At 59.0% G+C, this 57,671-nt stretch carries 50 protein-coding genes (1 of these 50 only partly in view); 34 read left to right on the top strand and 16 right to left on the bottom strand.

What is annotated here, in order from left to right; all coding sequences use genetic code 11:
• Positions 1-11 precede the first annotated feature (11 nt).
• The 24 genes from WKI89_RS02055 to cimA all read left to right on the top strand — a co-directional run bounded on the left by WKI89_RS02055 (position 12) and on the right by cimA (position 27,857).
• Positions 12-1,151, top strand: coding sequence for an AMP-binding protein (locus WKI89_RS02055; protein WP_337867554.1), 1,140 nt, complete (start codon positions 12-14; stop codon positions 1,149-1,151).
• 216 nt (positions 1,152-1,367) lie between these two features.
• Entirely contained in the window at positions 1,368-1,727 is a 360-nt protein-coding gene (ndhC, locus tag WKI89_RS02050; RefSeq protein ID WP_337867553.1) for an NADH-quinone oxidoreductase subunit A, read from the top strand.
• Between the two features lie 91 nt (positions 1,728-1,818).
• Complete coding sequence (locus WKI89_RS02045; protein ID WP_337867552.1) at positions 1,819-2,358, top strand: NADH-quinone oxidoreductase subunit B family protein; 540 nt, start codon at positions 1,819-1,821, stop codon at positions 2,356-2,358.
• Positions 2,359-2,374: 16 nt separating this feature from the next.
• Positions 2,375-2,998, top strand: coding sequence for an NADH-quinone oxidoreductase subunit C (locus tag WKI89_RS02040; protein WP_337867551.1), 624 nt, complete (start codon positions 2,375-2,377; stop codon positions 2,996-2,998).
• Positions 2,999-3,081: 83 nt separating this feature from the next.
• Positions 3,082-4,245: an NADH dehydrogenase (quinone) subunit D gene (nuoD, locus tag WKI89_RS02035; RefSeq protein ID WP_337867618.1), complete on the top strand. Its 1,164-nt coding sequence runs from the start codon at positions 3,082-3,084 to the stop codon at positions 4,243-4,245.
• A 48-nt stretch (positions 4,246-4,293) separates the two neighbouring features.
• Positions 4,294-4,845, top strand: coding sequence for an NADH-quinone oxidoreductase subunit NuoE (gene nuoE / locus WKI89_RS02030; protein WP_337867550.1), 552 nt, complete (start codon positions 4,294-4,296; stop codon positions 4,843-4,845).
• Positions 4,842-6,158 (top strand): NADH-quinone oxidoreductase subunit NuoF, encoded by a 1,317-nt coding sequence (gene nuoF / locus WKI89_RS02025; protein ID WP_337867549.1) that lies wholly within the window; start codon positions 4,842-4,844, stop codon positions 6,156-6,158. Before nuoE ends, nuoF begins: the two co-directional genes overlap by 4 nt.
• Positions 6,159-6,166: 8 nt before the next feature.
• Complete coding sequence (locus WKI89_RS02020; protein ID WP_337867548.1) at positions 6,167-8,533, top strand: molybdopterin-dependent oxidoreductase; 2,367 nt, start codon at positions 6,167-6,169, stop codon at positions 8,531-8,533.
• 89 nt (positions 8,534-8,622) lie between these two features.
• The gene (locus WKI89_RS02015) at positions 8,623-9,798 is read left to right on the top strand and encodes a complex I subunit 1 family protein (RefSeq protein WP_337867617.1); all 1,176 of its coding nucleotides are present in this window, start codon (positions 8,623-8,625) and stop codon (positions 9,796-9,798) included.
• 4 nt (positions 9,799-9,802) lie between these two features.
• Positions 9,803-10,390 (top strand): NADH-quinone oxidoreductase subunit NuoI, encoded by a 588-nt coding sequence (gene nuoI, locus WKI89_RS02010; protein ID WP_337867616.1) that lies wholly within the window; start codon positions 9,803-9,805, stop codon positions 10,388-10,390.
• A 155-nt stretch (positions 10,391-10,545) separates the two neighbouring features.
• Positions 10,546-11,145 (top strand): NADH-quinone oxidoreductase subunit J, encoded by a 600-nt coding sequence (locus WKI89_RS02005; RefSeq protein ID WP_337867547.1) that lies wholly within the window; start codon positions 10,546-10,548, stop codon positions 11,143-11,145.
• On the top strand, positions 11,142-11,432 hold the full coding sequence (gene nuoK, locus WKI89_RS02000; RefSeq protein WP_337867546.1) for an NADH-quinone oxidoreductase subunit NuoK: 291 nt from the start codon (positions 11,142-11,144) through the stop codon (positions 11,430-11,432). Before WKI89_RS02005 ends, nuoK begins: the two co-directional genes overlap by 4 nt.
• Positions 11,433-11,435: 3 nt before the next feature.
• Positions 11,436-13,268, top strand: coding sequence for an NADH-quinone oxidoreductase subunit L (gene nuoL, locus WKI89_RS01995; protein WP_337867545.1), 1,833 nt, complete (start codon positions 11,436-11,438; stop codon positions 13,266-13,268).
• Positions 13,265-14,686 carry an NADH-quinone oxidoreductase subunit M gene (locus WKI89_RS01990; RefSeq protein WP_337867544.1) on the top strand — a complete coding sequence of 474 codons (1,422 nt, stop codon included), beginning with the start codon at positions 13,265-13,267 and terminating at the stop codon, positions 14,684-14,686. Before nuoL ends, WKI89_RS01990 begins: the two co-directional genes overlap by 4 nt.
• A gap of 52 nt (positions 14,687-14,738) precedes the next feature.
• Positions 14,739-16,976, top strand: a complete 2,238-nt coding sequence (locus tag WKI89_RS01985) for a proton-conducting transporter membrane subunit (RefSeq protein WP_337867543.1) — start codon at positions 14,739-14,741, stop codon at positions 16,974-16,976.
• Positions 16,977-17,032: 56 nt separating this feature from the next.
• Positions 17,033-17,629 carry an SDR family oxidoreductase gene (locus WKI89_RS01980; protein WP_337867542.1) on the top strand — a complete coding sequence of 199 codons (597 nt, stop codon included), beginning with the start codon at positions 17,033-17,035 and terminating at the stop codon, positions 17,627-17,629.
• 273 nt (positions 17,630-17,902) lie between these two features.
• On the top strand, positions 17,903-18,745 hold the full coding sequence (locus WKI89_RS01975; RefSeq protein ID WP_337867541.1) for a DUF817 domain-containing protein: 843 nt from the start codon (positions 17,903-17,905) through the stop codon (positions 18,743-18,745).
• Positions 18,746-19,061: 316 nt separating this feature from the next.
• Positions 19,062-20,051 (top strand): hypothetical protein, encoded by a 990-nt coding sequence (locus WKI89_RS01970; RefSeq protein ID WP_337867540.1) that lies wholly within the window; start codon positions 19,062-19,064, stop codon positions 20,049-20,051.
• Between the two features lie 71 nt (positions 20,052-20,122).
• Entirely contained in the window at positions 20,123-21,112 is a 990-nt protein-coding gene (locus tag WKI89_RS01965) for a YpdA family putative bacillithiol disulfide reductase (protein ID WP_337867539.1), read from the top strand.
• Positions 21,113-21,300: 188 nt separating this feature from the next.
• Positions 21,301-22,983 (top strand): biosynthetic-type acetolactate synthase large subunit, encoded by a 1,683-nt coding sequence (gene ilvB, locus WKI89_RS01960; RefSeq protein WP_337867538.1) that lies wholly within the window; start codon positions 21,301-21,303, stop codon positions 22,981-22,983.
• A 92-nt stretch (positions 22,984-23,075) separates the two neighbouring features.
• Positions 23,076-23,585 carry an acetolactate synthase small subunit gene (gene ilvN, locus WKI89_RS01955; RefSeq protein WP_337867537.1) on the top strand — a complete coding sequence of 170 codons (510 nt, stop codon included), beginning with the start codon at positions 23,076-23,078 and terminating at the stop codon, positions 23,583-23,585.
• A 38-nt stretch (positions 23,586-23,623) separates the two neighbouring features.
• Entirely contained in the window at positions 23,624-24,682 is a 1,059-nt protein-coding gene (gene ilvC / locus WKI89_RS01950; protein WP_337867615.1) for a ketol-acid reductoisomerase, read from the top strand.
• A 26-nt stretch (positions 24,683-24,708) separates the two neighbouring features.
• Positions 24,709-26,268, top strand: a complete 1,560-nt coding sequence (locus WKI89_RS01945; RefSeq protein WP_337867536.1) for a 2-isopropylmalate synthase — start codon at positions 24,709-24,711, stop codon at positions 26,266-26,268.
• 2 nt (positions 26,269-26,270) lie between these two features.
• A complete protein-coding gene (gene cimA / locus WKI89_RS01940; RefSeq protein WP_337867535.1) occupies positions 26,271-27,857 on the top strand; it encodes a citramalate synthase in 1,587 nt (528 codons plus the stop codon).
• A gap of 61 nt (positions 27,858-27,918) precedes the next feature.
• Here the strand turns inward: cimA and rplL are convergent, their stop codons facing one another.
• Positions 27,919-28,299, bottom strand: a complete 381-nt coding sequence (gene rplL / locus WKI89_RS01935; RefSeq protein ID WP_337867534.1) for a 50S ribosomal protein L7/L12 — start codon at positions 28,297-28,299, stop codon at positions 27,919-27,921.
• A gap of 19 nt (positions 28,300-28,318) precedes the next feature.
• On the bottom strand, positions 28,319-28,843 hold the full coding sequence (rplJ, locus tag WKI89_RS01930; protein ID WP_337867533.1) for a 50S ribosomal protein L10: 525 nt from the start codon (positions 28,841-28,843) through the stop codon (positions 28,319-28,321).
• A gap of 350 nt (positions 28,844-29,193) precedes the next feature.
• Between rplJ and WKI89_RS01925 the strand changes: the two genes are divergently transcribed.
• On the top strand, positions 29,194-29,913 hold the full coding sequence (locus WKI89_RS01925; RefSeq protein WP_337867532.1) for a DUF58 domain-containing protein: 720 nt from the start codon (positions 29,194-29,196) through the stop codon (positions 29,911-29,913).
• A 187-nt stretch (positions 29,914-30,100) separates the two neighbouring features.
• Here the strand turns inward: WKI89_RS01925 and WKI89_RS01920 are convergent, their stop codons facing one another.
• From WKI89_RS01920 to WKI89_RS01885, 8 genes are all read right to left on the bottom strand, one after another.
• Complete coding sequence (locus WKI89_RS01920) at positions 30,101-30,853, bottom strand: hypothetical protein (RefSeq protein ID WP_337867531.1); 753 nt, start codon at positions 30,851-30,853, stop codon at positions 30,101-30,103.
• 533 nt (positions 30,854-31,386) lie between these two features.
• Positions 31,387-31,908 carry an isoprenylcysteine carboxylmethyltransferase family protein gene (locus WKI89_RS01915; RefSeq protein WP_337867530.1) on the bottom strand — a complete coding sequence of 174 codons (522 nt, stop codon included), beginning with the start codon at positions 31,906-31,908 and terminating at the stop codon, positions 31,387-31,389.
• A complete protein-coding gene (locus WKI89_RS01910; RefSeq protein WP_337867529.1) occupies positions 31,902-32,963 on the bottom strand; it encodes a stilbene synthase in 1,062 nt (353 codons plus the stop codon). The genes WKI89_RS01915 and WKI89_RS01910 overlap by 7 nt, the downstream gene beginning before the upstream one ends.
• Positions 32,964-32,972: 9 nt before the next feature.
• A complete protein-coding gene (locus tag WKI89_RS01905; RefSeq protein ID WP_337867528.1) occupies positions 32,973-33,758 on the bottom strand; it encodes a nitroreductase family protein in 786 nt (261 codons plus the stop codon).
• Positions 33,759-33,760: 2 nt separating this feature from the next.
• Positions 33,761-34,042, bottom strand: a complete 282-nt coding sequence (locus tag WKI89_RS01900; RefSeq protein ID WP_337867527.1) for a hypothetical protein — start codon at positions 34,040-34,042, stop codon at positions 33,761-33,763.
• 160 nt (positions 34,043-34,202) lie between these two features.
• Entirely contained in the window at positions 34,203-34,694 is a 492-nt protein-coding gene (locus tag WKI89_RS01895) for a hypothetical protein (protein ID WP_337867526.1), read from the bottom strand.
• Between the two features lie 2 nt (positions 34,695-34,696).
• Complete coding sequence (locus WKI89_RS01890; protein WP_337867525.1) at positions 34,697-35,272, bottom strand: hypothetical protein; 576 nt, start codon at positions 35,270-35,272, stop codon at positions 34,697-34,699.
• A gap of 84 nt (positions 35,273-35,356) precedes the next feature.
• Positions 35,357-36,787, bottom strand: coding sequence for a phosphoglucomutase/phosphomannomutase family protein (locus WKI89_RS01885; RefSeq protein WP_337867524.1), 1,431 nt, complete (start codon positions 36,785-36,787; stop codon positions 35,357-35,359).
• 152 nt (positions 36,788-36,939) lie between these two features.
• Here WKI89_RS01885 and WKI89_RS01880 point away from each other — a divergent pair, with 152 nt between their 5' ends.
• Together WKI89_RS01880 and WKI89_RS01875 are read left to right on the top strand one after the other, a co-directional pair.
• Positions 36,940-39,060, top strand: coding sequence for a UvrD-helicase domain-containing protein (locus tag WKI89_RS01880; protein WP_337867523.1), 2,121 nt, complete (start codon positions 36,940-36,942; stop codon positions 39,058-39,060).
• A 69-nt stretch (positions 39,061-39,129) separates the two neighbouring features.
• Positions 39,130-39,588: a hypothetical protein gene (locus tag WKI89_RS01875; RefSeq protein ID WP_337867522.1), complete on the top strand. Its 459-nt coding sequence runs from the start codon at positions 39,130-39,132 to the stop codon at positions 39,586-39,588.
• Positions 39,589-39,776: 188 nt separating this feature from the next.
• Here the strand turns inward: WKI89_RS01875 and WKI89_RS01870 are convergent, their stop codons facing one another.
• Positions 39,777-41,081, bottom strand: a complete 1,305-nt coding sequence (locus WKI89_RS01870; RefSeq protein ID WP_337867521.1) for an FAD-dependent oxidoreductase — start codon at positions 41,079-41,081, stop codon at positions 39,777-39,779.
• A gap of 348 nt (positions 41,082-41,429) precedes the next feature.
• Here WKI89_RS01870 and WKI89_RS01865 point away from each other — a divergent pair, with 348 nt between their 5' ends.
• On the top strand, positions 41,430-42,368 hold the full coding sequence (locus WKI89_RS01865; RefSeq protein WP_337867520.1) for a peptidylprolyl isomerase: 939 nt from the start codon (positions 41,430-41,432) through the stop codon (positions 42,366-42,368).
• Between the two features lie 72 nt (positions 42,369-42,440).
• Here WKI89_RS01865 and WKI89_RS01860 read toward each other — a convergent pair whose 3' ends face one another.
• Complete coding sequence (locus WKI89_RS01860) at positions 42,441-43,103, bottom strand: ATP-binding cassette domain-containing protein (protein ID WP_337867519.1); 663 nt, start codon at positions 43,101-43,103, stop codon at positions 42,441-42,443.
• Positions 43,104-43,121: 18 nt separating this feature from the next.
• On the opposite strand from WKI89_RS01860, the gene WKI89_RS01855 reads away from it, so the two are divergent.
• From WKI89_RS01855 to WKI89_RS01835, 5 genes are all read left to right on the top strand, one after another.
• On the top strand, positions 43,122-43,799 hold the full coding sequence (locus WKI89_RS01855) for a Crp/Fnr family transcriptional regulator (protein WP_337867518.1): 678 nt from the start codon (positions 43,122-43,124) through the stop codon (positions 43,797-43,799).
• Positions 43,800-43,916: 117 nt separating this feature from the next.
• Entirely contained in the window at positions 43,917-44,573 is a 657-nt protein-coding gene (rpe, locus tag WKI89_RS01850) for a ribulose-phosphate 3-epimerase (RefSeq protein WP_337867517.1), read from the top strand.
• Entirely contained in the window at positions 44,557-45,312 is a 756-nt protein-coding gene (locus WKI89_RS01845) for a 2-phosphosulfolactate phosphatase (RefSeq protein ID WP_337867516.1), read from the top strand. Before rpe ends, WKI89_RS01845 begins: the two co-directional genes overlap by 17 nt.
• Positions 45,313-46,023: 711 nt before the next feature.
• Entirely contained in the window at positions 46,024-46,584 is a 561-nt protein-coding gene (locus WKI89_RS01840; RefSeq protein WP_337867515.1) for a YdeI/OmpD-associated family protein, read from the top strand.
• A gap of 147 nt (positions 46,585-46,731) precedes the next feature.
• Entirely contained in the window at positions 46,732-49,044 is a 2,313-nt protein-coding gene (locus WKI89_RS01835) for a vWA domain-containing protein (protein ID WP_337867514.1), read from the top strand.
• A gap of 521 nt (positions 49,045-49,565) precedes the next feature.
• Here WKI89_RS01835 and asnS read toward each other — a convergent pair.
• Positions 49,566-50,891 (bottom strand): asparagine--tRNA ligase, encoded by a 1,326-nt coding sequence (gene asnS, locus WKI89_RS01830; RefSeq protein WP_337867513.1) that lies wholly within the window; start codon positions 50,889-50,891, stop codon positions 49,566-49,568.
• Positions 50,892-50,941: 50 nt separating this feature from the next.
• Complete coding sequence (locus WKI89_RS01825) at positions 50,942-52,225, bottom strand: MFS transporter (protein WP_337867512.1); 1,284 nt, start codon at positions 52,223-52,225, stop codon at positions 50,942-50,944.
• Positions 52,226-52,311: 86 nt separating this feature from the next.
• Here WKI89_RS01825 and dnaE point away from each other — a divergent pair, with 86 nt between their 5' ends.
• The gene (dnaE, locus tag WKI89_RS01820) at positions 52,312-56,091 is read left to right on the top strand and encodes a DNA polymerase III subunit alpha (protein ID WP_337867511.1); all 3,780 of its coding nucleotides are present in this window, start codon (positions 52,312-52,314) and stop codon (positions 56,089-56,091) included.
• Positions 56,092-56,112: 21 nt separating this feature from the next.
• Here dnaE and WKI89_RS01815 read toward each other — a convergent pair whose 3' ends face one another.
• Complete coding sequence (locus WKI89_RS01815) at positions 56,113-56,940, bottom strand: alpha/beta hydrolase (protein ID WP_337867510.1); 828 nt, start codon at positions 56,938-56,940, stop codon at positions 56,113-56,115.
• A gap of 43 nt (positions 56,941-56,983) precedes the next feature.
• Positions 56,984-57,671 carry the 3' portion of an ABC transporter ATP-binding protein gene (locus WKI89_RS01810; protein ID WP_337867509.1) on the bottom strand. 23 nt of this gene lie beyond the right edge of the window, so 688 of the gene's 711 nt are visible here — the last part of the coding sequence; its start codon lies beyond the right edge, outside the window — the gene reads right to left on this strand; its stop codon occupies positions 56,984-56,986.

Genomic DNA, 57,671 nt, shown 5'->3' with positions numbered 1-57,671 from the left:
GAGCTACCCCTATGGATCGAGCCCAACGCCTTCGTACCGTGATTGCCGCTGCCCAAAAACATCCAGTCTATGCGCAAAAACTGAGTGGAGTGGATCCTTCGAGTATTACACTAGAAAACATTGCCAGCCTACCCCTCACCACCCGCCAGGAATGGTTGGCGTATATCCAGGCCCATCCTCAGCCTCCGCAAGGGGCGGTTCTAATGCACCTGACCCCCAGTCCGGCTATTGGCTGGATGCCCGAGTACCTGTCTGCTGAAGATGTGGCCTATCAGGCCGAGGCCCTGGCCTCGCAGATGCGCCGTTTGGGTGTAAGGGGTAAGAAAGCCCTGGTGGCCTTTGGCTATCATATTTTTGCGGGCGGCTGGCTATTCCATGAAGCGCTGCAGCAGGCTGGCGCGATGGTGTTGCCGCACGGCCCTGGCGAGGCTGAACGAATCGTTCAGTTGCAACAGCAGTATGGCTTCGAGATTTTGGTCTGCAATCCCAGCTTTGCTATGAAAATAGCCCAGGCTGGCGGTAGGTTCGAGCTGTTGATGGCGGGTGGAGAACCCTTTACCTCGGTTCCTGGCTACCGTGAAAAACTAGAACAAGCCATCGGAGGGGTTGCGGTGGATGCCTATGGAACCTCCGAGCTTGGGGTTGTGGCGGGGGAGGGCCTGGAAAAGAACGGTTTGATGGAAATACCGGAAATGGCCATCATCGAAATACTCGATCCCGAAACCCTGCAACCCAGCCCCGATGGTGAAAAAGGGGAGATGGTCATCACTGCGCTGTCGCGCACCCTGATGCCTATGGTTCGTTTCCGCACCGGTGACCTGGCAGTGGTAACCCGGCAGGACGGTCTTATTCGCCTTCCCAGGGGGGTGATTGGACGCACCGATCTGATGGTCAAGGTGAAGGGGGTCAAGCTGTACCCTACCGAGCTGGCCCCGCTGCTCATGGCTTTTGGTATTGACCCCCGTACCGGCGCACAACTGGTGGTGGAAACCAAAGAGGGTGGAACCGACAAGCTAACCCTGCGCATCAAGGCCGAAGCCGTTCCACCCCAGCTTGGCCCGGCCCTGCAACAAGCCACGGGCATTCGCCTCGACGATATCCAGGCCGATCCGGCCCTGGAGGGGCCGCCCTTGGTGGATAAGCGCTACTGAAGTCCTTCCAACCCAGCGCCCCCTTTTATGCATAGGAGGCGCTATCGGTGGGTTCGTCCACAATCTTTGTGTACATTCCAAACTATCTTCTTGGTAACAACGTTGTTGCGTCGTGAAGGTAGAAGTGTAAGATGTTGGCGACAGAAGGTCGGGCTGCTGGGCTTTACCAGAACTCGTGAAGATAGGCACAAGCTCGGCCACCCATAGAGGAGGCGCATGTCACCCATAAGTGAGTACCAAGCCCTACTGGTATACCTGGCAGTTGCGATCGGGATTGCTGTTCTGGCAACCGTGGTGGGAGCGATTCTTGGCCCCAAAAAAGGTGGACGTTTCAAACTAATGCCCTACGAATCGGGCAACGACCCCGCCGGTGAAGTCAAACGTTTCCCGGTACATTTCTATGCGGTGGCCATGCTCTTCATCATCTTCGACGTGGAAGTGGCTTTTCTGTGGCCCTACGCGGTGAGCGCAGGTACGGTGGGAGTGGTCGGTTTCTGGGGCTTGTTGGTGTTTACGGTGTTGTTGTTTGTGGGTTTCTTATACGAATGGTACAAGGGTGTGATGAAGTGGCATTGATAGGCTTCGAGGGGAAAGAGTCCGGAGTCAAGTGTCATTTGCCCTTGACCCTTCACACCCAACCCTAGACGGTTTCCGGAGGGAAACATACATGGCAACCATTGCAGACCTTTTTACAAAAGATGTTCAGGAACTCGAGAACGAGGGTATCCTATTTACTACCCTCGAGAAGCTGATTGCCTGGGGGCGTTCCAACAGCCTGTGGCCCGCAACCTTTGGCCTAGCCTGCTGCGCCATCGAGATGATGGCTTCGACCGATGCCCGCAACGACCTCTCCCGCTTTGGTTCCGAGGTCTTCCGGGCCTCGCCCCGCCAAGCTGATGTGATGATCGTGGCCGGGCGGCTTTCCAAAAAGATGGCCCCGGTGATGCGCCGGGTCTACGATCAGATGCCCGACCCCAAATGGGTCATCTCGATGGGGGCCTGTGCTTCCTCGGGCGGCATGTTCAACAACTATGCCATTGTGCAAAACGTGGACAGCGTGGTGCCGGTGGACGTGTTTGTGCCGGGCTGCCCACCCCGGCCCGAAGCCCTCATTTACGCGGTGATGCAGCTTCAGAAAAAAATCCAGGGCAAGGCCCGTGACGACCAGGGGCGCAAGCTGCCCAAGGTGGAGGGCTGGAAGCGCTAGGGCGCTCGAGGTGGACATGCAAAGGCTAACCGAGTTCAAAAACCAAGCCCGCGCCAACGGCTGGGCCGTTGAGGAGGCCCACGGCAACACCTGGGTGGTAGTGCCCAAAGCCGAGTTCAAACCCCTGCTGGCCGATCTCAAAAATAAAGGCTGGAACTACCTGGCCGATGTGGTGGGAATCGATTATCTAACCTATCCCCATCCGAAGCCCGAACGTTTTTGCGTGGTGTACGAGTTGGTCTCGCTGCCGGGCTACCAGGGGGGTGATGGCAGCCGGGTGTTTATTCGGGTCTACCTGCCCGAGGCCAACCCCAGCCTGCCCAGCCTGACCGACCTGTGGATGGGCGCCGACTACCTCGAGCGCGAGGTGTTCGACCTGCTGGGCATCCGCTTTGAGGGCCACCCCGACCTGCGCAAAATCCTGACCCCCGAAGACCTGGAAGGCCACCCCCTGCGCAAGGACTTCCCCCTGGGCGAGACCCCTACCTTGTTCAAAGAGGGCCGCTTCATTGACCCCGATGCCTTCCGGGCCGGCCTGTCTGGCGATAAAGGCGGCATGACCGGCTGGCGGGGGGGTACCCGCAAGGGCTACCAGGACGTGGCCGCTGAGGTGCAGAAGGTTGTGAAGGGAGGCAACTGATGGTGCGCGATCCACAAAAGCTACACAGCCCCTCGGTGGAGGCCTACGACATCGCCGATGCACCAGAGCTCAAATCCGAGGTCATGACCCTCAACGTGGGGCCCCAGCACCCCTCGACCCACGGGGTGCTGCGGGTGGTGGTGGATCTATCGGGGGAGCAGATTCTGCGCCTGACCCCTCACATCGGCTACCTCCACACCGGCTTCGAGAAGAACATGGAGCACCGCACCTACACCCAGTGCATCACCTACACCCCCCGCATGGACTACCTGCACAGCTTTAGCCACGACCTGGCCTATGCCCTGAGCGTGGAAAAGCTGGTGGGGGCCCAGGTGCCCCCCAGGGCCCAGGCCATCCGGGTGATGCTCAACGAGCTTTCCCGCATCGCCTCGCACCTGGTCTTCTTGGGGACGGGCTTGCTGGACTTTGGCGCGCTGACGCCGTTCTTCTACGCTTTCCGCGAACGGGAGGCGGTGCTCGACCTGTTTGAGTGGGTCTCGGGCCAGCGCTTTCACCACAACTACATCCGGATTGGCGGCCTCAAGGAAGACCTGCCGCCGGAGTTTTTGGGTGAGGTGAAGAAGTTCATCGCGCAGATGCCGGCCCGGATTGACGAGTACGAGGCTTTGTTCCGGGAAAGCCCCATCTTTTACGAGCGCGCCCGCGGTGTGGCGGTGATACCCCCCGAGGTGGCCATCAACCTTTCCCTCACCGGGGGTAGCCTGCGGGCCTCGGGGGTCAACTACGATGTGCGCAAGGCCTATCCCTACGCGGGCTACGAGACCTACAACTTCGACGTACCGGTGCTGACGGGGGGCGATGTCTTCGACCGGATGGTGATCCGTATCCTGGAGATGCGCGAGTCGGTCAAGATCATCCGGCAGGCCGTGGAGCGGCTCGAGGCCCTCGGGCCAGGCCCCATCCGCGACCCCAACCCGCAGATCTCGCTGCCGCCCCGCCACCTGCTGGAGACCTCGATGGAGGCGGTAATCTACCACTTCAAGCTGGTCACTGAGGGCTTCCACCCAGCCCTGGGTGAGGTCTACGTGCCCACTGAGAGCGCGCGGGGCGAGCTCGGTTACTACATCGTTTCCGACGGGGGTTCCATGCCCTACCGGGTCAAAGTGCGGGCGCCCAGCTTTGTGAACCTGCAAAGCCTGCCCTATGCTTGCAAGGGCGTACAGATGGCCGACATGGTGGTGGTAATCGCATCCTTAGACCCGGTGATGGGGGATGTGGATCGGTGAGTTGTGCAGGGGGCTGGCGCGCCCAGGCCCCCGATGATGCGGAGGCATATGGGATTTTTCGACGATAAGCAAGACTGGTTAAGCGAGGTATTCGCGCAGTACCCCGACCGGCGGGCGGCCCTCATGCCCATGCTGCGGCGGGTACAGCAGGACGAGGTCTGGATCTCCCCTGAGCGCCAGGAGGAGATCGCCCGAATCTTAGGCATCACCGCGACCGAGGTAGCTGGGGTGATGAGCTTTTACAGCTACTACCAGGCCCTGCCCACCGGCAAGTACCACCTGCAGGTGTGTGCCACCCTGAGCTGTGCCATTGGTGGGGCCGACGAGCTGTGGGACGAGCTGGTGCAGGAGCTGGGCATCCTGCGCGGGGAGGTGACCCCCGACGGGCTCTTCAGCATTCAGAAGGTGGAGTGCCTGGGCTCCTGCCACACCGCGCCGGTGATCCAGGTCAACGATGAGCCCTATGTGGAGTGTGTGACCAAGGCCCGGCTGCACGCGCTTCTGCAGGGCTTGCGGGAAGGGACGAAGCTCGAGGAGATCGTGCTACCTGGCAAGGTGGGGCACGAGGTACACGTGCGTGGGGAGGAGGTGGGCGCATGACCGGCCCCATTGTGAGCGGAAAAGATCCCCGCTTCGAGAAGACCCTCTACAAGCATGTGGGCCAGCCCAACTCCTGGACGCTCAGCTATTACCTAGCTCACGGCGGCTACCAGGCCATCCGCAATGCCATCGCCCAGGGCCAGGACTGGGTGATCGAGGAGGTCAAGAAGTCCGGCCTGCGCGGGCGCGGTGGGGCGGGCTTCCCCACCGGGCTCAAGTGGAGCTTCATGCCCAAAAACACCGGCAAGCAGCACTACATCGTCTGCAACGCCGACGAGTCGGAACCGGGTTCCTTCAAAGACCGCTACCTGATGGAAGACGATCCCCACCAGCTCATCGAGGGCATGATGATCGCAGGGGTAGGAATTCAAGCCAACAAAGGCTATATCTATGTTCGCGGCGAGTACCTGCGGGCCTACGACCGCTTGGTTGCGGCCATCCAGGAAGCCTATAGCCAGGGTTATCTGGGTCAAGATGTGATGGGTACCGGCTTCAGGTTCGATCTCTATATACATCGTGGGGCTGGGGCTTATATCTGTGGTGAAGAGACTGCTTTGATGAACTCACTGGAAGGGTTGCGGGCCAATCCCCGCATGAAACCCCCCTTCCCCGCCCAGGCCGGCCTGTGGGGGATGCCTACCACCATAAATAACGTCGAGTCGCTCTGCTCAGTGGTGCACATCATCGAGCGCGGGGCCGACTGGTTTGCTAGCATGGGCACGGAAAAATCCAAGGGCCATAAGCTCTTCCAGGTCTCGGGCCCCTTCCAGCGCCCTGGGGTGTACGAGCTGCCGTTGGGCGCTACCTTCCGTGAGCTACTTTTCGACTATGCGGGTGGCCCCACCGAGCCCATCCAGGCCCTCATCCCTGGGGGTTCTTCCTGCCCGCCACTGCCTTGGACCGACGAAATTCTTGATACCCCCATGGATTACGAATCCATCAGCGCCAAAGGCTCACTCCTAGGTACCGGGGGGGTGATTGGCATTCCGGCCAGCATGAGCATGGTAGACGCCATGTGGAACGTCACCCGCTTCTACGGTCACGAATCCTGTGGTAAGTGCACCCCCTGTCGCGAGGGGGTTTCGGGTTGGATGGTCAGCCTGTTTGAGAAGATAGGCACTGGACAGGGTCAGCAGGGGGACGTAGAGCTGCTGGAAAATATGCTCGATCAGATTGAAGGCCGTAGCTTCTGTGCCCTAGCGGATGCGGCCTGTTGGCCGGTGCGCGGTAGCCTCAAGCACTTCCGCAACCAATTTGTGGATGTGGTGGAGAAGGGCAAGCCCGTCGAGCGCCTAGGAAGCCGTTGGGGGTGATGTGGGGAATGGCCAAAGTAACCATAAACGATAGAACCGTCGAAGTTCCGGGCGGTACCTCGGTGATGGATGCGATCTTCCATGCTGGCTACGACGTGCCGCTATTCTGTGCCGAGAAACACCTCTCACCCGTGGGAGCCTGCCGGATGTGCTTGGTCAAAACGGGGGGCCCTCGTAAGGGGCCGGATGGCAATTTCATATTGGAAAATGGGCAGCCTAAGATTTTTTGGATGCCCAAATTGGTGGCTGCATGTGTAACGGCTATCAGCGATGGGATGAGCATTGATACCCTTTCCGACGAGGTAAAACACGCCCAGTCGGGAATGGTCGAACTCACACTCTTTAATCATCCGCTCGACTGCCCTACCTGTGACAAGGGCGGTGCCTGTGAGCTACAAGACCGCAGTTACGAGTACGGACTGGTAGAAAAGTTCTACCAACCCGACCCGATGGAACTGCCCATATATACCCGCTTCGAGATGACCCGGCGGCATGTGGACAAACACCACTCGCTCTCGGAGTTCATTGTTCTCGACCGGGAGCGTTGCATTCACTGCAAGCGCTGTGTGCGCTATTTCGAAGAGGTTCCTGGGGATGAAGTGCTCGACTTCATCGAGCGGGGGGTGCACACCTTCATCAACAGCGAAGATGACGGCTTGCCCTCCAATTTCACGGGTAATATCGTGGACATCTGCCCAGTAGGTGCTTTGCTCGACCAGACCGCACGCTTTCGTGCACGCAACTGGGAGTATGACTCCACCGAGACTACCTCGATGGACGATGCCAGTGGGGCTGCCATTACCGTAGATACCCGCAGTGGGTTGCTCGAGCGCATCCGGGCTGCCGAACGCCGCGAGGTGAACGAGGTCTGGATCTCGGACGCTGCCCGCTTTGGTCACGAATGGGTGAATGAGAACCGGGTGCGCTCACCGCTGGTCCGCAAAGATGGAAAGCTAGTGGAGGCCACCTGGGAAGAAGCCCTAACTGCAATCCGGAGCGGTCTGGATGGTATTGCCAAGACTGACATTGGCATCTACCTGGGAGGCAGCAGTTCTTTGGAAGAAGGGCTGGCAGCGCTAGAACTGGCGAACGCACTGGGTAGTAGCCACCGCGACTTCCAGGGGCGTACCGCCTTTCCCACCGCAGTTTTTGCTCCGGCCAGCTTCGATGAACTCTTGGACGCGCAGTTTGTGCTGGTCTTGGGTGAGCCCGCCGAAGAAGCGCCCACCCTACATCTCCGCCTCTCGGAGTTTAGTCGTGGTCTCAAGCCATTACCCAAGTTGAACCACGGCACCCCCTTTGCAGACCTCAGCATCAAAGAGCGGATGCCGCGCTTGACCGACAAACTGGCCCTCTTCAGCGCATACCCGACCAACACCGCCAAATGGGCTGGGGCGAAAGCGGTGCATGCCCCAGGGGCAGAGGCGGCCTTGCTCTCGGCTTTGCTAGGTGAGACCGAAGCCCCTACTGGGTTGGGCGAACAGGTGGCCTGGGTCAAGAGCAAGCTGGCGGCTAGCGAGAAGATCGTCTTGGTGCTGGGGGCTGGGGTGCTCAATCATCCCGATGCGGCCATGAAAGCCCGCCAACTGGCTGAACGTACCAATGCCAAGGTGATGTGTATGACCCCGGCTGCCAATGCCAGGGGCCTGGAAGTGCTGGGTCTGTTCCCAGGTAAGGGCGGGGCAGGCTGGATGGAAACCGGGGCTAGGGCAGTCTATTATGCTTTCCTACCCAGCGAGACCCAGCTCAAAGCGGCTTCGTTCCGTATCTTGCATCTGACCCACCGGCATGCGCTGGCCGAGAAGTATGCCGATGTGGTGTTGCCAAACCAGACCGCCTATGAAAAGCGGGGCCACACTGTAAATCTGGAAGGCCGGGTGCTGCCATTGGAGCCCGCTGGCATCAACAATGGCGAGGCAGATGGCGCAGTTGCGGCACTGGGCTTGATTGCGGAGGTTACAGGGGTAAAGACCCCCGTTCGTCTGGTTCGTCAAGCTACCAGGCTGCTCCTCGAGAAACACAAACTCCCGTCCGTGATGCAGCGCTGGATGCCCAAGACGACCGGGTGGGCTGCCTCCGAGTCGGATGTGACCCAGGGGCCACTGTACCTACGTCCAACCATGTGGCGACGCGAGCAGTTGGTAGGTGCAGTAGCCAAGGTGGTGGAGGTTAGGCTGGAAATGAGCCCAGAGACTGCCAAGGCCAACGGCCTAGCCGATGGTTACCTGGTTGAGTTGGAAACGCCGATGGGTGTAGAGAAACTCGAGGTCAAGGTGGTGCCTGGCCTTCCCGAGGGCGCGATGTATTTGCCTGCACTGGGAGCCTGGGCGGGTCGCAAGGTAGAGGCCCGGGTATTGGTGGGAGGTGAAGCGTGAAAGACAAACGCCCAATGCCCAAAGTCGAAGACCCAAAGCGACTTAGATCAACGGTTCAAAAGCTGATCTCGAGCAGCGCAACGTTTGTCATGGGTACTGCCCTGGCGGCCCAAGCGGCTCCTGCCGATGCCGAGGCCACCGACCCTTTGTGGATGGTGGGCATCAAGGCCTTCTTGGTGATTTTTGGCCTGCTGACCGCATTTGCGTATATGACCCTAATCGAGCGGCGCCTGCTGGCCCGCATCCAGATCCGCCAGGGACCCAACCGGGTAGGGCCCGACGGCCTGCTCCAGCCCTTGGCCGACGCTATTAAGTCCATCTTCAAGGAAGACCTGGTCGTAACCAAAGCGGACAAGGTGATTTTTGTCATGGCCCCCATGATCTCGGTCACCTTTGCGGTGCTCACCTTTGGCCTGATCCCCTTTGGCCCCAAGGATGCTTTCTTTGGCTACGACCCCTGGGTGATCAACTTGGACGTGGGCATCTTGTATGTGTTTGCGGTTTCCGAGATGGCCATCTACGGCATCTTCTTGGCGGGTTGGGCCTCCAATTCCAAGTATTCGCTTCTGGGCTCACTGCGATCCTCGGCCTCCCTAATTTCCTATGAGCTGGCCTTGGGCGTTAGCCTGGTTGCGCCGGTGGTGCTGGTGGGGTCGCTGAACCTCCAGCACATTGTGAACTGGCAGTACGAAAATGGCTGGCTGATTCTGTACATGCTCCCGGCTTTTGCCATCTTCCTCCTGACCAGCATGGCCGAAGCTGCCCGCACACCCTTCGACCTTCCCGAGGCCGAACAGGAATTGGTAGGGGGTTATAACACCGAATATAGCTCGATCAAGTGGGCCTTGTTCCAGATGGCCGAGTATATTCACCTCATCACTGCTGCGGCCCTAATCCCCACTATTTTCCTAGGAGGCTGGCGGATGCCCGGTTTCATGGAGCAAATTCCCATTCTCGGCCCCCTATTTGCGCTGCCGTATGTGTGGATGTTTGCCAAGATCGCGTTGTTTTTATTCTTCTTTATCTGGGTGCGTGGTACGCTTTTCCGCCTGCGCTACGACCAGCTGATGGTCTTTAGCTGGGGGCGCTTGTTCCCATTTGCGCTGGCTTGGTTCATGGTGGCAGCCTTTGTGGTGGCTTTCAAGCTGCCCACGGCAGTCCTGGGCTGGTTATCGTTGCTGAGCATGATTGCTTTCTCGATATACGTGATTCTGAACGCTCGACCCAAACCCAGCGTTGTGCCCCGCATGGGGGCAGGAGATTGATTACATAACTGGGCATGTAGCGCCTAGGTCTAGCGAAAGGAGTTGGAACATGAGCATTGCTGCACTGGCCCAAAGCATGGGTATCACGCTCAAAGCCTTGTTTTCTAAACCCGTGACCATTCCCTATCCGGATGCTCCGGTGCCCCTCAAGCCGCGCTTCCACGGGCGGCACGTGCTGACCCGGCACCCCAATGGCCTGGAAAAGTGCATCGGCTGTTCGCTGTGCGCGGCGGTCTGCCCGGCCTACGCCATCTACGTCGAGGCTGCTGAGAACGACCCCCATAACCCCGTGAGCGCAGGTGAGCGCTACGCCAAGGTCTACGAAATCAACATGTTGCGCTGCATCTTCTGTGGGTTGTGCGAGGAGGCCTGCCCCACGAGTGCTGTGGTGATGGGCTACGACTTCGAGATGGCCGACTACCGTTACTCCGACTTCGTCTACGGCAAGGAGGACATGCTGGTCGGGGTGGAGGGCACCAAGCCACAGCGACGCGAGGCTGCCTATACGGGCAAGCCCGTCAAGAAAGGCTACAGTGTGCCCTATGCACGGCCCGAACTCGAGGGTGTGAATCCACCCAAGCCGAAAAAGTGAGTAGAGGGCTTTGTGTTTAGGGTTGAGCCTCGAGGCAAGATGAATCCAAAGCCCGTTGCAGGTGCTTCACAAACCCAAATTAGGGTTAGAATCTCCCAGGTTATGCTTGACCCTGGATGCTCGACCCTAAACCCAGGGCTCCCTTGGAGGAATCAATGAGTGTCGGTTTTTGGGAAATCCTCGCGCTGCTGTTGCTGGCAGGCAGCGCTATTGCGGTGGTGCGGCTGCAAAATGCCGTGCATGCGGCCATCGCACTGATCGCCAACTTTCTGGTGGTGGCAGGTGTTTATGTAGCACTGGAAGCCCGCTTCGTGGCTATGGTGCAGATCATCGTATATGCCGGGGCGATTGTGGTGCTGTTTTTGTTTGTGATCATGTTGCTTTCGGCAGCCAATGCCAATGTCGGCCAGGATCTGATGCCCCGGCTGCCCTGGGTTGCGGGCCTTGGTGCATTAGGTCTGGCTGGGGTGTTGATCTTTGCTGTGACCCGTTTTCAGCCGCCAACTGGCCCACCTTCTCTGGGTGGCGGTCTACCTCAAGCACTGGGGCCACTGCTGTACGACCCTGAGAAATGGCTCTATGCACTTCTGGCGGTAGGTTTCTTGCTGTTGGTGGCAACGGTCGCTGCGGTGGTGCTGGTGGAACCCGAGCGCATCATCGCAGCCACTGGCCATTCAGCCCATCCCCGCCGCGATGGCCAGCCCAATCCACCCCTGGCTGAGCAGAAAGATGAGAAGGCGGTGGTGAAGCGATGATCTGGCTGGTAGCTTCCGCTTTGCTGTTTTCGATTGGGGCTTATGGGGCGCTCACGCGACGAACGGCTATTTTGGTGTTCCTTTCTATCGAGCTGATGTTGAATGCGGCTGCACTCTCGTTAATAAGTTTCTCCAAGCTCACCGGCAGCTTAGATGCCCAGGTGGTGGTGCTCTTCATTATCGCCATTGCGGCAGCAGAAGTGGCGGTGGGCCTGGGTCTGATTGTGGCTATCTTCCGCCGCCGCGAGACCACCAGTGTAGACGAGCTGCGGCAACTGAGGGGGTAAAACGTGCAAGAGACCCTTCTTCTACCCCTGATCATCGCACTGCCCCTGCTGGGGTTTGTGATTCTGGGTTTATTTGGCAAACGTATTGGAGAACCCACCGCAGGCTGGCTGGCCTCCTTGCTGGTGCTGGGCAGTTTCCTCTTGGGCCTGTTCGTACTCTTGCAAGGAGGGGGTAAATGGACGCTTTCGGAGTGGCTGCCGGGAATCCCCTTCAGCCTCAACCTCGATAACCTTTCCGGCGTGATGCTGATGGTGGTGGCCGGGGTGGGTTTCCTCATCCACGTCTGGGCCATCGGCTACATGCACGGCGACCCTGGCTACAGCCGCTTCTTCAGTTACTTCAACCTGTTTATTGCGGCCATGCTGGTGCTCATCCTGGGCGATAGCCTGCCGGTGGTCTTCATCGGCTGGGAGGGGGTGGGACTGGCCTCCTACCTGCTGATTGGCTTCTGGTACCAGGAGCGGGTCAATGCCGACTCGGCCCGCAAGGCCTTTATCGTCAACCGCATCGGCGACTTGGGCTTTTTGCTGGCCATGGGCCTCTTGTGGAGCATGTTCGGTACCCTCTCCATTTCCGAGCTGGTGGAGAAGGTGGAGGCCGGGGGGTACAGCTTTACCACCCTTACCCTGGCTGGTTTCTTTCTGCTGATCGGGGCCATCGGCAAGAGTGCCCAGGTCCCTTTAATGGTCTGGTTGCCCGACGCCATGGCGGGCCCTACCCCGGTCTCGGCGCTGATCCATGCGGCCACCATGGTCACGGCGGGAGTCTACCTGCTGGTGCGGCACGCCTTCATGCTGCACGACGACGCCTTCTTGTCGGGCCTGATTGTGGCCATCGGCCTCCTAACAGCCTTTTACGGGGCGCTGTGCTCACTGGGCCAGTGGGACATCAAGCGCATCGTGGCCTACACGACCCTCTCACAGCTCGGCTTCATGTTTGTGGCGGTAGGGGTTGGGGCCTACTGGGTGGCCATCTTCCACATCGTGACCCATGCCTTCTTCAAAGCCCTGATGTTCATGGCCTCGGGCTCGGTGATTCACGCCCTGGGGGGCGAGCAGGACGTACGAAAGATGGGCGGCATGCGCAAGTACCTGCCCGCCACCCACCTACACGGCCTGATCGCCACCTTTGCCTCGGGCGGTCTGGTGCCGCTGGCAGGGTTCTGGTCGAAGGACGCCATCCTGGCCTACTCCTTCGAGTATGGCCCCTGGCTTTGGTTCTTGATGCTGGTGGCTTCGGTGCTGGCCGCGCTGTACTCGATCCGCTGGTACGTGGTGGTCTTCTGGGGCGACTACCGCGGCAAGGAGCATCCCCACGAAAGCCCACCGGTGATGCTCTGGCCCAACCACATCCTCAGTGTGGGCGCACTAGGGGTCGGGTTTATCGGTCTTCCCTACGTGATTGACTACAAGAACTTTATTGAGCCGTTCCTAACCAAAGCCATCGGGGACTTCCCGCACGAGAAGCTACCCGTGCTTACCGAATGGGTGCTAATCCTCACCTCGGCGGTGGTGGCCATCGCAGCTTTGGCCTGGGGCTTCCGTTTCTTCCAGCAGAAGATGCCGGCCTGGTACGAGCGCTTCCAGGCGGCGGCCTTGCAAGGCTTCTATGCCGACGCCCTGTACAACACCCTCTTGGTGAATCCGGCCAAAGGACTGGCCGAGCTTTTATTCGGGGGTGATAGGGGTCTGCTGGCGGGCTTTGCCGGCCTGGGCAACCTGATGGGTGGGCTGGGGAGCCTGCTGGCGAGGCTCGAGACCGGGTCTTTGCGCTTTTATCTGGCCGGGCTTCTGGTGGCCCTGGTGCTGCTGGTGGGCTGGGGGGTGATGCGATGATTCATGTTGGACTGTGGTTACCCCTCCTGGCGGGTTTGCTGCTCTTTGTGGTGCCGAGCCTGGGTCGCACCTTTGCCATCGCCTCGGCGGCGGTGAGCTTGGCCATCGGGGTGGTGCTGTTTGCCGGCTACGGGGGCCAGGGGGTGGCGTATGCCAGCCAGACCCCCTTCCTGCCTGAGGTGGGCGTCTACTATGCAGTGGGGCTGGATGGGGCCGGTTTGCTTTTGTGGATTGCGGTGAGCCTGGTGGTGCTGCTGGGGGTCTGGGTGGCCGAGGTGCCGGTGCGCTTCCTGGCCCTGGCCCTGATGATGCAGACCGGCTTGCTGGGCATCTTTGCCGCCCAAGACCTGATTTTCTTCTACGCCTTCTTTGAGGCCACGCTGATCCCCGCGCTCTTTATGCTGTGGTTTTACGGGGGGGCCGACCGCTTGCGGGCCATCTACATCTTCGCGCTTTTTACGCTGGTGGGCTCGCTGCCCATGCTGGCTGCCATCTTCGCGGTGCGCTACCTGGGCGGGGCTGAAAGCTTCCTCTATACCGACCTGGTGGCCCATCCCCTAACCGGGCAGGCCGCGGCCCTGGCTTTCCTGGGTTTTTTGATTGCTCTGGCCGTCAAAACGCCGCTCTTCCCACTGCACGCCTGGCTGCCTAGTTTTCACCAGCAGAACCACCCCTCCGGCCTGGCCGACGCCATGGGCACCCTGTACAAGGTGGGCGTTTTTGCTCTGTTCAAATGGGCCATCCCGTTGATGCCGGAAGGTTTCCGGGAGTGGCAGGGGCTCCTGCTCTTCCTTGCGGCATTTGGGGCTTTGTATGCGGCCTGGCTGGCCTTTAGCGTCACCGACTGGAAAACCCTGCTGGCCTACGCGGGAATCTCGCACATGGGTATTGCGGCTTTGGGCCTGTTCAGCGGCAACATGGAAGGTACGGTGGGTGCGCTGTACCTGCTGGGCGCCTCGATGGTGTATGGCTCGGCCATGTTCCTGTTCGTGGGCCTGGTGTACAAGCGCACCGGCAGCCTGGACATCCTTCCTGTGCGTGGCCTGGCCAGGCATACCCCGGCGCTTTACGTCTTGGGCATGTTCATCCTGATGGCCATGATTGGGTTACCGGGATTATCGGGCTTCCCCGGTGAGCTAATGGCTTTGCTGGGGGCCTATCGGGTTACACCCTGGCTTACCTTTTTAGCCTTCCTGGCGGTCATTGCTGCGGCGGCCTATGCGCTCACAGCTTTCCAGAAACTCTTTCAGGAGAATGCCCAGGCCCAGGCTGTGCCCGATCTGGATGCCCGTGAGTGGGGCTTTGCTACCGTTACGGTAGGGGTGCTGCTCCTGATGGGTCTCTACCCCAAGCTCTTCACGGTGTACCTCGAGCCCCTCGGTAAGGCCCTTGCGGCGCTCTTTGGAGGTGCTTCATGACCGACCGCAAGCGCCAGGTTTTAAGCTCTTCTGCGCGGATGGGAGGTGCGCGATGCTGACTTTGTACTTGCTGGCAGGCTTCGCCACCGTGCTGTCGCTCTTGGCCTTCCTCATCTCCCGCGAGGCCAACCGCATCGTGACCGTGGCGGCGCTGGTGCTGGCAGGTTTGTTCTGTCTGGTGGACTGGGGCCAGACCGTGGAGGCCTTTGGGGGCCTTTACCGCTTTGATACCCTGGCCCGCGGCCTGACCCTGGTGGCCATTCTGGGGGGGTTGTGGGCACTTTTGCTGGGGCCTGCTAAGAAATTTGAATACCCCTTGCTGGTGCTGTTTGCGGTAGCGGGTATGCACATCATGGCCAGCAGCCCCAACCTGGTGGTGCTGCTGATTGCCCTGGAGGCTTTCTCGCTGCCGCTGTACGTACTGGCCACCTGGCAGCGCGATGAGAAAGGTTTTGAGGCAGGCCTGAAATACTTCCTGCTGGGGGCGTTGGGGGCGGCCATGTTCCTCTATGGGATCGCGCTCTACTACGGCGCGACCGGGAGCTTTACGGTGGGCGCGACCGGCTCGGGGCCGCTCTACATGGCCGGGTTGTTTCTGATTATGGCGGCTTTTGCTTTCAAGACCGCCATGGTGCCCTTCCAGTGGTGGTCGCCGGACGTTTACCAGGGGAGCCCCACGGTGGTTACCCTCTTTATGGCCACAGCGGTTAAGGCAGCGGCTTTTGCGGCCATGCTGCGCATCTTTACCCCCGAGGGCCTGGAGGCCTGGGGTATCGGGATGGCCGTCCTCATTGCCCTCACCACCCTCTTTGGGAACCTGGGGGCTCTTTCCCAGACCGAGGCCAAGCGGCTTTTTGCTTACTCCTCTATCGCCAATGCCGGCTACATCGGCCTGGGACTGTTTGGCCCCACCGGGCAGGCCACCGTACCGTTTTATCTGCTGACCTACGGATTGGCCACCGGCCTGATTTTTGCGGTGCTCTCCATGCTCTCCAACCAGGATGTGCCGCTCGAGCGTCTGCGGGGCTTGTGGTACCGCAAACCCCTGCTGGGCGGGGCCTTGGGGCTGGGCATTCTTTCGGTGCTGGGGCTGCCCCCGCTGGCTGGGTTCTGGGCCAAGTACCTGGTCTTCCAGGAGGCGGCCCGGGCCGGGTTCTTCGGACTGGTGGTGCTGGCCCTCATCACCTCGGCCATTGGCGCTTACTACTACCTCAAGACCTTCTTCCTGATTTTTAGCCAGCCCACGCCGGCCCAGGAAGCCGAAGACCGCGAAGCCGAGGCGGCCCTGGCCCAGTACGGTAGCTCGGAAGCACCGGGTATGCCGGTGACTGCAGCCCCCCTAGGCCTGACCCAGGCCCTGATGGCCCCCGCGACGCGGACGGGCCTGCCCGCGGTGGGGATGCTAGTGGGAGCCATGGCCCTGTTGGGTCTGCTCTCGCTGCTGCCGGGGCTGGGCTTGCGGGCCTTCAGCGCGGGGCTGACCCCGGCGGTAGCGGCTGTAACCATCACCGGACCTGCGGATGGTTCGACCCTGGCATTGGGTAGCCATACCCTGCAGGGGGCCGGCCAACCAGGGGAGACCCTCGAGCTCTTCGACAACGGCGCGGCCCTTGGCACTGTAACGGTAGGCCCCGATGGGCGCTGGAGCTTTACGCTCCCGCCCCTGACCCCCGGTGCACATACCTACGAGGCCCGTCGCCCTGGACAGATGACCGGGGCCAGCGTCCGCGTGACCGCCGCGCTTCCGGCGGAACCTGCCTTTACGGGGCCTGCGGATGGGGCCTCGGTTTCGGCCTCGGGTTTTGTCCTCCGGGGTGTGGCCGCGCCCGGCCAGGTGGTGGAAATCTTCGAGGACGGCGCCAGCCTGGGCCGGGTCACGGCCGACGCCAACGGCCAGTGGAGCCTGAATGTGCCGCCCCCTCCCAGCGGAACGCGGGTCTACGAGGTGCGGGCCGAAGGGGCCGCCTCCGGGGCCCGCATCTCCATACAGGTGCCCGAGGCCCAGGCCGGGGCTGCCTGCAACCTAGACTTTGCCCTCTCGAACCTTCAGGCCGGGGGTACGGTCTCGAGGCCCTTCCGCTTTGGCGGGGTGGGCTCGGCCAGCAGCTATACCGTTCTGGTCAAGCGTGGGGATCGGGTTATTGGGCGCAAAGACCTACCCTTGAGCGCTGCCTGCGGCTGGAGCTACTTCTCCGACCCCGGCCCAGGTCAGATTACCTACGAGGTACGCCCAACCGGGGTGCCCGAGGCCGAGCCGCCCCTCATCACCATCTCGCTCAAGGTGCAGTAGACCTTTTGGTAGCGTAGGGGTGCATTGGTTTGCGCCCCTACGCTTATTTTGTACACATGCACATCGCAGTCTTTGGGGCCTCTAGAGGGATTGGGCTTCAGGTTGTACAGCAAGCCTTGGCGCAGGGGCACACCGTAACAGCTTTTGCCAGAAGCCCTTCGTTCCCCCATCATCCCAGCCTCAAAGTTGTCCAGGGCGATGTGTTCGACCTCGAGGCCGTCTCCAAAGCTGTGCAGGGCCAGGAGGCGGTGGTGATTGCCCTGGGTGCAGGCAATAAAGCCGCAGACCAAACCCGCAGCCAGGGGACGGCCCACATCGTGCGGGCCATGCAGCAGCACGGGGTGCGGCGGGTAGTGGCGGTGAGTTCGTTTGGGGTGGGGGATAGCCGCAAAGGCTTAATTGCCAACGCTGCATGGCTCTTTCTCAGGGCAGCGCTGGAGGAGCACGAGCGCCAGGAGAAGACCTTGATGGAAAGTGGGTTGGACTGGACCATCGTGCGGCCTACCGGCCTGACCAACGAGGCCAAAACAGGGGCCTACAAAATCGGCAGCAGCGGGCGGGGGAGAATCTCGAGGGCCGATGTGGCTGACTTTATCCTTAGGTCGCTGGCCGACCCAGACTTCATTGGAAAAGCCCTGGTGATCAGCGATTAGGGGTCTTGCCGGTGGGTTCTTGCCGTGTCATACCGTTTCCGCTTGAATCCTTCACCGTTGGACGTAGTCATAGGTGAAGGATTCAAGCCGACCGAAGGGAGTAGAAAAGCATTTCGGCAGTATCGTTTAGGCTTGTCAAAGTGAACGATACTGCCGAAATGCGTATCAAAAGCTTCTCTTCCGTTGCTTTTGAATTCAGCCACAACCTCAGGTGAAATGTCCGTGGCGTAACTTGAACCAAGGCAATCTAATTATTCTGCTATCCTAGAACCAATGCAGCCATCATTTTCGCTCCCCAGGGCTTGGAATTTACTTCTGAATTTCGCCTACCAAGAAGCCGCCAGTAGTTTCTTCCCTGGTCTCATCTTGCTGCTGTTGCTTTTTACTCGATTTGTCGAAATTCCAGGCCTCCCGCGCTACGACTTTCTGCTGCTGTGCTGCATTCTTATCCAGATCTGGATGGTCTGGGGCCTTCGGGTCGAGACGGTGGACGAACTCAAAACCATCACCCTTTTCCATGCGATTGCCATGGCCATGGAAATCTACAAGGTCAACCTGGGTTCCTGGGCCTATCCTGGCGATGCCTACTCGAAAGTGCTGGGGGTGCCGCTCTTTGCAGGTTTCATGTATGCGGCTGTCGCCAGCTACATCACCCAGGCCTGGCGTCGCTTGCATCTGCGGCTCGAGAATTTCCCGCCGAGCTGGGTCAACTGGCTGTTTGTGCTGCTGATCTACGGTAACTTTTACACCAATGCCGTTACCTACGACATTCGCTGGTGGATCATCGGAGGCCTCTTTGCGGCATACTGGCGCACCCGCATCTACTTCAGCCTGTCGGAAAAACCCTTTAGCCGCCCCAATACGCTCGTTGCCCCAGCGCACGAGTTCTGGCTGCCGGCCAAACTGGGCTTTTTGTTGGTGGCCTCGTTTATCTGGATCGCCGAGAACATCGGCACCTACCTGGGTGCTTGGCAGTACCCCAACCAAGCCGACGGCTGGGAAATGGTCTCGGTCTCCAAGCTTACCTCTTGGTCTTTGCTCTTTATCGTCAGTTTTGTACTAATTGCCCAGCTCAAGCGCATCAAAGGCCAACGAACTGGTGAGGAAGTGTTTTAGTCCAATACCAACTCTGCGTGTGGGCGGCGCTGTATGAGCCGCCCACTTGCCGCGCCAGGGGGTGCGTCCGTGGGTCTATTCCGCTGCTTTTAGGGTCATTCATGGCAGAGCTGGTATATAAGCGTCTCGGAACCACTCATACGCTGGGCCGTGTAGACCTTTATCCAAACTAGGATAAATTTGCTTCATGAAGTCAAACCGAATTCCCTTGGAGGAGCTTGCCAAACTCCCCAGCTTTGCTGCCGTCACGCCCAGTTGAGATGGGCAGAAGCTTGCATTCTATTGGGACAAAACCGGGCGCTACGAGCTGTATGCAATGGACTTGCACAGCCGCGAGGTCAAGAAGCTCACCGATGGGCAGGTGCCCCGCCAGTTACGGGCCGGTTTCGTCTGCACCAGGGACGATGCCGAGATCATCTTTGCGAAAGACAAAGACGGCGACGAGCAAAACAATCTCTTCAAGCTGCACCTGGCCACGGCCAACGTGGTGCAGATGAACGACAGCCCTAAAACACAGGAATATGCCGGCCCAATGCACCCCGACAACACCTGCATGGCCGTGATGTCCAACCAGGCTGGACAGATGAACGTGTTTGCCCTCGACCTCAAGCACAAAACCCACGAGTGGAAACAGCTCACCCAATTCAAAGCCCCTGCCTTCGCGGTTGGCTGGAGCCCCGATGGCCGGTGGCTGGCGGTTATCTTGAACGAATCACCCAACCTGAAAAACCAGGACAGCTACCTGGTGCGTGATGACGGCTCGGAGATACACAGAATTCTCTCGCTCAAGGAGGGCTCGAGGGACAATGTGGCCGACTGGCACCCAGATGGAAAGCGCCTGGCCTTCACCTCCGATGTTTTGGGTTCCAACCGGGCCGGGATTCTGCACCTCGAGACCGGTGAGGTTCGCTGGCTTAGCCCGGAGCAAAGTGACGCCGAAGAGTACGCCGAGAGCTTTTCAAAAAATGGCGAGTGGCTGGCCGTTATCCGTAACCGCCACTCGGCCATGATGCCGGTGCTCTACCACGTAGAAACCGGACAGGCCCGGGTGCCTAGGCTGCCGGAGGGCATCGCGGTGGGTAGCAGTTTTGTGCTGGGGGATAGCAAACTCTTGGTTTTGCTCACCTCGGCTACCCGTCGTCCCGAGCTAATTTTGTACGACCTGGCCAGCGATACCTACGAAGTGTTGCTGCCCGCCGAATACGGCTCGATAGACCCCTCGGTATTCGTGGAGGACGAGCATATCTGGTACCAAAGCTACGACGGGCGCAAAGTGCCCGCCCTGCTCTACAAACCCCTGAGATAAGTTTAGATATGGAATGCGTATGAAACCTGAGGTAACAATCGTGGCAAGCAGAAATCGGTATTCTTTAGCTCATGTGGGATCTCGTCATCATCGGAGCAGGGCCGGTTGGACTGGCGGCAGCTATCGAGGCCAGACGCGCCAACATTCGCACGGTCGTTTTGGAAAAAGGAACCCTGGTGAACACCATCTATCGCTGGCCCAAAGAAACCATCTTCTTCAGCGAAGCCAAGAACATCGAGATCGGGGGCCATCCCTTCCCTTCGCTGGCACCCAAGCCCACCCGCCGCGAAGCCTTGCAATACTACCGTCGAGTAGCCGAAAACGAAGAACTGAATATCCGCACCTACACAGAAGCCACCTCAATCCACCCAGACTTGGGTAGGTTCAAGGTGGGCTACCGCGACCGCGATGGGGAAGGTGAGCTGAAGAGCCGCTATGTGCTGGTTGCTACGGGCTACTACGACAACCCCAACCGCCTGGGGGTGCCGGGGGAGGATCTACCCCACGTGCGCTATGGCCTAGACGAAAACCTGCCGTACTGGAACCAGAAGGTGGTCGTGGTAGGGGGTTCTAACAGCGCGGTAGAGGCGGCCCTCGAGCTCTATCGCTCCGGAGCCAGAGTTACGGTAGTTCACCACGGGGCTGAAATCCGTCCCAGGGTAAAGTACTGGCTCAAGCCCGACTTCGAGAACCGGGTTAAGGAAGGCTCCATCAAGCTCCTGCTCAATGCTAGGGTGCGGGAGATCACCCCGCGTGAAGTACATGTTGAGACCTCGAGCTTGGATAGCCCCCTCCAGCTCCCTTCTGATTTTGTGCTTATTCACATCGGCTATAGAGCTGTAGATGGGCTATTGCGCCGGGCTGGGGTGGCCTACCGGGGCGATGCGCCGGTGCTCACCGAGGCTCACGAGACCAGCCTCGAGGGCCTCTTTGTGGCCGGAAGCGCGGGGTATGGCACCGATACCCGTACGGTGTTTATCGAGAACGGTCGAGAGCATGCGAGAAGAGCCGTGCAAGAGATGGCCGCGCGCATGCAGAGGGTGAGTGGCTCAATTGTGTGAGCCTTGACACGGTATACCAAACACCCGTAAACTCTTTCACAAGATGCTACTGCCAAGCAGCCTAATCCTAGTGGTAGTAGGCCTAATTACCGGGCCTACGGGGGATTTGGTGTAGCGAAGAGCCTAGAAGCGCATCCTAAAGCCCCCCGAACCACCGGGGGGCGGTTTTTTGAAGAACAGGAGAGACTATGAACGGAGCCGCCGCTATCCTCAAAGCCCTGGAAAAGCAGGGTGTGGACATCATCTTCGGGCATCCGGGGGGCACCATCATGCCCACCTACGATGCCCTCTACGACTCACCTATCCGTCACGTGCTGGTGCGGCACGAGCAGGGGGGGGTGCACGCGGCCACTGCCTATGCACGGGCCTCGGGCCGGGTGGGGGTCTGCATGGCTACCTCGGGGCCGGGGGCTTTGAACCTGGTCACGGGACTGCAGGATGCCCTGATGGATTCTACGCCTGTTGTTGCCCTCACCGGCAACGTCCCCCAGGCCCTCATTGGCACCGATGCTTTCCAGGAAGCGGATGTGGTGGGCATTACCCAGCCGGTGACCAAGCACAACATACAGGTACGCAACGTCAACGATATTCCTCGGGTGATCGCCGAGGCCTTCTATATTGCCTCCACTGGACGGCCTGGCCCGGTGCTGATTGATTTTCCCAAAGATGTTCAACAAGCCGAGTTTGGCGGAACCTTTGATGTAGAAGTGGATCTGCCAGGCTATAAACCCACCTTCAAAGGACACCCCCGCCAGATTGAGCGGGCGCTGGAAGCTCTGCAAAAAGCCGAAAAGCCAATCTTGATGGTAGGGGGAGGGGCACAAAATGCGGCCTCCGAGATCATAACCTTTGCCGAAAAATCGGGCATCCCGGTGATTCCAACCTTGATGGGACTGGGGGCTTTTCCTGGAACCCATCCGCAGTGCCTGGGGATGCCGGGGATGCACGGCTCGGTCGCAGCCAACCGGGCCATCCACCACGCCGATACCATTCTGGCCATTGGGCTGCGTTTTGACGACCGGGTGACCGGCAAGGTTTCGCGCTTTGCCCCTAATGCCCACACCATTATCCATGTGGACATTGACCCTGCCGAGATTGGCAAACTGGTCAAGACCGCCATTCCGGTGGTGGGCGACGCCAAATGGGTGGCGGCAGAGATGACCAAGGGAGCCCAAAAGCTGAGTATTGCCAAATGGTGGGGGCAACTAGAAGAGTGGAGGAGCAAACACCCCTTTGCCTGGAAGCCCAAGCCCCACCTGCAAAGCCAGGAAGTGATCCAGGCTTTCTGGGAGGCCACCCAGGGTAAGGCGGTGGTGACTTCTGGGGTGGGGCAGCACCAGATGTTTGCGGCCCAGTTCTACAAGTTCGATGCGCCTCGTTCCTGGATCAACTCCGGTGGCCTGGGAACCATGGGGGTGGGTTTGCCCTTTGCGATTGGAGCGGCACTGGCCCGTCCCAACGAAACCGTCATTGATTTCGATGGCGATGGCAGCTTTCAGATGACCTTGCAAGAGTTAGCCACCCTCAAAAAGCACAACCTGAATGTCAAGATCGTAATTCTCAACAACGGTTTTTTGGGCATGGTGCGACAGTGGCAAGACTTGTTCCATGCCAAGCGTTACAGCGAGGTCTACCTGGCCGACTCCAACCCCGACTTTGCCAAGCTGGCCGAAGCCTATGGCATCAAGGGTATCACCCTTACTGACAAGACCAAACTTCACGAGACTGTCAAGGAAGTGTTGAGCCATCCAGGCCCGGTGCTCTTGGAGGCAAGGGTCTACCACGAAGAGGGGGTGTTCCCCATGATTCCTTCCGGGGGTGCTGCGGAGGACATGATTATCGAGAACCCAAGGGAGACAGTGGCGGGCTGAAGCCTTTAGCCCATAGCTGATCACCAAAATCCACCCGTTCCCAGCCATTCGCTATTGGCTATCCGCAATGTAAGCAAAATCGGAGATTGCTCATGAGACACTTGGTTTCTGTGCTGGTTCAGGACAACCCCGGCGTTCTGCAACGCATTTCGGGCCTGATCGCCCGGCGGGGCTTCAACATCGAATCGCTTGCGGTGGGGCGCACCCACCAGGAAGGGCTTTCACGGATTTCACTGGTGGTTTCAGGTGACGATGCGGTTTTAGAGCAGGTTGAAAAGCAGCTCAACCGATTGATTGAGGTCATTAAAGTAACCGACCACTCCGAACCTCATGTCGAGCGCGAACTTGCGCTGGTCAAGGTGAGTATCGCTGGGATGGAGGAAAGGCTCGAGATCAAGGATATTGCCGAGGCTTTCCGCGCCCGGATCGTAGATGTGGCCAAAAAGTCTATCATCTTCGAACTCACCGGCGACTCCCACAAGATCACCACCTTTGTGGAGGCCATGCGGCCTTATGGTCTGTTGGAGGTCATGCGCTCGGGCGCGGTAGGGATGTCTAGGGGTGAGCAGGTGCTCAAGGTACGCGAAAAGAAAGCTGTCTAGGATGGGCATAGTCCCATCTTTTGTTTTGTGTGAAGAAGTTGAAGAGCTATCCTTCGACCTTCGATGAGGAGAAAAGAATGAAGATTTATTACGACCAGGACGCAGACATCGGCTTCATTAAAGACAAGACCGTTGCCATCCTAGGCTTTGGTTCACAGGGCCACGCCCATGCCCTGAACCTGCGCGATTCGGGTATCAAAGTGGTGGTGGGACTCAGGCCGGGAAGCCGTAACGAAGAGAAAGCCAAAAAAGCAGGACTGGAAGTCCGGTCGGTAGCAGAAGCGGTCAAGAAAGCCGATGTGGTGATGATCCTGTTACCGGATGAAACCCAGGGTGGGGTGTACAAAGCCGAGGTGGAGCCCAACCTTAAGGAAGGGGCCGCGATTGCCTTTGCCCATGGCTTCAACATCCACTTTGGTCAGATTAAACCGCGTCACGACCTAGATGTGTTTATGGTAGCGCCCAAAGGCCCTGGCCACCTAGTGCGCTCGGAGTACGAGAAAGGCTCGGGGGTGCCCTCGCTGGTGGCGGTTTATCAGGATGCCTCGGGCTCGGCCTTCCCGACCGCGCTGGCCTATGCCAAGGCCAACGGCGGAACCCGCGCTGGCACCATCGCCACTACCTTCAAGGACGAGACCGAGACGGATCTGTTTGGGGAACAAACCGTGCTGTGCGGTGGCCTGACCCAGCTCATTGCAGCGGGCTTTGAGACCCTAGTGGAAGCCGGATATCCGCCTGAAATGGCCTACTTCGAATGCTTGCACGAGGTTAAGCTGATTGTAGACCTGATCTACGAGTCGGGATTTGCCGGAATGCGCTATAGCATCTCCAACACCGCCGAGTACGGCGACTATACCCGTGGCCCCATGGTGGTCAACCGCGAGGAGACCAAGGCCCGCATGCGCGAGGTGCTGCGCCAGATTCAGCAGGGCGAGTTTGCCCGTGATTGGATGCTGGAAAACGTGGTGGGCCAGCCCACCCTGAACGCCAACCGCAACTACTGGAAAGATCACCCCATCGAGCAGGTGGGCCCCAAGCTGCGAGCCATGATGCCTTTCCTCAAGTCCAGGTTCACGAAGGAAGAGGTTGGTAGCTGACCAAGGTCGGCAGAACGGGAGGTTGTATGCGGCACATCCGAATTTTCGATACCACCCTGCGGGACGGCGAGCAGAGCCCCGGCGTAGCCCTTTCGCTCCAGCAAAAGCTGGAAATTGCCCACGGTCTGGCCCGGCTGAATGTAGACATTATCGAGGCGGGGTTCCCGGTCAATGGAGCCAGTGAGTTCGAGTGCGTGTCGCGCATTGCCAGCGAGGTCAAGGGGCCGGTGATTTGCGGTTTGGCTCGCACCCATAAGGTGGACATTGAGCGGGCAGCAGCAGCGCTGGAAAGGGCTGAGAAACGCCGCATTCATGTATTTACCAGTGCCTCCAAAGTGCATCTGGAGTACATGCTCAAGAAAACCCCCGAGCAAATCCTCGAGCTCTCGGAGGAGATGGTGCGCTATGCGCGGCAATTTACCGACGATGTGGAATTTAGTGCCCAAGACGTGATGCGGGCCGACTTCGACTTTGTCATGAAACTTTACGATGCCGCCATTGCCGCAGGTGCAACCACCATCAATATTCCCGACACCACCGGTTATGGCACCCCGCAGGAATATGGAACCTTGATCGGGCGTATCTACAAGGATGTGGTGCGTGGGCGGGACGTGCACATTTCAGCCCACTGCCACGACGACCTGGGCATGGCCACTGCCAATAGCCTGGCTGCTGTTGAGAACGGGGCCACCCAGATCGAATGCACCATCAATGGGATCGGAGAGCGGGCAGGGAACACCGCTCTAGAGGAAGTGGTAATGGCCATATATGTGCGACGTGACCATTATAAGGCCCACACCCACATCAATACCCGTGAACTTTACCGCATGAGCCGGATGGTAGAGCGCTATACCGGCATGGTGGTGCAGTCTAATAAGGCTATTGTGGGGGACAATGCTTTTGCCCACGAGTCGGGTATCCACCAAGATGGTGTGATAAAAAACAAAGAGACCTACGAGATCATGAATGCTGAGCTGGTGGGCCGTCAGGCTGCGGTGCTGGTACTGGGCAAACACTCAGGGCGGGCAGCGGTAAAGAAAGCCCTCGCTGACCTGGGCTACAGGCTGGACGACTCACAGATTGGTACGGTGTTCTCGCGTTTCCGCGAGATCGTCGAGCGTAAAGGCCCCATCGAGACTGAGGAATTGCGGGCACTGGTAGAGAGTGAGGCAGTGTCTGCGCCGCACCTGTTTGCGCTAGAAAAACTTCAATTTTTCTCCGGCTATGGGATGCTCCCTACCGCAACAGTGAGCTTGGAAACACCCAAGGGGGTGGTGACCACCACCGCGATAGGCGACGGGCCGGTGGACGCGGTGTATAAGGCCTTATCGGAGGCCATCGGGTTCAAACCGGATCTCGAGCTGTACCGGGTGGAGTCGGTGACTGGGAGCACCGAGGCTTTGGGCGAGGTCACGGTCAAGCTCAAGCTGGGTGAGGTGATGGCCACCGGGCACGGAATTTCGCCGGACATCATCGAGGCTTCGGCGCGGGCTTACCTGGATGCCGCCAACAAGCTGGCCGCGGGGCAGTCGGCGCGGCACCCGAGGTCGCTCGAGGAAGTGCAGCGTTCGGGTTTGGGTAAGTAACCATGATCGAAATCCTCGACACCACCCTCCGCGACGGCACCCAGGGCGAAGCAGTCAATCTGTCCTCGGACGACAAGATCGCCATCGCCAAGCGCCTGGCGGCTTTCGGGATTCCCCTCATCGAGGGGGGCTGGCCGGGCAGCAACCCCAAGGATGCCGAGTTCTTCGCCCGCATGAAGGGGGTAGACCTGGGGAATAGCCGGCTCTGCGCCTTTGGCTCCACCCGGCGCAAGGGGGTGCGGCCCGAGGACGATCCCTCGGTTCAGGCCATGCTGGCGGCGGCCACCCCGGTGGTCACGGTGGTGGCCAAGAGCTGGGACTTTCACGTGATCCACGCGCTCGAGGTCTCTCTGGAAGAGAACCTGCGCATGATCGAGGAGACCTACCGCTACCTGGTCAAGGAGGGCAGGCGGGTGATCCACGACGCCGAGCACTTCTTTGACGGCTTCAAGGCCAACCGGGGCTACGCCCTGGCCACCCTCGAGGCCGCCGTGCGGGGTGGGGCCGACACCTTATGCCTGTGCGATACCAACGGGGGCAGCCTGCCCGAGGAGGTCTTTGAGATCACCCAGGTCGTGCGCCAGGCTTTCCCCGGGGTGACAATCGGGATTCACCCCCACAACGACGCGGAGCTGGCAGTGGCCAACGCCCTGGCCGCAGTGCGGGCCGGGGCCACCCATGTGCAGGGCACCATCAACGGCTACGGCGAGCGCTGTGGCAACCTGAACCTGACCAGCGCCATCCCCAACCTGATGCTGAAGTACGGCCTGCCGCTCCAGGGGCTTACCCCCGAAAAACTCACCGAGCTGCGCGAGGTCTCGCACTTTGTGGACGAGCGGGCCAACCTAGCCCCCAACCTCCGCGCCCCCTACGTGGGGGATGCGGCTTTTGCCCACAAGGGCGGCATCCACGTCTCGGCGGTACTCAAAGACCCGCGCACCTACGAGCACGTGCCGCCCGAGGCGGTGGGCAATAACCGCCGGGTGCTGGTCTCCGACCTCTCGGGCCGAAGCAACCTGCTGGCCAAGCTGGCCGAATCGGGCGTCAATGTGCCCAAGGAGATGGCCGGGGCCCTGCTGGAAGAGGTCAAGCAGCTCGAGCACGCCGGCTACTCGTTTGAAGGGGCCGAGGCCAGCTTCTACCTGCTGGCCCACAAGCTGCGGGGCGGCCGCATGCCCTTCAGCGTGGAAGGCTTCACGGTATTTGTGCACGTCAACGACGCCAACCCCGAGACCCCCACCTGGGCCGAGGCCACGGTGCGGGTCAAGGTGGGCGAGACCCTCCAGCACACCGCCGCCGAAAGCCAGCATGGACCGGTCTCGGCGCTGGACAAAGCCTTCCGTAAGGCCATTGAGCCCTTTTACCCCGAGATCGCCGAGATCGAGCTTTGCGATTACAAGGTGCGCATCCTTTCGGGCCAGGAGGCCGGTACGGCCTCGGGGGTGCGGGTCATGATCGAGATGCACCGCGCCGGGGAGCGCTGGAGCACTGTGGGGGCCAGTAAAAACAACCTCGAGGCCTCTCTCAAAGCCCTGACCGATGGCTACGCCTATGCCTTGGTGAAGAGCCAGCCGATTCCCCAGGATTAGATTGGCTAGCTGAAAATGCACAACCCCCAGGTGGGTAACCTGGGGGTTGCCCGGCTTTGGCTTACTTCAGCTCGACTTTGGCACCTGCGTCCTCGAGCTGCTTTTTGATCTTCTCAGCTTCCTCTTTGGAAACCCCTTCCTTGACGTTGCCGCCCGCTTCGGCCAGGTCCTTGGCCTCTTTCAAGCCCAGGCCGGTGATGGCGCGAAGTTCCTTGATCACGTTGAGCTTTTGTGCGCCGGCGTCCTTGAGAACCACATCGAACTCGGTCTTTTCTTCGGCGGCCGGTGCGGCAGCGCCAGCGGCAGCCCCCGGCATGGCCACGGCCACCGGAGCAGCGGCGGTCACACCCCACTCCTCCTTGAGTTCGTCAATCAGTTGCTTGAGTTCCAGCACGGTTGCGCCAGAGAGTTGGGATTTGATAGCAGCGATATCGAGAGCCATTTTTTTCCTCCTGCTGGGCCTAAGCGGCCTCTAGTTTCTGAACCTGGGCCTCCAAGATGCCCACCAATTCCTGCGCCTTTGCCCCCAGCACACCCACGAAGTTGGACATCGTAGCGGACAGCACACCGACCAGTTCGGCTTGCAGTTCCTTTTGGCTGGGCAGATCGGCCAGGGCCTCTACCTGTTTGCCCGTGAGGGCCTGTCCCGAGAGCACACCCGACTTGAAGGCGGGAATGCCTTTATCGTTCGTCTTGGCGAACTCCTTGAGGGCTTTGGCAGCTCCGGCGGGATCGTTGAAGATCACCACTGCTGAGGGGCCGTTCAGACCTTCGATGGCCGGCAACCCCAGGTCGCTCATGGCTTTGCGGATCAGGGTATTCTTGGCAACGATGATCTCGCCGCCCTTTTCCCGCACCGCTTTGCGGAGCTTGCCGGTAGGGCCGGACTCGAGCCCTTGGTAGTTCACCACGAAGAACGAGCCTTCCGCACCCTTGAGAGTAGCGGTGAGCGCCTCGAGGTTTTCGATGTTGCGCTTGCTAGGCAAAGTTCCTCCTGACTCGGGTATAGGCGTCTGGGTGCTGGAGAGAAAACCTCTACCAAAAACACTGAACACGGACACCAAGCCCGACTGCCTGGTGGGATTAGGGAATCCCAACGGTTTCCGCGAAAAACGCTTCCCTACTAGCGCCTCGGCGACATTTTTAAGGCAAGTGCGCAGCACCTGACCCGTCGCTGTCTATGGCTGCCCTTGCGGTCAAGTATTTGACGCAAGAAGGACACCAAGTGGGGAGTATACAAAATCGCCGGTCAACTGACAAGTCGGGCCGGTGCATTCGATGCTGCTAGAGAGGCTTAGAATAAGCGTGTTTTTGTTTTACAAAAGGGGTTTTCTCGATGACCCGCTACCGCATTCGAACCCGCCCTACCCAGCCCTTTGCCGGCGAGCGCACCCAGGCTGTGCCGGGGCGGGGGCTGGAGTTCTACGAGCTTCGTGGCTATGCCCAGGGTGACGAACCCCGGTTCATAGACTGGCTGGCTTACGCCCGCACCGGCCGGCTCTACACCCGCATGTTCCATGCAGAAGCCCCAGCCCGCTTCACTTTTTTCCTGGATGGCTCGCCCAGCATGCAATTGCTGGGCAAACAAACCTATGCCGAGCGGGTTTTGCGGATGCTGGCCGATTCGGCCAAGTCGGAGGGAGCTTTTATGTGGGGTGGTGGGCGTTACAGAGGCCAGCCTCGTCCGGTAGAGCAGGGGCCCAGGGTGTTGCTGAACTTTCCCCGGCCCAGGGGCGTCACGGTGCTCATCACCGATGGCCTCGACGAGCTGGATTGGTCGCGGCTGCTGCAAAAACTTCGGCATGTGGTACTGGTACAGGTGATGGCCCCCGAAGAACTCGCGCCCGGATTTGCCGAAGCCCTTCTGCACGATGTGGAGGAGGGAGGCCGGATGGAGGTGGGCGAAGCCGAAATACGGGGTTACCAGGAAGCTTTGGAAAAGCATCTTTTGCGTCTGCGGATTACAGCCCGTAGGCTGGGCAGCTACGGGCTGCTCCGCGTAGGTGAACCGGTGGTGCCTGCGCTGCTGCGGCAGGGGGTTTTGGAGGAGCGCTAGGGCTCTACACTGGGATTGAGCGCTTAGCGGTCAAATCATCTGTCCCAGAGAAGACCATTGCTGCCCTGAACCTCGAAAATATGCGTCTACGCCCAGACGCATTCTCGTTTTCACCGGGCAGCTATGTTTGTATAGTGCGCGATAAAGCGGAAATGGACGGCATAGCTCGCAAGGCCACGGCCACAGACTAGACCGAAAAGGTTTCGGGCGGAAGCGCATAGCCCAGGGGCTCGAGCAAAGCAGCGAGGTGAAACTTCTGGAACTCCTCGGGGGGAACATACTCCCCAATCAGGCGGAGGGCCTCCGAGGGCAGGGGTTTGAGTGCCAGAACGCTGTGATAGGGTTGCAGCAAGGCCAGGGGTAGGTTTCCGCCTGCATACAGGATCAGGTCGGCCTGACGGGCGACCACCGTTGCTTGTGCTTCGGCAACCGCCACCACCCCCCGCTGTGGGGCTGGCAGCAGTTCTAAAAAGCTTTCGCCCTCCGGGAAGCTCCGGCTCAGCACCGAGACCTTGGTCAGGCCGCGCAGGCCCTGGGCCAGTTCGGAGCGGATGGGCCCCAGCCACAAGGCCTTGTCGCCAAAGGCATAGCGGCGAATCAGGTTGGCGAGGGCGATGGGCTCGAGGTAGTACCCCCTGGTTCCGGTCACTTCCGGAATCACCAGATCTACCCGCCGGGCTTGCTCGGCTTCGGCCTCGAGGTTCTGAACTGCATCCAGCGCAAGGGCTTGCAAACCGGCGTCCTCAATCACAGCACCCCTAAAGTTAAGCGGTTGAAGGGCCGAGAGGGCCGCTTCCAGGTTGATACCCGGCTGGCTGGCATAAACGAACAGTGGCAAGTTGTGGTGCAACGAAGCGGTTAGGATGGGCTGATACCAGCGGCTCTGCCCCTGGTGCAAAACGGCTAACGGACGGGTTGCAGCATAATCGCGGGCATGCATCGCCCCTAATCTACACCCTGTGATGGGTATATGCGTGGATAATCGGGTTTTCGGCCAGGTCAGCCACAAGGCCAGTAAAAGCCCCTGCTTCGCAGCCGAGGTTGAAGGAGCCGTTCCACTTTCGGCTCGAGGTTTTCTACGCCATCGGCTCACATTTCGGTTAGCACCGAATTTACCCCGTTCTACTCGCTCCTACGTTGTAAGAACGGGCCGCGGGGTTGTGTAATGTAACGTCAGTTCGGAGTTATCCAACAAGCTGAAAAAACTGAGCCGAAGGTTGAAAACCCGTCAATCAGCCTACCGGCATCGTAAAGTCCACCCCTACTGGGTAGGGCGGGGTTTGTTCCGCACCAGTCCATGCCATCACATATTGCATGAACGACCCCGGAACCCACCCCTCCTAGCTGGCCGAAGGACAGCCAGTACCTCCCCTACGCTGTAGGGGGGCTCTAGCGTGAGCCTGCCGTGCCGCACAGGTTTACGCTGCTTTTCTATCTCTGAACTAACGCTAATGCACGCTGTGCCCTAAGCGTTTATTGCTTTTCTTGTTGTTCATACTCTTGCAGAGCGCGTGCTTCGGCGGGAATTCGGATGCCCAGGAGCAGTATTGCATTGAGAACCGTAGCAATGATGGCCGTGATCCAGGCATTGAACACCAGTGGCAAAGAGAGCAGCTCCAAGGCCACCGCGAGGTAGTTGGGGTGGGGGAGGAAGCGGTATGGCCCGCTCGAGACTTTCTGTGCGCCGGGCACGATCAGGATACGGGTATTCCAGTACCGGCCCAGGCTGCTGATGGCCCAGTAACGCAGGCCTTGGGCCAGGACGAATACGGCCAGCCAGAGCCACCAGATGGAAGAGGGTTGGTTGCGCGTCAAGCCTTCGACCAGCCAACCCAACATCCAGCCGACGTGGAGCAGAAAAAAAAGTGGGTAGTGTTCGCGCCCGTACTCCTTGGCACCCTGCGAAAGGGCCCATTTTAGGTTGTTCCGGGCCAGGCGAAGCTCCAGCAAGCGCTGTAGGGCCACAAAGGCCAGGGCAAACCAGATCGCTACCACTCCAAGACAACTCCTTCAGCCGCAAAGCCGGGCCCGAGGGCCAGCAACACCCCAGGGCTGCCGGGGGGTGGTTGCTCGAGCTGGTACATCTGACGGGCCAGCACGAAAAGCACCGTGGGACTGGACATATTGCCGAATTTCCTCAAAACGCAGTGGGAGGCCTCGAGACTTTTTTCATCCACACCCATCCCCTCACGGTAGGCCGTCAAAACCTTGGCCCCGCCGGGGTGAAGGGTCCAGGTCTTCACATCTGGAGCGGTAAGGCCAAAACCCGCCAGCCCGTCCCGGATCAGATGGCCCAACTCCCCTTCTACCAGGGCCGGGATACTTTGGGCAAAGCGCACTTGCAGGCCGTCGGGCACGATGTCCCAACCCATCACCTCATAGCTTTCTGGCAGCAGCCGGCTGAATCCACCCAGCACCTTTGGCCCTGTGCCTGGGCCCGGTTCGCCTGGCCTACCCAATACCACGGCGGCGGCACCGTCGGCGAACAGGCTGGTCGCTACCAGGTTGCTCTTGCTCAGGTCGCCCTGTACGAAGGTCAGGCTGCACAATTCAACCGCTACCATCAGCACATACCCACCGGGATGGTTCAGGGCTATCTCGGCAGCCCTGGCCAGCCCTGCCGAGCCCCCGGCGCAGCCCAGCCCCCAGATGGGGAGGCGGATGGCCGAGAGCGGGAGGCCCAGGCGCTGAACGAGGTGGGCCTCGAGGCTGGGGGTGGCAATTCCGGTGCTGGTAACCAGCACCACAGCCCCTACACGTTTGGGCTCGATGGCCGCGAGCTGTAGGGCTTCACGGCAGGCCTTCTCGCAAAGGTCTAGGGCGGTTTCAAACCACAACTGGTTTTTCTCGGCAAAGCTGTGGGATTGAGTAAACCACTCGAGGGGGGCCGAGAGGTAGCGCGACTCGATGCCGGTGTTCTCGAAAACGCGGATGAGGCGCTCGAGGCCCTGCAGGCGGTCAAACAGGTTCTGCACCAGATCCCGTACTTCAGACTGTCCTACCCGGTGCGGGGGGTTGGCGGTGGCGACGCTGAGAATTCTGGGATGCATAAAGATGCCTCAGGCGTCGCTTTCGGGGGTTGCGCAGGAATCGCGGAAGACAAATTGCGAGATGCGCTTGCGATGATCGGATTTCCAGTCAATGCGGGGGCGGGGTTTTTCTTCGGGCAGATAGCCCAGCCGGTAAACCGCCATCAGCTCCAAGTGCTCGGGCACTTCCAGCAGCCGCTTGATTTCCTCCCAGGCCTCGGGAACTTCCATGGGTGTGGAGACAAACTGAATACCCATGCCTAGCTCCACGGTGGTAAGCCAGATGTTCTCGATGGCCATGCCCAAGCCCAGCACGCTGTAGAAGCTGGAGAGCTGGCCTGGACGATATTCTTGCTTGTCCAACAGGGCCGCAAGCAGGAGGGGTGAGCCTGCAACCAGTCTGCGGTTATCCTCGCCCAGGGTTTGCGGAACCCGCAAGGTTTTGAGCAGTCCCAGGGCATTTGGGCTCATGATCTGACGGGTGAAGGGACGCAAGGGGCCCGGCAACTGGTCAATCAGAATGCCATCGCGCCGTTCGTCCATCTCTTTTTCAGTAAAGCGAAAGTAGGGGCGGTAGCGCTCGAAAAACTTGCCTTCGACAATCAGTTGTTGCATGGTTCGCCCCCCAATCTCGGCTATTTTCTCCCGCTTGGTCTTGTCTTCGATCAAAATAAAGCGCCAGGGTTGGGAGTTGAAATGGCTGGGGGCACGGCAGGCCGCTTCCATCAGCAGATGCTGGTGCTCTTTGGATACGGGTTTGTCTAGGAAGGGGCCATTGGTGGTTTTGCGTTTTCGGATAACGTCCAGGAACTCCATAATCATCCCCCAACTGCCAGAAAGTATCCCACCAAGCCCGCTACGCCCAGTGTAGGGTGTAGCCAGGTGCGGGGCCGTGCTTTAGGAAACAGAGCCAGGCAGCCCACGGTAAGCAAAAGCCACCACTCCCTGGCAAAAACCAGGGCCGCCAGCGCGCTGACGAAAACCAACAAATAGAGCCCATGATGCCAGATCCCGAAATGTGCCAGCCGGAGTTGGGCGGCCAGCCCTACCAGAAGGTTGAGCGCATATAAGCCGAAACCCACCAGCAAAAAAGGGGACATTGGCCCTAGCATAGCGGTATGCGGGTAGGGATGTGCAAGCTGTGCTACGTCCAGCCGAATCGGTTTTGGGTACGCAGGTTTGGATCAACTTGGATGTTGGGGTACATCTCAGCGGCAGCGGGGGTTTGATAACCCCGGTAAAGCAGGCCACATCCGCCCATCACCGCAGGGCCGCTTGTAACACCACCCCCAAAACCGTTCCCAGCAAGCCAAAAAGCAAGGGGGTGAGCCAGCGACGCTCGCCTTCGTGGGCGATGGCGCGGGTATGCAGGCTGATGGCAATCTGGGTGAGGGACTCGATTTCTTCGGGGGTTAGGGGGCGGCGGGTGAGGTCTTTGTAGGCTTCGCTTTCGGGGCTAATCTGGCCTAGCTCCTCGAAGGAAAGTTCGCGCTGACGCAGGACACTATAGGTACGGTCGAAGCCATGCCGAAGTCTAAGGGAAGCCCAGCCCTCCTCTTCGTTGCTGACACGGAAGAACTCTGGATGCTCATCAAAAACTTGTCGCCAAGAGGTGCCACTCCGGGGGATATCCAGACGGTCTGCCCAGTCCTCGGCCGGGCGGCTGGAATAGGGGTAGCGCCCCATCACCGTAAGGGCCGCAATCACATCAGCCAGCCGCCAGTCTTTGAGGTAGGGAGAGCGCTGGGCCATGGTTACCTTCGTTCACAGCTCGAGCCCGTCCAGCGGCCTCCCCTGACCTGGCACTCCCGCCGCAGGTTTTCCTCCGGCGCACGCAAGACCACCAGCACCAGCCCCGCCGGATAGCCGCCCGAACCCGCCCCCAGCCCCAGCTCGAGGCGGGTCAGGGTATAAGACTCTCGGGAGGCCGGAACCTGGGTGCTGACATAACCCTCACCATCCCAAGCATATATAGCGCTCCGAATGACGCGGCTGCCGGGCCGGTAGGGCGGGTTGACCCGCAACTCAATCTCGATGGGCTTGAGGAAGTTGGTAGCACTCGAGGAGAGCCGGTAAATTCCCACCACCTCGCGCTCGAGTAAGGTCTGGATGAAAAACACTTCGTTCTGGGGAGGGGAGGTCGGAACCGCCTGAAGGCGCTCGAGGCGGAAACGAACCGGCGAGACCAGGGCCCCCGAGGGCACCACCACCTGAATGCCGGGCAGTTGTAAAGCCCCACCCTGCGGGCCCACCCGCTGCTCAACCACTCGAGGGTTCTGCCCGAACCCCCACGAGGCCATCAAACCCAGCAACAGTACCAGCCGAACCATAGCGTCATCCTTTTGACCAACCCAGATTAACCCACAACAATCTGAGAAAACTCAGGGCCAAGCACCAAAAATCCAAACGATGGGCTATGCGCCCAACAGTTTCTTGGCCTCGGCCAGCACTGCTTTTACGACTTTCTCGTTCTGTGTCTCGCAGTAGATGCGCAGTGCCGGCTCGGTTCCCGAGGCTCGGAAGAGCAGCCAGCCCCCTTCGCCAAAAAGCCACTTGACACCGTCCAAGTTGTCGGTGGCGCTCACCTCCAGACCCGCAATGCTCCGGGGGTTTTGTACCTTGGCCATGGCTGCCTGGATGTGTTCCATCGAGGGCAGGTGCAGATCTATGCGGTCGTAGGCGTGCTTGAAGCCCACTTCAGCCTCGATTTCGGCAAACTGCTGCCGCAGGCTCTTGCCGCTTTTGATGACCGACTCCAAAAGCAACAATGCGTTGAGCAGCCCGTCGCGTTCGGGGATGTGCCCGGCTACTCCAATACCGCCCGACTCTTCACCCCCAATTAAGACGCCCCCCTTCAGCATCTCATCGGTGATGTACTTGAAGCCGATGGGCGTTACCACCAACTCCAGCCCCAGCTTATGGGCCAGCAGATCGATAATTTTAGAGGTCGAGAAGGTCTTGACCACCCGCCCGGTGCGCCCTTTATGGTGCAGGTGTTTGAGCAACACCGCGAAGATTTGGTGGCTATTGAAGTTGCTGCCGCCCGCCAGCACCGCGCCAATGCGGTCTGCATCGCCATCGTTGACGGCTGCAAAGGTGGGGTCATCCTCGGCCTTGAGCACGGTCATGACGGTGAACTGGTTCTGGGGGATGGGCTCGGGGTTTACGCCGTAGAACATGGGGTCGGGCACGGCGTGCAGCTCCCGCAGCTCGAGCTTCATACCCGTATGCTTTACAAAACCGGCCAGCCAGCCTGCCCCGGCACCGCCCAAGCTGTCGTGGTACATCACCCCGTCGTAGTTCCTGAGGGCGTCCATGTCCAACTGGGTGACCAGGAAGTCATAGTAGGCCTTCCGTACGTCAAAGCTCTGGACGGTACCGCTTCCTAGTTTGGGTTGCGCACCTAGCCTCTGCTCCACCTCGGCAATCATGGCGGGGGTGGCGGCACCGGCGTACCGGCCCTTAATCTTGAAACCCAGGTACTCCGGAGGGTTGTGGCTAGCGGTAATCATCACGCCGCCATCGGCTTGTAAATGCTGCACTGCAAAGGACAGCGTCGGCGTGGGCAGGTAGGATTTCGAGAGGTAGACCTCCAGGCCATTGGCCGCCAACACCTCGGCGGCTCTTTGGGCAAACTTACCGGCCAGAAAGCGGGTATCGTAGCCTACCACCACTTTTTTGCCTTGCTGTTGCAGCAAGTAATCTGCATAGGCCTGTGCGACGCGGGCCACATTGTCAAAGGTAAACTGGTCGCCAATGATGGCCCGCCAGCCGTCGGTGCCGAACTGAATATCTGATATGGGCTGGATTCTGTTGTTACCGACTGTATCCTTGGCCGTATCCATACTTGCCACACTATACAAGGCAGCAACCCGACAGGCAGATATTTGCTATGGGGTGCTTTGCTGTGTGAGTGCAGCAGTCTTTGTGCTGGGCCCGACCATTGCTATCCGGCTCACCCCCGATTAGGAAGGCGGTGATAGACTTCGAAAGCTATATGTCCGACCTCCTTTCTTCCCTCAACCCCTCCCAACAGGAGGCCGTCCAGCACTTCGAAGGCCCGGCGCTGGTGGTGGCCGGCGCAGGGTCGGGCAAGACCCGCACGGTGGTGCACCGCATCGCCTATCTGTTGCGTGAACGGCGGGTTTACCCTGCCGAGATACTGGCCGTAACCTTTACCAACAAAGCTGCCGGCGAGATGAAAGAGCGGCTGGAAAAGATGGTCGGGCGTTCGGCCAAAGACCTCTGGGTATCTACCTTTCACTCGGCCTCGGTGCGGATTTTGCGCACCTACGGCGAATATGTGGGCCTCAAACCGGGCTTTGTGATCTACGATGATGACGACCAGAATGCGCTATTGAAGGAGGTTTTGAAGGAGCTCGAGGTCGAGGCCAAACCCGGCCCCTTCCGGGCCATGATTGACCGGATCAAGAACCGGGGCGATGGACTGGTCGAGTTCATGCGCGAGGCCCCCGACTTTATCGGAGGGGTTCCCAAAGACCTGGCCGCTGAGGTATACCGCAAATACCAGAGCGGCCTGCGGATGCAAGGAGCCCTGGACTTCAACGACCTGCTGCTCCTCACCATCGAGCTCTTTGAACAGCAGCCCGAGGTGCTACACAAGGTGCGGCAGCGGGCCCGTTTTATTCATGTGGACGAGTACCAAGACACCAACCCGGTGCAGTACAAACTAACCCGCTTGCTGGCGGGCGATAAGCCCAACCTGATGGTGGTGGGCGACCCCGACCAGAGCATCTATGGCTTTCGCAACGCCGACATCAACAACATCCTCGACTTCAGCAAAGACTACCCTGGGGCCCGGATCATCCGCCTCGAGGAAAACTACCGTTCCAGCCATGCGATCCTCGAGGTGGCCAACGCGGTCATCGCAAAAAACGCCCTGCGGCTGGAAAAAATCTTGCGCCCTACCAAGCCTGGGGGAGACCCCGTGCGCCTGTACCGCGCACCCAACGCGCGGGAGGAAGCGGCTTTTGTGGCGCGGGAAATCGTCAAGTTGGGAAAGCCCTCCGATATCGCGGTGCTCTACCGCACCAATGCCCAGTCGCGCCTGCTGGAGGAGCACCTGCGCCGGGCCAATGTGCCGGTGCGGCTGGTGGGGGCAGTGGGTTTTTTTGAGCGCCGGGAGATCAAAGACTTGCTGGCCTATGGGCGGGTCGCCATCAACCCTTCCGACTCGATTAACCTGCGCCGGATTGTCAATACCCCTCCGCGGGGCATTGGAGCGACCACAGTGGCCCGGCTGGTTGAACATGCGCAGAAGACGGGCATTGCCGTTTTCGAGGCTTTTCACGCTGCAGAGCAGGTGATTAGCCGACCCCAGCAGGTGAAGGCTTTCATTGAGTTGCTCGAGGGCCTGATGGAGGCCGCCTACGAGACCGGGCCGGTGGCTTTTTTCGAGCGGGTGCTGGACGAGACAGGCTTCCGAGATGCGCTCAAGCAGGAACAGGACGGCGAGGACCGCCTACAAAACGTGGAAGAACTCCTGCGCGCGGCCCGAGATTGGGAAGAGGAAGAAGCAGGAACCCTTTCCGATTTCCTGGACTCAGTGGCCCTGACGGCCAAAGCCGAGGAGCCAGGGGGTGACGCACCGGAAGAAGCGGTAACGCTCATGACGCTGCACAATGCCAAAGGCCTGGAGTTCCCCACGGTGTTTCTGGTGGGTCTGGAAGAAAACCTGCTGCCACACCGCAACAGCCTGAACCGCCTGGAAGACTTAGAAGAAGAACGCCGCTTGTTCTATGTGGGCATCACCCGCGCGCAAGACCGCCTTTATCTTTCCTATGCAGAAGAGCGCGAGACCTATGGCAAGCGGGAATACACGCGCCCGAGCCGCTTCCTGGAAGATATTCCCCAAGAGCTGCTTAAGGAGGTGGGCGCCTTCGGGGACAGTGCGGTGCCGGTTCTATCCTACGGCCGTCCCGAACCCAAACCGCGTACGCAACTGGCGGAGTTCAAGGGGGGCGAAAAGGTCAGACACCCCAAGTTTGGCAGCGGCACCGTGGTAGCGGCGATGGGAGGGGAGGTTACGGTGATGTTCCCCGGTCTGGGCCTGAAAAAGCTGGCGGTGAAATTTGCCGGGCTGGAACGTCTGGATTGATTAAGCCGGGCTAAGTGAGCCTTTAGACTCCCCTCGCACAAACCGCATCATGCTCGGTAGGGTAGGGGTATGAAAAGGCATATTGCCCGTTTGACAGCGGTACTTGTTCTGGTGTTGGGTATGGCCTCTGCCAGCGGGGCTGATATCGGCTTTTCGGTGCGAAATGGCCCCAACGGCAATTTCATGGGGCATCTGGGCCTGTATCTGGATGGCTTCCCCATTGATTTTCGCTCGCATCTGGTGGTCGGTTCTCCGGGCGGCCTGTATTTGAGCGGTGAGGTGGTGTATCCGCTGCCCATTTTCCTGCTGGTGCGCCCTTACCTGGCGGGAGGGCTGGCAGTAGGCATTACCGGCTACACCGCTCAGAACGAGTTGCGCTTGCGCTTTGGGGAGCGGTTTTATGCTATTTTTTCGGCAGGCCTGCAGTTTCCCGACCGGGGTTATCGTCCGTATATCGAAGTTAGTCAGGTGATTGGTTCGGAGAGCTTTCAACGCTTTACTGTTGGTTTTATCGTCGAGGGGTTTTGATGTTTTTCGGCAGGCTGGCTGCTGATGCCTGTAACTGTGATACCGTTTCCGCTTGCATCTTTCAACGTTGGCGCAGTTAGAGGTGAAGGATGCAAGCCGACCGAAGGGAGTAGAAAAGCATTTCGGTAGTATCGTTTAGGCTTGCCAAATTGAACGATACTGCCGAAATGCGTATAACTGTGAGAGGTCTACGGGCTGGCGAGGGCCAGGAAATCGAGCGCGTGGCGGGTGGTTTTGTGGCTGTGTTCTACCAGGTGGGCCAGGCCGGGGCCGGCCAGGTAGCTTCCGGTAAGGAACAGGCCCGGAGCGTGGACCAACGCCCCCTCGAGGTCGGCCACCCGGCGGTCGTGACCCTGGGTGAAGTGGGGCCTCGAGTGCGGCTGTCGGAAAACCCATGCCGCCTGTGGGAGGGCCTGGGTTTGTAGGTGTTTTGCGACCTCGAGCTGGGCCAGCCGCGAGAGCTCGCCGTCGGCGGAGCGGGCGGTCTCGCCAGCAAACCGTACTTTTGCCATCCACGCTTCCGCGCTGGGGCAGATTACCTGGAGCGACGTACAGGCATGGCCCTCCCCCCTGGCGAAAAAGTACTCGTTGGCTTCAGCATTGGGTTCGCCCGAGCGATAGAGCAGGTACACTTTTGCGCTGTGCTGGTAGGGAAAATGGTTGAGCAGGGTGGTCATCTGCGGGGCCGTGGGGCGAAGCAACCTGGCAGCCTGGGGGGCCGGGAGTGCTACGATGACCGCATCGGCCTCGAGCATGCCGCCAGGCACGTGAACCTGCCAGCCCCTAGAATCGCGGGTCAGTGCCCAGGCTTCGTGGTGGGGCAGCAGCCGGGCTTTTTGGAGCAGGTGGCTGCACAGGGCTTCGATCAGGCTACCCATCCCGGTTTCGAGGTGAAATCTGCCGTGGTGGGTTATCTGGCGGCTGCCGGCGAGGAGCCCACCCTGGCGCTCGAGCTGGAGTAAGCGGCTCAATGCTGTGGGAACCGATACCTCCTCTGCGGGGCCACCCAACACTGCACTCAGATAGGGCTCCAGCACCTCCCAAACTTCGGCCCCGAGCCTGCGCCGCAAAAAGGTTCCTGCCAGCTCGTCCTTGACCAGGGTAGGCCCCACGAAGCGTTCGGTGCTTAGCCGCCATTTGGCGCCACGGCTGAAGGGCATCTCGGTGATTTGGTGCAGTCCGTATCCCGAGAAGAGATCGAGACCTTGGGGTAGAACCCAGTCCTGGCCGCCTTTCCGGACGATGCAGCGGTGGCTTGGCAAAGCTTGGGTATCAAGCCCCAGTTGGGTGCAGAGGTGGTAGAGGGTGCTGGGGGTGTCGTCGAAAAACTCCTCGCCCAGCTCGAGCGGGATGGTGTCCAGACGGGCGGTTTTTGTGTTGCCGCCAAAACCCCCGGTGGCCTCGAGTACACTAACCTCCAACCCCGCCTCTTCTGCCCAGTATGCGGCCACCAGCCCCGATAGGCCCCCGCCAATAATTGCGATTCTGCTCATAAGTGGTTCCTGTGTCTCTTGTTGGTTAGCCAGCCGATGGACCGCGCAGCAATTATGCCCTCGAGGTAGCGGTGCTGGAACCCATACCCGGCGATTCTATCCTGTGCACGGCGCCTTGGGCCAAGGTACGTTATGCGTCCGTACTGTTTGTTGAATACTCAGCCAGGCCGCCGTGTTTTTCTGGTGACCTACCCCCGCTAAAGCCTAGCGCGTCTACCTGCAGGCAAAAAATGAAGTGGGGATGGGATTGTCCAACCCAAGACGTGTTAGCATAACTCCACACGCAGTTCTGGAACCAGTCGAAGCTTCGGGCTTGGGTGGGAAATGGGCTGTCACAGAGGTGTAAAGATGAAGCTAAAAGAAGTACTTGTCCTATTGTTGCTAGCACTAACTTCGATGGCCATGGCCCAGACCGATCCAGTGGTTGCAACGGTGGGCAAATCTTCCATCACCAAAAGCCAGTTTGATCTGCAGTTTCGCTTGTTTGTGCGCGATGCTTTGCAGCAACGCGGACAACCCTACAGCCCCGAGGCAGAGGAAGCCTTTGCCCAGTTCAGGCCGCAGTATTTAGAGCGCATGGCTCGAGATCAGGCCATCATTCTGGCTGCCGAAGGTGCCGGCTTTGCTGCCAAAGACGCTGCGGTTGATGAGGCCATCGAAGAAGTGAAGGCACAGTTTGAAAACGAAGAAGAACTTAACAAGGCGCTCGACGAAGCGGGTATTCCCAGTCTAGGGGCCTATCGCCGCTTGGTCTATGAAGCCCTGACCTACAATAGCTACCTCGAAAACCTGATCAAGCGATTGCAGACCAGCAACCCCGCCCTGCGCATCTTGTACTTGGTCTCCAAACCCCAATTTGCGGTTCCGATACGCTACTGTTCTTCGCACATCTTGGTGGGAACGGCCCAAGAAGCCAATCAAGTGATTATGCGGCTGGGCAAAGGTGAGAAATTTGCCGACCTGGCCCAGGAACTCTCTCAAGACCCTGGCAGTAAGAATGAAGGGGGCGATTTGGGCTGCGAACCCAGAGGCACTTTTGTCGCGCCTTTTGAACTGGCCCTGGCCGCTCTGAAGCCTGGTGAAATTTCCAAGACCCCAGTCAGAACGGAGTTTGGCTTCCACGTGATTTTGCTTTCTAAAGTTGAAGCGGCTGGTTTCCAGCCCTTTGATCAGGTGAAAGAGGGGTTGGATCAGGCTGTCAAGAATTCAGCGCTGCAAAAAGTGCTCGATAACATTGTAAGCCGCACGCCCACCAAGCTATTCCCAGAAAATTTACAGACCAAATAGCCCAGGATCGCCTACAGTACCCCACATGACGTTTTGGGTCGAGTGGGGTCATCCATTGGCATAGAACACGCCTTATCGGCCCAGCCGCAGCTCGGGCAAGCCCTGTACCAGATGCTCGTCGTGGGTGGCGATGATCACAGCCGTGCCCAGATCTTTGGCCAGACCCAGCATCAGCCCTAAAACTTTCTCCGCATTGCGCCGATCCAGGCTGCCTGTCGGCTCATCGGCCAGTAGGAGCTTGGGTCGGTTGTAGAGGGCTCTGGCCACTGCCACGCGTTGCCGTTCACCCCCGGAGAGTGCCTTGGGGGGAAGATGAGCCCGGTCTAGCAGTCCGACCCGATTCAGCAACTCTTGCCCCCAGGCAGGGTCTACCTTATCGGCCAGATACCCCGGAACCAGGGTGTTCTCGAGCGCGGTCAGCTCGGCTTGCAGGTAGTGGTGCTGAAAGATCAGGCCGGTGAACAACAGCCGCCTTCGGGCCAGCACCTCTTCGGTGAGGCCTCGAATGCTTGAGCCCTCCCACTGCACGTCCCCCACTTGAATGGCCAGCAGACCTGCTAAAAGGTGCAGCAAGGTGGTTTTCCCACTGCCAGAGGGCCCCAGAATAACCCGTACATCTCCTCGCTCCACAGTAAAACGGAGGTTCTGGAAGAGTTCGACCTCGCCATAGGCAAAACCCAGGTTCAAAACTTCCAACACCGAACCGTTACCTGCTATTGGCAAACCGTTACGCACCCTTGTAGAGTGTACTAGATGTTGGCTGACACCCAGGTGCTTGCAAAAACCCCACTCTTTCAAGGGGTGCCGCCTCAGGCGCTCGAGGTGGCCCGAGAGGCTTTTGTGACCCGCAGCTACCCGGCAGGAAAACAAATCTTTGAGGCCGGGGATATGGGAGCTGCCCTTTACATTGTCCAAAGCGGGCAAGTGCGCATTTACCGAACCTACCTAGACGGTCGTGAGCGGATGTTTGCTTACCTTGGCCCCGGCGAAGTGTTTGGCGAGATGAGCCTGCTCGATGACCAACCGCGAAGTGCCTCCGCCGAGACCACCGTGGAGTCGGTGTTGCTGGTCTTGTACCAAGATGCCTACTGGAGCCTGGTACGCAAATGGCCGGAAATTTTGCACAACCTGGCTACCATCCTGGCACGGCGACTGCGTGAGGCCGACCTCGAGTTGGAAGTCCTTTCCTTCGAAGAGGCCCGCGGCCGGGTGGCCTACGCCCTGACCAAATTGCGCAAGCAACGCTATGGTGATGGGGTCAAGATGAAGCTGACCCACCAAGAACTTGCCCAGCTCTCCGGAACCAGCCGTGAAACCGTAACCCGCGTGCTGCATGCCCTGCGCGAGGAGGAACTGGTCAAGGTGGGCTCTGGTTTTGTGGAAATCCTCGACCCGGCCGGTCTAGAAGAAGTGCTGTTCGGCTTGCGATAAACCCAGTAGCCCAATTTGACTGCCGATAATACCGGCATTTTGTAATTCCTGCCCTCTGCTGTGAGGCTCTTTACATTAATGCTTGTTTATCCTTTATGATTCCCTTCATCCTCATCTATGCCTCAGATAGCCCCCTCGATTCTGGCATCCGACTTCACCCGCCTGGGTGAACAGGTGCTGGCTTGTGCTGAGGCTGGAGCAGAGCTGATTCATGTGGATGTGATGGATGGTCGTTTTGTACCGAATATCAGCATGGGGCTGGTGGTGGAGGCGCTGCGCCGCATGAGTCCGTTGCCCCTCGATGCACACCTGATGATCGTTGAGCCGGAGCGCTACATCGCCGACTTTGCCAAAGCGGGCGCGCATTATCTCACCTTTCACCCCGAGGCCACACCCCACGCGCACCGGGTGCTTCAGCAGATCAAGGAGCAAGGGGTCAGGGCTGGTATGGCGGTGAATCCCGGCACTCCCCTGGAGTACTTTGTGCCTCTACTGGGCGATCTGGATCTGGCTTTATTGATGACGGTAAACCCAGGGTTTGGCGGGCAAAAGTTTATCGAGGGGAGCCTCGAGCGCTTGAGGGTGCTCAAACAAATGCGCGATCAGCTCAACCCAGAGTGCCTGCTCGAGGTGGATGGGGGTATCAACCGCCACACGGCTCCGCAGGTGGTGGCACATGGGGCCGATATCCTGGTGGCCGGTTCGGCGGTGTTTGATGGCAACACACGCGAGAATATTGCTCTACTGAGGGAAAGCTATGCGTTTGCGAGCTGATCTGGTTCCCCAGGACAACCTGAGCTACCACGACGTGGTACTGGTGGTGGATGTGATTCGAGCCACCACGACTGCAACTGCATTTTTGGAAGCTGGAGCCAGTGCTTTATACTTAACGACAGGGTTGGAAAATGCTCGAGCCTTTCGAGATTCCGATGTAATTCTGGCCGGTGAAGAAGGGGGTCTCAAACCCGCCGGCTTTGACTATGGCAACTCCCCACGGGAGGCCAAGGAAGCCCCGGTGGGGGGCAAAACCGTGGTGCTGAGCACCACCAATGGCACCCGTACCGCGCACCTTGCAGCCCGCAGCGCCAAGCATGTGTTGTTGGCCTCGCTGTACAACGCCCATGCCGCAGCCCGCTTGGCCCACCAGCTTGCTACCGAGGAAGTAGCGATTTTGTGTGCGGGCAAGGAGGGTCGCATCGGTCTGGATGATGTGTATACAGCCGGTGTACTGGCCGAGTTCTTGCAGATTATGGGACCCTATGAGCTGGAGGATGGCGCTCTTACGGCCCTCACCACCCGTCGAACCTATCCCGATCCCCTCGAGCCTTTGCACCTTTCGGGTGCAGCCCAGGCTTTGCGCCAGGTAGGACTGGAAGCCGATGTGCCTTTCTGCGCCCAGATCGCCGTTTCTCCGTCGGTTGGGGTGCTGGAGGGACGGGTGGGAGAGGCCTTAATTTTCAAAAGAGCCCAACGCCCAAGCAACGGCAGCCAGAGCCAGATACCGGCGATTTGAACGCATTTTCCAAGTTTTTGGTTGAAGCTCGAGGGTTAGATTTCGAACAGACCCCGCACTTTTACGTTATAATCAGAAAATGAGCGATCAAGCATATGTGAAGGGTTGGCTGGAGGTAATGAAAGAAGCGCTGGAAGGAGGCCAGCCCGGCCAGGGAACGGCTTTTTCTGGATGGAACCAGACCAGATGGGTGCGGCAAACACGGCTTGTTGGCGACCCTGGATGCCTTGAGCGCCGAACAAGCCTCCAACCCCACAGCACTGGGTATGAGTGTGGCTGCTCAGGCCGCCCACACGGCTTTTCATATGGAAGCAACACTGCGCTGGGTACAAGGAGATCGAGGGCCATTTGATTGGAAAGGCAGCTTCGCTCCCAATCAGCTTTCTGAAGGGGAGTGGGCTGCCTTGAGAACCCGGGTGAGAACTGCTTATGCCCATGTGGTTAAGCTGGCGAATGAAACCCCTGCTTGGGATGGCGATGAACCCGGTGGACTCGCTGCTACCCTAGCCCATGCCTGCTATCACCTGGGCGCGATACGACAGATTGTCAAACTGGTATGAGTGATACCGCTTCGCTTGAATCCTTCACCGCCCGCCGCAGTCAGAGGTGAAGGGTTCAAGCCGACCGAAGGGAGTAGAAAAGCATTTCGGTAGTATCGTTTAGGCTTGCCGAAGTGAACGATACTGCCGAAATGCGTATGAGCTGGTTCAATTGTACGTTCAGGCCAGGGCTGAGTGGCGGGCCTGGCTCCAGGCCAATCATGCCAGGGCAAAAGGAGTCTGGCTGGTCTTCAACAAAAAAACCAGTGGTAAACCACACCTCGACTACAACGAGCAGGTGGAAGAGGCGTTGTGTTTCGGCTGGATTGACAGCAAACCCGCAAAAGTAGATGCCGAACGCAGCAGCCTCTACTTCGCACCCCGCAAATCAGGTAGTGGATGGCCTCGGCCCAATAAAGAGCGCGTGGAAAGAATGATTGCTCAGGGGTTGATGACCGCTGCTGGCTTGCGTATGGTTGAAGCAGCTAAACGAGATGGGAGCCGGGAGAAGCTAGACGGAGTAGAAGCCCTGGAAATCCCCGACGACCTAGACCGGGCGTTGGACAAATATCCCCATGCCAAAAGCAATTTTGAAGCATTCCCACGCTCGGTGAAGCGAGGCATTTTAGAGTGGATTGTACAAGCCAAAAAGTCCGATACCAGAGCCCGGCGGGTCGAGGAGACCGCACGCCTGGCAGAGCAAAATCTACGAGCCAACCAGTGGCGCCAATAGCAAAGGGGGATCAGCAGGACTCTTGTGGATATAGTTTGGGACTGGGGGCCATGTTTGTCCAAAGGCGCTCGAGGCCCGTATGTGGGTGTATCTTTGGCTGGTTAACCCATTTGAATCTGATCTCGAGGCTGGATATAGTGCTTAATCATGATTTTTAGCCGTTTGATTGCTGGATATTTGCTGGTATTAGGTTTGGCTCTGGCCCAGGATTGCTTTCCCAAGGCATCTACTTCAGAGCCGCGTTCCCCTGCCTATTTTCGCTATAGCTTTTTGGTAGATACTTCGGCTTCAATGGTAGGGCGTGGGGATGGACGGGCGGTCATATTTCCCCAGCTTCAGGAAAGGTTACTGGAATTTGTTAGGGCCATTCGAGGTAAAGCCGAGGTGTGGTTGACCCCCTTCAATCAAGGAACAGCTCCGACGGCCCGTTTTCGCTTGCCGGAAGATCGCCAGAATCTGGAAAGCTACATAAGCGGGCTGGAGGCCAACGGGGCCAACACTTGGCTCTACCGTAGCATGCAAGATGTTTTCGCTGAACTTCCCTCAGATCCAGCGGTTGGGAATGTGGTTTATATCCTATCCGACGGTATTGATAACGATGCCCAGCGACCCATGCTAAACCGGGTTCTGCAGGAATACCAATCCAAGCGTGGACCCAACGACTTTCTCTACTACGTGGGCCTGGGCCAGACAGTGCCGGTGGATATTCAAACAGCATTCGCCACCATTCCCATGGCCTGTACCCTGGGCGCGGCAGTGGGGGAGGTGCCGGTTTTTGCCCATGCCACAGTGTCGCCCAACCAGGTGGATCTAGGTAACTTCAAACTCGAGCCCGGCACCCGCAACATCGCTCTTTCGGTACAGGTTTTCGGGCTACAAGCACCCTTGAAGGTTTTCTATCAGGATGAAGCCCCCGAGCGGGCTAGAGGCCGATTGCAGATTGAGCCAGCAGCCTTGGTTCAGGGGCAGGAGCAACTGCGGTTTCGTCTGAGCGAGACTGATTTGTTGCCGAATGGGAACTACAGTGGGCACATACTGCTTTCTGGCCCCACTGGAACTGTGGTCACTCCGGCGGCAATTCCAGTCCGATGGGCATTTCATCCGGGCGCGGTGTATCGCCTGGTCTGGTTGGAAGGCAGCAGGGATGTGGTATTGAGCCAGGCTCGTAAACACACCCTTAGGTATCGCCTAGAAGGCAACGAATGGGCGGTTCAGCCCATCATTTTAGCTTTCGACCGTCTTCCGCAAGGTCTGGAAGCCCGCTTCAATGGTCAAACCGGATCCATTCGTCTGAAGCCCGGGCAACAAGTTGAAATCGAGCTGCTCAACCAGGGCACTGGGGATGCTGCTGACCTCCAGCAGATGGACTGGAAAGTAGTGGCTCCAGCTGGGGCAAGCCTCGAGTTACCTAAACCTCTAACGCTACGCCCGAGGGCCAATAAACAGTGGCTCTGGTGGCTGCTGACTGCCCTTCTGGTAGTCTTGGTTGGTGGATGGCTTTGGCGCAGGCCAAATCCCCGACGTATCCGGCAACGGATTCCCACAGTATCCAAAGAGTTTTCGTCGCCCTATGCATCTTTGCTCACCCCTTCTGCCGATGGACCAAGGCAACTCGAGCTCAGGGAAGGCCAGCTCGTAAACCTGGGAGTGTTGTGGGGCAATCCACTCTTGCAGGGGCTGCTTTTGTTGGGTACTGCATCTGGGGTGCAGGTCGAGGAGATCCCGGAAGGTGTAACGCTGTTGACCCAGGAGTCCCTCGAGGTAGGTGCTATCCTGCCTTTTAACGAGGTAGTACGGCTTTACAGCGAAGAAGGGTTGATAGGGAGCTTTGTGGTTATAAATCCTAGACAAGCCACGCTTATCCGCTGGGGTAAGGCCACCTTTACTTTGAGCGAAAGCCGCCCAGTCAGTTTTGATCTGGGGGGCTTGGGCAGCATTGATCTGGGTCACAAACTCAACATCTCGGCTTTGCTGGGGATGACCGTGATCCTTTCCAAGGGAGGACTACGGCTTTTGCAGTTGCCCCAGGGCATCCGCGCCAGGATAGGTCAAGAAACACTTCAAACGGGTGATCGGATTCCATTTGAGCAACCTGTCCAACTCGAGGATGTCGAGGCTAAACCCATCGGAGAAATATCCTTCTCGCCCCTGGAGGGTGTTCCCGTACCCTTGGCGTATCTGCGCTACCTCGGTGGTCGTCCTGAACAACGCCGAAGGTTGGTATCACTGGTGGAAGCAATAGACATAGGTCAGGCCACGGGCGAGCAAACCCTCGAGCGCCTGCAACTTCTACCCTTGCCGGAAGGAGTACGGGTCGAACATATTCCAGGCAATTTGCGCCTGACTACTTTTGTAGAAGATATTCGACCCGGTGACACCGTTGGGCTGGGGCAGTCAGTTTTCCTATACGACCTCAGCAGCAAGGCCAGTCTGGGGGTAATAGATGTGGTGGAACCCTGAGAGCGGTTCCCACGAATTGGGGGGAACGCTATAAGTACACCGGTGTAACGTTATTTGAACAGTTGGGTTTGACAGCACAGGCCGACACCCTATCCCGCAGAGTCGCGGAACGAATCATACGCATTCCGGCAGTATCGTTCACTTTTGAAAGTCTAAACGATACTGCCGAAATGCTTTTCTACTCCCTTCGGTCGGCTTGAATCCTTCACCTTTGACTACGCATGGCGGTGAAGGATTCAAGCGGAAACGGTATCAAACATCACAAGACTGTGGATCAAGCGTAGGCAAATGGCCAGCGCATTCCTGGTTTGCCACCACCCAAGCCAAGCAACCGCATTCTCTACAGACGTGGCCTCCCATCCGGGAGGCCACTGTGCTGTGCAGGACACAGCCATCAAGTTTTGAGCAGCTCATTATGAAAAGCGCTCTAGGTGAACCACTATTGAACAGACCCACCCTACCGTATGGGAGGGCCTTAGTTTTACTACAAAACCTTTCTATTCCCCGTATTCAAGTTGAGACTACGGACGCATCCGGGTGTACATACGCGGGAACGGGATGGCCTCGCGGATGTGCTCAATACCACAAATCCAGCGCACGGTGCGCTCGAGGCCAATGCCAAACCCGGAGTGGGGCACCGTTCCAAACAAGCGTAGATCCATGTACCAATCGAAAACTTCTTCTGGCAAGCCGTGCGCTCGAATCTTCTGGCGCAGTAGCTCGGGGTCATGGATGCGCTCAGAACCCCCGATAATCTCGCCCACACCTTCGGGGGCCAGCAGATCGGCATTCAGTACCAGACGATCATCTTCGGGGTCGGGCTGCATATAGAAGGCCTTGACCGCCGCCGGATACTTCTCGACAAAGATGGGGCGGTCAAACTGTGCGGTGAGCGCTGCCTCGTGTGGAGCCCCAAAGTCGTCACCCCATGCCATCGGTGCCAGCTCCAGTTCGGGTTTATCTCGGGCAATCTGGTTTACTATTTCCACGGCTTGGGTGTAGTGAATGCGGGGGTAGTTGCCCTGGGCGGTGGTTTGTAGCACCGTGGTGTCGCGCTCGAGCATCTCCAGTTCCCGCTTTTTCTCTTCCAAACAGCGCCCCACCAGGTAGGCCACCAGATCCTCTTGCAGTTGCATGTTTTCGAGGTGGGTCATGAAGGCCACTTCCGGCTCGATCATCCAGAACTCCAGCAGGTGTCGGCGGGTTTTGCTTCGCTCGGCGCGAAAGGTAGGGCCAAAGGTGTAGACCTTGCCAAAGGCCATCGCGCCAGCCTCGGCATAGAGCTGGCCCGACTGCGAAAGGTAGGCTTTCTCTCCATCGAACAGGTCAACCTCGAACAAATCGGTGGTGCCCTCGACGGCATTGGGCGTGAGGATGGGCGTATCCAGCCGGATGAAGCCACGTTGGTGGAAGAAATCGTGGATGGCCCGCTCGAGCTCGTCGCGCACCCGCAATACCGCCCAAGCCCGCCGGTGGCGCATGTAGAGGTGGCGATGATCCATCAGGAATTCCACCCCATGTTCCTTGGGGGTAATGGGATATTCCCTGCTGGGTAGGGCTACCACCTTGAGCCCGCGTACCGACAGTTCGTAACCACCCGGTGCCCGGCTATCGGCCCGCACCAGCCCGGCCACTTCCAGTGCCGTTTCCTGGGGCAGGTGGTCGGCCTGCTCGAATTGCTCGTCAGGCAAATCGCCCTTGAATGCGGTGGCCTGGATAAAACCCGTGCCATCGCGCAGTTGGAGAAAATGGATCTTACCTTTGGAGCGGCGAGACGTTAGCCAGCCGCGAAGCAAAACTTCCTGGCCCTGATATTGGGCGATTTCTTCGATAAAAACCCTTTGCACATGGCGATTCTACCCACTAAGGAGCACCTAGAAAAGGCATCTGAAACGAATTATTGTGATTCAGTCGGCCCAAACCGAATAAAATGCACTACCAGTGTAGATAGCAACATAGCCAGCACTGGGGGCCCGGCCATCAGGAAACGGAAGGCCGCTTCTGGCTCCGGGCCGGGCTGGGTTCCACTTACATAGCCAAATAGCGGGGTCAAGGAAGCGAAGGTCAGGTTTTGCATCACCCCCGAAAAGCGTACCAGCACGGCGGCAGTACCATAAAAAGCGCCCTCACGGCGGAGTCCGGTTCGGGTTGCGTCGCGGTCAATAACCTGAGCCAGCACCACATCCTGGAGTACCACCACCCCACTCACCGCGAATCCCAAGGGTACGGCCAGAACCAGCATCCAGTCCAGGCTGCCCACCTGCCACAGCGGCAGCAGGGCCAGCACAAACAAGCCCATGGCCATCTGCCAGCCGCGCTTGGCCCCAAGCTTGTGGGTGATGACAGGCCAGGCCAAGGCACTTCCCAGCGCCACCCCAAAAATCCCACCATAAACCATTCCTATTTGTGCGCCAGGCAGCTCGAGCACATACCGGGCAAAAAAGGGAAAGCCCAACATCAACAGCCCCAAAGCGGTTTGAGTGAGCGCTACCGCCAAAAGCATCAGCCGAAAATCCGGATTTTTGAGCGTATCCCGCAGGTTGAGCCAAAAACCAGCATAAGCTGGTGGCGGCGTCCATCCGGGTTCACGCAAATGGGTAAAGAATCCGCCTAAACAAAGCCCGGCCAACCCAGCCCAGATCAGGCTCATGCCGCCAAAACCTAAGTGGGTGTAGAGCAGCGGGCTCAGCGAAGTAGCCGCCAGCAAGCCCAGTAAACCTGCAGCACGTCGCAGGGCATTAACCCGCACGCGGGAGTCTTCATTCGTATAAAGTGCAGGAAACAAAGCATTGAAGTTGAGGTAAACCAACGAGGCCAGTGCTTCAAAGAGGAAGAGAAAAACCAAAAAGTAGATAAACAACCCGAAGCCCTCGAGACCCTGCGGCACCCACCACAGCGGTAAGCTACTCAGCACGTACAGCGGCAGACCAAACCGCAGCCAAGGCCAGCGCCGACCCCTCGAATGCCGGGTACGGTCGGACAGGTAGCCAAACAAGGGGTCGTTGATGGTATCCCAGACCGCATTAATACTGCGGGCCAAGGCTACCCATGCAGCGGCCAGGCCAACCTGGTCGGTATAGAAGAAAATCAAGAAACTGCCTACGACATGGGTCGGTAAAGCCAGACCTAACTCTCCCAGAGCGTAGGCCCAAGGGATGGTAGCTGGCTTGGATGGGTTCACCTATCTCGAGTTTACCAGCTTGACAGGCTACATTAAATGCTGGGCCATTGGGGTATTGGGCGCCTATGCGTTATGCTGTCTTCATAATGCCAAACGACCTCAATCCATTTGAAAACCGCAAACTGCATCACCCCAACGATTGCCCGGCGTGTAAATTCGCCCATCTGCACCAGCACACCCAGTTCAGCCTGCTGGATGGGGCGGCCCGCATCAAAGACCTGCTCAAGTGGGTTAAGAAAGTCTCGCCTGAAGAACCCATGCTGGCCATGACCGACCACGGCAATATGTTCGGGGCGGTGCAGTTCTACAAATACGCCACCGAGATGGGGGTCAAGCCAATCATCGGCTATGAGGCCTATATGGCGGCCGAATCGCGCTTCGACCGCAAACAGGGCAAGGGCCTGGATGGCGGCTACTTTCACCTTACGCTGCTGGCCCAGAACATGGAGGGCTACCAGAACCTCTCCCGCCTAGCCAGCCGGGCCTACCTGGAAGGCTTCTACGGCAAACCTCGCATTGATCGCGAAATCCTACGCGAACATAATGCTGGCATCATCGCGTTGTCGGGCTGCCTGGGAGCTGAAATTCCGCAGTTCATCCTGCAGGAGCGTCATGAGGATGCCGAAAAGCGCTTGCAGGAATACCTCTCGATTTTCGGTTCAGAACGCTATTTTATCGAGATTCAGGATCACGGATTGCCCGAACAACACAAGGTGAATAAGGTCCTGAAGGAGTTCGCCGACAAGTATGGCCTCGGCATCGTGGCTACCAACGACGGGCACTATGTCAAGAGAGAGGATGCCGAGGCCCACGCGGTGGTGCTGGCGGTACAGTCCAAGGCCACCTGGGACGACCCCTCCCGTTGGAAATTCCCCTGTGATGAGTTCTATGTAAAAAGCCCCGAGGAGATGGTTCAGACCTTCCAAGACGAAAAAGAGCTCTGGGGTAGCCGGATGGACGAGCTTTTCGACAACTCGGTGAACATAGGGCGGATGTGCAACGTGGAGTTGGTACCTAAGAAGGTACAGTACCGCATTCCCAAGTATCCGTTGCCCCAGGGCCGCACCGAGGTTACCTATTTTCGCGAGCTGACCTTCGCGGGGTTGCTAAAGCGCTACCCGGATCGGGTCACGCCCGAACTCTACCGCGAGTTCTTGCGAAAGGTGGGCCGACCGGTTCCCCACGGTGAAGGAGAAGTGCTGGCTTTGGAACTGGCTCAGATACCCGATCTGGAAGCTGCTCGAGCCCACCTGCCCGAACTGACCGAAGGGATGGTCTGGGATGGCTGGGCGATTCTCTCGCGCGCGGTCTACGAACTCACAGTGGTAGAGCGGATGGGTTTTCCGGGCTACTTGCTCATCGTGGGTGATTTTATCAACTGGGCCAAGGACCATGGCATCTCGGTGGGGCCGGGCCGGGGTTCGGCGGCGGGTTCGCTGGTGACCTACGCTACCCGCATCACCAATATTGACCCTCTGGAATACAACCTGCTCTTTGAGCGCTTCTTGAATCCAGCCAGGGTCTCGATGCCCGACATTGACACCGACTTTTCCGATGTGCGCCGGGGTGAGGTGATTGAGTATGTGCGCCAGCGCTACGGCGACGAGATGGTAGCCCAGATCGGCACCTTTGGTACGTTGGCTTCCAAAGCTGCGATCAAAGACGCAGCGCGGGTCTTCGGGTTGCCGATTAAGAAAGCCGACGAACTGGCCAAGCTAATTCCGGTGGTGTTTGGTAAGCCTACCCCTTTAGAAAAAGCCATCGAGACCATCCCCGATCTGCGGGCCGAGATGGAGAAAGACCCGCTGGTCAAGCGGGTAATGGAGGTGGCGCAAAAGTTGGAGGGCTTGAACCGCCAGTCGTCCGTCCACGCCGCAGGGGTGGTGATCTCGGATGTGCCATTACAGGACTATCTGCCCCTGATGCGGGCGGGTGACGCAGGGGGTAAGGTCACGCAGTACGACATGGGCTCGGTCGAGGCGCTGGGCTTCCTCAAAATGGACTTCCTGGGTCTGCGTACACTCTCTTTCCTGGACGAGTGCAAGCGCATCGTCAAGGAATCTAAGGGGGTGGATATTGATTACGACACCATTCCCATGGACGACCCCCAGACCTTCGAACTGCTGGGGCGAGGTGAGACCAAAGGCATCTTCCAACTGGACTCGGCGGGCATGACCAGTGCGGTGCGGGGCCTCAAACCGCGCCGGATTCAAGACATCATCGCGCTGGGAGCGCTCTACCGTCCCGGCCCGATGGAGAACATCCCCACCTATATCCGCCGCCATCACGGACGCGAGGCGGTGGAGTTCCCACAGTTTCCCAAAGCCGAACAATTGATCCGCCCCATTCTGGAGGAGACCTACGGGATTCCCGTCTACCAGGAGCAGATTATGCAGATTGCTACGGTGGCAGCCGGGTATAGCCTGGGCGAGGCTGACCTGCTGCGACGGGCCATGGGCAAAAAGAAGATGGAGGAGATGGTCAAGCACCGGGCACAGTTCAAGGAAGGGGCCGCCAAGAACGGCATTCCCGCCGATGAAGCCGACCGGTTGTTCAATTTGCTCGAGAACTTCGCCAACTACGGCTTCAACAAGAGCCATGCGGCGGCCTATGCCATCCTGACCTACCAGACCGCCTACGTAAAAGCCCACTTCCCGGTGGAGTTCTTCGCTGCGGTGCTCACGGTGGAACGGCACGACTCCGATAAGGTGGCGGAGTACATCCGGGCGGCCCGCACAGCCGGGGTGGAGGTGCTGCCCCCTGATATCAACCGGTCGGGCTTTAGCTTCCGGGCCTTGGAAAAGAGCGTGCTGTTTGGGCTTTCGGCGGTTAAGAACGTGGGCGAAACCCCGACCGAGCTCATTTTGCAGGAGCGTGAGCGGGGCGGGTTCTACAAATCGCTGCCGGACTTCCTGCGACGGCTCGATGGCACCGTGGCCAATAAGCGGGTGGTGGAGTCGCTCATCAAGGCCGGGGCTTTCGATGCGTTTGGGCCTCGAGGCCCCATGCTGGCTGCCCTGGACGACCTGCTCAAGTGGGCCCAGGCCGAGCGCGAGCAGGCCCAGTCGGGGATGATGGGCCTGTTTGGTGAGTCGCTCGAGCCGGTGATCCCGGTGGTTCCCCAGTTGGATGCCATCACCCAGCTGCGCATGGAAAAAGAGGCCCTGGGCATCTACGTGACCGGGCATCCGCTTTCGCGCTATGCAGGCTTGCGGGAGGCTGCCAGTTGCACAGTGGAAGAGCTACCCCAGGCCTTTGCCGAACTCAAAGGAAACCGCAATCGGGCGCGGTTGCTGCTGGCCGGGATGGTAGAGGGTATTGCCCGCAAACCCACTAAATCGGGTGGAATGCTGGTGCGTTTTACGCTGGGAGACGAGACCGGTGCGGTGGAAGTGGTGGGCTTTGGCAAGTCCTATGACAAAATTTCCCCCCGCATCGCTGAAGATGCGGCGGTGCTGGTGGTGGTGGAGGTAGAGCCAGACGGGGAGGGCGAGAGTCTGCGGGTGGTGGCCCAGGATGTGTTTCCCTTTGGCGAGCTCGAGGGCTTGCCCAAGGTGCTGGAGCTCGAGCTGGATACGGCTTTGATAGACGACGAAAAACTTCTCGACCTGCGCAGCCGTTTGGACGAGTTTCCTGGGGTGTTGCCCGTCCAACTTAAGGTTCGGGGGCCGGGGGGCTGGGCATTGGTGGAGGCCCGCGAAGTCAAGGCAGCCGAAGAGGCCCTACCGGTCTTGCAGGGTTTGGACTGGCTCGAGGCCCGCCTGATCCCCGATCGCGAGATGCTGCTGGGCTATGGCAAAGCTGCCGAGGGCAACGGCTTTAGAAATCAGAAAGGGCCCGACCAGGGGCCGGTGGTTCCGTTCTGAGGGCCCGCTGGATGTGAAGGGTTATTGCCTGGCTTGCTTCAACAAATGTTCCCAGACAGGGCTTTTGAGGTCAGCAAGCGCATCCAGTGCGTTGAAGTGATGGCAGTCTGGCAGGGTGATGACTTCTGTGCAGATCTCCGGCCAGACCTGCTTGAGTTGGCGGCTTTGCCGGTGGAATTCGCTCGACTCGCGTGCTCCCACTGCCAGCACCAGCGGAGCCTGGAGAGTGGGCTGTTTGTAAATGGGACTGCAAGCCCTGGCGCTTTCGACCTCGAGCCGTAGATCGGTGTTGAACGACACCTGAATTAGGGGTTCCAAATCGAACAAACCACTGATGGAAATTCCGCCGACGATGGCCTCATGGGGTATGTTGTAATCAGTCCAGGGCGTAGCAAACATCTCGCCCGTTAGATGCCCTCCCGCCGAATGCCCACTCAGGATCATGCGCTGGCTGCTCAATCCGTAAAGGGCTGCATGGTGGTATAGCCAGGCTACTGCTTTGCGGCACTGCTCGCTGATATCGGCGATGTGCACAGTGGGGCAGAGCGCGTAGTTCAGCACCGCCACGCTGATTCCTTGTTGGACAAGGGCTGGCGCGATCCAGGAAAAGTCGTCTTTGTCAAAAGCCCGCCAGTAACCGCCATGAATGAAAATGAGCAGATAATCGCCCTTGGCAGGGAAGAGGTCGAGGGTCTCTTTCTCACCAGGGCCGTAAGCCAGGTCGGCATGATGCTCCAGAGCCTGTCGAGCGGCCCTGGAATCCACGGCCCAGCGATGGAAGAAGTCGGCGAAGTCTGGGACAGAAAGCCGGGGGCTGTACTCGAGTTCGTACCAGGAGGGTTCAGACATGGCGGTTTCCACAACGTTCTTTTGCGCTTGGTTTAAAGTTCATTTACACGCTCAGATACCGCTTCCACAGCTCGGGCTGGGCTTGCAGGGTTTGCGAGTCGCCCTGCCAAACCACCCGTCCGCGCTCCAGAATGGTGTGCTGGTCGGCCAGTGCGATGAGTCGCTCGACATACTTGTCAATTACCAGGATGGTCTGACCGCTATCCTTTAGCAACCTCAGGCAGCGCCAGATTTCCTCGCGCAAAAGGGGTGCCAGGCCCTCGGTGGCCTCATCCAGGATTAAGAGCTTGGGGTTGGTCATCAGGGCGCGGCCAATGGCCAGCATCTGCTGCTCGCCACCGGAGAGCTGGTTGCCCAGGTTGTGCTGACGCTCTTTGAGTCGAGGGAAGAGTTCATAGACCCGTTGCAGCGTCCAAGGTTGGGGGCTGTCGTTGCGGTTGGCTGCGAAGGCGATCAGGTTCTCCCGGACGCTGAGGTTGGGGAAGATTTGCCGCCCTTCTGGGACGACCGCAACCCCCCTGACCGCGATCTGCTCGGGGGGTAGGGCCTCGATGCGCTGTCCCGCGAAGGTAATAAAACCCGAACGGGCCGGCGTCAGCCCCAGAATTGAACGCACGGTGGTGGTTTTGCCCATGCCGTTGCGGCCTAGAAGGGTAGCCACCTGGCCCTCGCGGATCTCGAGGCTAACGTCGAATAGTACTTGGGAGGGGCCGTATGCGGTCTGGAGGTTG

Source organism: Meiothermus sp. (assembly GCF_037443965.1).
Taxonomy (GTDB): domain Bacteria; phylum Deinococcota; class Deinococci; order Deinococcales; family Thermaceae; genus Meiothermus.
Note: the sequence above shows the minus strand (reverse complement) of the source record. Positions and strands in the feature narration are given on the sequence as shown.

Coding starts and splice junctions, on each gene's coding strand:
- WKI89_RS02055 (WP_337867554.1), top strand. CDS start 12: ATGGATCGAGCCCAACGCCTTCGTACCGTGATTGCCGCTGCCCAAAAA.
- ndhC (WP_337867553.1), top strand. CDS start 1,368: ATGTCACCCATAAGTGAGTACCAAGCCCTACTGGTATACCTGGCAGTT.
- WKI89_RS02045 (WP_337867552.1), top strand. CDS start 1,819: ATGGCAACCATTGCAGACCTTTTTACAAAAGATGTTCAGGAACTCGAG.
- WKI89_RS02040 (WP_337867551.1), top strand. CDS start 2,375: ATGCAAAGGCTAACCGAGTTCAAAAACCAAGCCCGCGCCAACGGCTGG.
- nuoD (WP_337867618.1), top strand. CDS start 3,082: ATGACCCTCAACGTGGGGCCCCAGCACCCCTCGACCCACGGGGTGCTG.
- nuoE (WP_337867550.1), top strand. CDS start 4,294: ATGGGATTTTTCGACGATAAGCAAGACTGGTTAAGCGAGGTATTCGCG.
- nuoF (WP_337867549.1), top strand. CDS start 4,842: ATGACCGGCCCCATTGTGAGCGGAAAAGATCCCCGCTTCGAGAAGACC.
- WKI89_RS02020 (WP_337867548.1), top strand. CDS start 6,167: ATGGCCAAAGTAACCATAAACGATAGAACCGTCGAAGTTCCGGGCGGT.
- WKI89_RS02015 (WP_337867617.1), top strand. CDS start 8,623: ATGGGTACTGCCCTGGCGGCCCAAGCGGCTCCTGCCGATGCCGAGGCC.
- WKI89_RS02005 (WP_337867547.1), top strand. CDS start 10,546: ATGAGTGTCGGTTTTTGGGAAATCCTCGCGCTGCTGTTGCTGGCAGGC.
- nuoK (WP_337867546.1), top strand. CDS start 11,142: ATGATCTGGCTGGTAGCTTCCGCTTTGCTGTTTTCGATTGGGGCTTAT.
- WKI89_RS01990 (WP_337867544.1), top strand. CDS start 13,265: ATGATTCATGTTGGACTGTGGTTACCCCTCCTGGCGGGTTTGCTGCTC.
- WKI89_RS01985 (WP_337867543.1), top strand. CDS start 14,739: ATGCTGACTTTGTACTTGCTGGCAGGCTTCGCCACCGTGCTGTCGCTC.
- WKI89_RS01980 (WP_337867542.1), top strand. CDS start 17,033: ATGCACATCGCAGTCTTTGGGGCCTCTAGAGGGATTGGGCTTCAGGTT.
- WKI89_RS01975 (WP_337867541.1), top strand. CDS start 17,903: ATGCAGCCATCATTTTCGCTCCCCAGGGCTTGGAATTTACTTCTGAAT.
- WKI89_RS01970 (WP_337867540.1), top strand. CDS start 19,062: ATGGACTTGCACAGCCGCGAGGTCAAGAAGCTCACCGATGGGCAGGTG.
- WKI89_RS01965 (WP_337867539.1), top strand. CDS start 20,123: ATGTGGGATCTCGTCATCATCGGAGCAGGGCCGGTTGGACTGGCGGCA.
- ilvB (WP_337867538.1), top strand. CDS start 21,301: ATGAACGGAGCCGCCGCTATCCTCAAAGCCCTGGAAAAGCAGGGTGTG.
- ilvN (WP_337867537.1), top strand. CDS start 23,076: ATGAGACACTTGGTTTCTGTGCTGGTTCAGGACAACCCCGGCGTTCTG.
- WKI89_RS01945 (WP_337867536.1), top strand. CDS start 24,709: ATGCGGCACATCCGAATTTTCGATACCACCCTGCGGGACGGCGAGCAG.
- cimA (WP_337867535.1), top strand. CDS start 26,271: ATGATCGAAATCCTCGACACCACCCTCCGCGACGGCACCCAGGGCGAA.
- rplL (WP_337867534.1), bottom strand. CDS start 28,299: ATGGCTCTCGATATCGCTGCTATCAAATCCCAACTCTCTGGCGCAACC.
- WKI89_RS01925 (WP_337867532.1), top strand. CDS start 29,194: ATGACCCGCTACCGCATTCGAACCCGCCCTACCCAGCCCTTTGCCGGC.
- WKI89_RS01920 (WP_337867531.1), bottom strand. CDS start 30,853: ATGCATGCCCGCGATTATGCTGCAACCCGTCCGTTAGCCGTTTTGCAC.
- WKI89_RS01910 (WP_337867529.1), bottom strand. CDS start 32,963: ATGCATCCCAGAATTCTCAGCGTCGCCACCGCCAACCCCCCGCACCGG.
- WKI89_RS01905 (WP_337867528.1), bottom strand. CDS start 33,758: ATGGAGTTCCTGGACGTTATCCGAAAACGCAAAACCACCAATGGCCCC.
- WKI89_RS01900 (WP_337867527.1), bottom strand. CDS start 34,042: ATGTCCCCTTTTTTGCTGGTGGGTTTCGGCTTATATGCGCTCAACCTT.
- WKI89_RS01895 (WP_337867526.1), bottom strand. CDS start 34,694: ATGGCCCAGCGCTCTCCCTACCTCAAAGACTGGCGGCTGGCTGATGTG.
- WKI89_RS01890 (WP_337867525.1), bottom strand. CDS start 35,272: ATGGTTCGGCTGGTACTGTTGCTGGGTTTGATGGCCTCGTGGGGGTTC.
- WKI89_RS01885 (WP_337867524.1), bottom strand. CDS start 36,787: ATGGATACGGCCAAGGATACAGTCGGTAACAACAGAATCCAGCCCATA.
- WKI89_RS01880 (WP_337867523.1), top strand. CDS start 36,940: ATGTCCGACCTCCTTTCTTCCCTCAACCCCTCCCAACAGGAGGCCGTC.
- WKI89_RS01875 (WP_337867522.1), top strand. CDS start 39,130: ATGAAAAGGCATATTGCCCGTTTGACAGCGGTACTTGTTCTGGTGTTG.
- WKI89_RS01870 (WP_337867521.1), bottom strand. CDS start 41,081: ATGAGCAGAATCGCAATTATTGGCGGGGGCCTATCGGGGCTGGTGGCC.
- WKI89_RS01865 (WP_337867520.1), top strand. CDS start 41,430: ATGAAGCTAAAAGAAGTACTTGTCCTATTGTTGCTAGCACTAACTTCG.
- WKI89_RS01855 (WP_337867518.1), top strand. CDS start 43,122: ATGTTGGCTGACACCCAGGTGCTTGCAAAAACCCCACTCTTTCAAGGG.
- rpe (WP_337867517.1), top strand. CDS start 43,917: ATGCCTCAGATAGCCCCCTCGATTCTGGCATCCGACTTCACCCGCCTG.
- WKI89_RS01845 (WP_337867516.1), top strand. CDS start 44,557: ATGCGTTTGCGAGCTGATCTGGTTCCCCAGGACAACCTGAGCTACCAC.
- WKI89_RS01835 (WP_337867514.1), top strand. CDS start 46,732: ATGATTTTTAGCCGTTTGATTGCTGGATATTTGCTGGTATTAGGTTTG.
- dnaE (WP_337867511.1), top strand. CDS start 52,312: ATGCCAAACGACCTCAATCCATTTGAAAACCGCAAACTGCATCACCCC.
- WKI89_RS01815 (WP_337867510.1), bottom strand. CDS start 56,940: ATGTCTGAACCCTCCTGGTACGAACTCGAGTACAGCCCCCGGCTTTCT.